This is a genomic window from Ewingella sp. AOP9-I1-14 (assembly GCF_052375995.1).
GTDB lineage: Bacteria > Pseudomonadota > Gammaproteobacteria > Enterobacterales > Enterobacteriaceae > Ewingella > Ewingella allii.
This window is the reverse complement of the sequence record NZ_JBQSVA010000001.1, coordinates 396378-453734: the sequence shown is the minus strand read 5'-3', so window position 1 is coordinate 453734 and position 57357 is coordinate 396378. Positions and strand designations below refer to the sequence as shown.

Here is a 57357-nt window from a genome sequence, read left to right as displayed (position 1 = left end):
CGCAGCGACCACTTCATCTTCCAGCGGGAAGTTTTCAACTGCCGGATGAAGAAGTAACTCATAGCCCTTACCGTTTTCCAAACGGCGCGGCGTGAACGGAATGATCGCCGGTTTACCCATGCGAGCCAGCAGGTAAGTCCCGGTGGTGGTCGCGGCTTTGTCCACGGCGAAGAAGGGCACGAAGACGCTGCTGCGCGGGCCGTAGTCGTGGTCCGGCGCGTACCAGATGATGTCACCCTGTTTCAGGCTGCGGATCATGCCTTTCAGGTCTTTGCGGTCGATCATCGCTTTATTGGAGCGCATGCGGCCTTTAGTCTGGATCCAATCCATCAGTTTGTTATCGTGCGGGCGATAGACCCCAACCCCCGGATTATGGATGCCGAAGATGCGCGCGCCGAGTTCCAGCGTCAGGAAGTGGACGCCGATCAGCAATACGCCTTGCTGGTTGTCTCGCGCTTTCTGGATGTGCTCAAGCCCGCTGACTTTGAACCAGCGTTCAATACGCCGGTCTGGCCAGAACCACGCCATGCCCGTTTCAAACAGCCCCATCCCCACGGATTCAAAATTCTTCAGCACCATATGGTCGCGCTGTTCAGGGCTCATTTCTGGGAAGCAGAGTTCGAGATTGCGTTGAGCAATATTAAAGCGGCGTCTTAAAAAACGCATAGAAAAACGGCCTAGCCCGGTACCCAGACGATAAATAACCGGGTACGGCAGAAGCACCAGCAGATAAAGCAGGCCTAATCCTAGCCATGTTATCCAATAACGTGGATGCAGTAGTGAACGTGTAAAGGTCGGTACCTGAGTCATAAAATCTCTGCGTCAATGTGTCGAAGTAAGAAGATATAAGCTCTGTCTATATGCAGTAGCCAGCCACAGAAAACACACCACAACCCGGCTTTCATAGCCGCTGCGAGTCATTCCCTTAAGCGAAGTGACGTATTGTGGCATTTTTTAGGTTTCAGGTGAAAATTAACGGCATGAATAGTTCATTTGTTAGCTATCTGCCTATCAATAGCGCAAAGGGTGCCGCTTTTGTGAGCAAAGCCAGAATCATCGTGCGGTTAAGATCGTTTGAATATCGGCAGACATCGCTATTTTGTCAATTTTCCACGTCATAAAATTTGATTTAAAAAAGGCTGAATTAACACAAATTGAAGGTGTGCTGGTTTTTACAATAAAAAAGGGCAACTTGCGTTGCCCCTCTTATTAATAATAATGCGCTTAAACTCTGATTATTCTGACCAGAATAACCCTTTAACATTGTGCGGCTCGCTGCGCCAATATTGCTTCGGTGCTGAAACTTTTGCGCCAAGTTTAGCCGCGGCGTGCCACGGCCAGCGCGGGTTATAGAGAATTCCGCGTGCCAGAGCCACCATATCCGCCTGACCTGTGCCAACAATAGCTTCGGCCTGATCTGGCTCCGTTATCAGCCCTACGGCGATCACCGGCATGCTGACTTCCTGCTTGATGCGTTCGGCAAAGGGCACTTGGTAATTCGGGCCAATGGTGATTTTCTGCTGCGGGCTCAGGCCGCCGCTGGAGACGTGAATATAGCTGCAACCCAGCTTTTCTAGCTCTTTCGCCAGCACCACCGACTGCTCTAAGTCCCAGCCACCTTCAACCCAGTCCGTGGCGGAAATACGCACGCCGATAGGCTTGTCGGCAGAAAAGGCCTGACGAATTTCCTGATAGATTTCAAGCAGCAGGCGCATACGGTTTTCCAGCGAGCCGCCGTAGTTATCGGTGCGCTGGTTGGAGAGTGGCGACAGGAACTGGTGCAGCAGATAGCCATGCGCGCCGTGCAGCTCCAGCAGGTCAAAGCCCAGGCGGTCAGCTCTTTTAGCGGATTCCACATAAGCCGCTTTCAGCTGGGCAATGCGTTCTAACGAAATGGCTTCTGGCGTGGCATCGGTATCTGCGAAGGGTATGGCAGAAGGAGCGATGGTCTGCCAGCCGCCTTCTTCCCTCGTCAGCTGCTTGCCACCTTTCCACGGCACGTGGCAGGAGGCCTTGCGTCCGGCGTGGCCCAGCTGTAAGCCGAGAGGAATGTCGCTGTTATCGCGAAGGGAAGCGACCAGATCTTTCATGGCGGCTTCGGTTTCGTCATCCCACAAACCTAAATCTTGGGGCGAGATGCCGCCAATGGCTTCTACCGCGGTGGCTTCGAGGATAAGCAACCCCGCGCCGGAGAAAGAGAGCTGCCCAAGATGAGCATGATGCCAGGTTGTTGCCTTGCCGTTATCAGAAGAGTATTGGCACATCGGGGCAATGATAATGCGGTTAGCTAATGTCAGATTACCTAGCGAGATGGGTTGGAAAAGCTTACTCATAGTTTCCTCATTATCTTGGTTTAATGGCTGAGAATTCACCCTAACTCATTTGAGGTTATCCCATTTCCCGCGCTTTGCCTTAGCACTTGCCGCCTTTCCTCAATCTTTTAACCGAAATTTTGCAACGGAAGATGTCGAAAATGTTGGTTTAATGTATGATGTTGCCGCTCGAAAAGTGGTGCTGTGGTCCATTACCAGCCCCGCTGATTAACTAAGCATTAACCTCGAAAGACAGGAAAGTACACCATGCCAGTGTTACATAACCGAATTTCTAACGAGGAACTGAAGGCGCGCATGTTGGCTGAAACTGAGCCGCGTACCACGGTTTCTTTTTATAAATACTTCCATCTCGAAGACCCAAAAGCCTTCCGCGACATGCTCTACGTCTGCCTGACCAAACTGAATGTATTTGGTCGAATCTATGTGGCACACGAAGGGATCAACGCGCAAATCAGCGTGCCAAACAATCAGTTCGAAGCGTTCAAAACCGCGCTTTTCGCTAGCCATCCCGCATTGGACCAGATTCGTTTGAATATCGCTTTGGAAGACGATGGCAAATCCTTCTGGGTTCTGCGTCTTAAAGTGCGCGATCGCATCGTGGCTGACGGCATTGATGACGATACCTTTGACCCGTCGAACGTCGGGCAATATCTCAAAGCCGAAGAAGTCAACGCGATGATTGACGACCCCGACGCGCTGTTTGTCGACATGCGTAACCACTACGAGTATGAAGTGGGCCATTTTGACAAGGCGATTGAAGTACCTTCAGACACTTTCCGCGACCAACTGCCGATGGCGGTGGACATGCTGAAAGAAGATAAAGAGAAGAAAATCGTCATGTACTGCACCGGCGGCATTCGCTGCGAAAAAGCCAGTGCTTATATGATGCATAACGGTTTTAAAAATGTTTATCACGTTGAAGGTGGCATCATTGAGTACGCCCGTCGTGCCAAAGAGCAGGGCCTGCCGGTCAAATTCAAAGGTAAGAACTTTGTGTTTGACGAACGCATGGGCGAGCGCATTTCAGACGACGTCATTGCCCACTGCCACCAGTGCGGCGCCGAGTGCGACAGCCACACCAACTGCCTTAACGACGGCTGCCATCTACTGTTCATCCAGTGCTCGAGCTGCGCGGCCAAGTTTGAGGGATGCTGTAGCGAAATGTGCCAGACCGAGCTGAAATTGCCGCTAGAAGAGCAGCGTGCACTGCGAGCCGGGCGGGAAAATGGCATCAAAGTCTTCAATAAGTCCAAAGGACTGTTGCAGACCACCATGCACATTCCGGCACCTGAAAAACAGTAATTTGCCAGTATGAAGTGAAAAGGGCCTGTATCAGATACAGGCCCTTTTTTTTAGCGAGATTGTCAGGCGAAATTACTTCTCCTGAACCCCTTCCACCGAGATGATCAGCTCCACTTCTTGCGAGGCCGGTCCCAAATCGGTCGTGATGCCGTAATCTTTCAGCTTGATGTTCCCTGCCGCTTCAAAGCCTGCACGGTAGCCGCCCCACGGATCTTTACCTTGGCCGAGCAACTTAGCTTGCAGAATTACAGGCTTGGTGACGCCGTTTAGCGTTAAATCGCCAGTGACAGCAAGACCATCACCCTCTTTTGTCACCGACGTTGAGGTGAAGGTCGCCTGCGGGTGCTTGGTGACATTAAGGAATTCGGCACTGCGCAAATGCTTGTCGCGCTCGGCATGGTTGGTGAAGACGCTGGTGGTATTAATGGTGACATTCACCTTGTCAGCCGATGGGTCTTTCTCATCGAAGGTAAAACCGCCGTCGAAATCATTAAAGCTGCCGTACAGCCAGCTGTAACCCAAGTGCTTGATACGAAACTCGATAAAGGCGTGCTGCCCCTCTTTATCAATCTTATAGTTAGCCGCCGTTGCGCTACCAGCAGCGAGTAACAAAGACGCCAGCGTTAAGCCCAGAGTGGTTTTTTTGAACATGATGATCCTCCATTATCCAACAAGTTAATCGGAACGCGGCCGTTGCCCCAGCATGCGGGTTAGGGTGATGTCCCGGTCAATAAAATGATGTTTAAGCGCCGCAAGGCCGTGAAGTACAGAAACAATGACGATGCCCCAAGCCACCCAGAGATGAATCACGCCCGCGATGTCTGCCTGCTGGTTCAAACCAAACAGGGTGGCGGGGATCTCAAACCAGCCAAAGACGCTAATGGGCTGACCTTCGGCAGTGGAAATGAGATAGCCACTGATCAAAATGGTGAACAAGCCAATAAACAGCACCACGTGGGCCAGCCAGGCACCAAGGCGTGTTGCCTTGCTGTAGCTTTTTAACGGGGAAGGGGGCGGAGAGAGAAAACGCCAAACCAGACGCAAGACCATCACCGCGAAAACGCAGACGCCGATGCTTTTATGCAGCTCGGGCGCACGGTGATACCAACCATCGTAATACCCCAGCCCGACCATCCATAGCCCCAAGGCAAACATGGCGTAAAAAGCCACAGCAACCAGCCAATGCATCAGCACGGAAAGATGGCCAAATTGAACGGGTGTGTTTTTCCACTGCACGGCAATTCCTTAATTAAGCAGCATCCTTTAAATGAAAATAAACATGTGGAAACATTTAAGCAATAATAAATCCCAATCTATTTAACTTATTTAAACTTGTTCTTTATATTTGAATAAGATTCATGGTTTTTATTCAATGGTGCAGTGTTAAATATAGGTATTCAGATAAGATTGGCTTTTTGTCAGGTTTTGCAAGGCTTGGTAAAGATATTTATATATCAATATATTTGATATAAAAAGCACACTTGCCGCTGATTTTTCCCTTTTTTTAGTTTTGCATAGCTAATTTGGCGATATGCTACTCTTTGAAAGGTAAATTCCGGAGTGGCATAAGAAGATAAGTCATACTAATTAAATCAGCAGCTAATCACGTGACGAGACTCAATATAAGCAATAAAGGGAGAGATGAATGGCCAAGTCCGTGGTGACGGTAAAGGGTTTGAAGATCGCCATTATGATGGGCATGCTGGTGATCATCTTCGCAGGGATCAAATCGGCGGCGGATATTATCGTGCCTTTTATTCTGGCACTGTTTTTGGCTTTCGTATTCAACCCGCTGATTGTTCGCCTGGAGCGAATTCGCTTTCCACGCCCTCTGGCCGTTCTGTTAGTCGCGGCCATTGTCGTCATGCTGATGGTTTTCCTTACCAGTATGCTGATTGTGACGCTCAATGACTTTGGCCGCACGCTGCCACAATACCGCGGCCTGATTTCGCAGAAGTTCGAAGATTTGCAGAGCCTTTTACAGATTAATGGGCTGGGGTTTTCCTTTGAAACGCTGGCCGGGTATTTTGATCCTGGCTATGCCATCAACCTGATTAGTCGCCTTATCACTCATCTTTCCAATGCCATGGCGGGCGTTTTCCTGTTGGTCATGACCGTCGTATTTATGCTGCTTGAAGTGCCGCAGTTGCCCTACAAGTTAAATCAGTTATCCGAAAACAGAGCACAGGGAGCGGGAAGTATTCAACGCGCTTTAGACAGCGTGACGCGCTATCTGGTGATCAAAACGTTAATTAGCATAGCCACCGGGTTAACGATTTGGGCATTGCTGGCTTTGCTCGGCGTACGTTTTGCTTTTCTCTGGGGCTTATTAGCCTTTGCATTAAATTATATCCCTAACATTGGTTCGATAATTGCCGCCATTCCGCCGATCATTCAGGCTTTTCTATTTAATGGTGTCAGTGAGGGGATAACCTTAATTGCCGGTTATTTAGCGATAAATCTTATTATTGGCAATATTGTTGAGCCGAGAATATTAGGAAAAGGATTGGGGTTATCCACTTTAGTTGTATTCATTTCATTAATATTCTGGGGATGGCTGATGGGACCGGTAGGAATGCTGCTCTCAGTGCCGCTAACCATTGTGCTCAAGATAGCATTTGAACCTACGGTAGCGGGGCATAAGATTGCTGTACTGCTCGGGGATGGCAAGCCGGCCAAGTAAATAGAAGAGATCTAAACAAAGAGAAAGAGAGGCCTTTCTCTCTGTTTTTTATGGTGTTTTATTGTTTGTAGAGCGTCAGGATTTCGTCTTTTATCTGCCGACTGATAGGCGCGCGAGCTGATTCGTTGATCGGCCAAAAAAGGTATTTGATAAAGTTATACACAAAACAGAACTCGAGCCTGTTTCTCACTTTAATTTTCTGCGCCAGATGGCGTTTATGCACATATACCGTTCTATTACTGATCTCAAGCTTGCGCGCAATCTTGTGATTGGGCATTTCCGACATCCAGTAATTCATCACCAGTATTTCTTGCTCGCTAAAGATACAGCGAGTGTTATAAGGCGGATAATAGGTGCTACCTTCAGCGATGGTTTTCAACAAGGTCGTCACAAGCTGTTTATTAAGAATATAAACATCGTTAGTGATGTGTACCGGATGGTTAGTGACAGGATATTGCGAATCCAGATAACAAAACATTGCCGTATCTTGCAGAAGATCGAGGAAGGTTTTTATTTCTGTCGAGAATTTCGAGTTTTGGCAAAGCTGGGTGATATTAATCAGCACCAGCTCAGGGCTAAATTGCGTCATGTGAGGAATAGCATCGGCTATGCTCACAAAGTCGAGAATTTCTATCTGATTGTTATTGAATAAGAAAGAGTGTATTCCGAGACGGGTAAAGCCGCAGGGTTCAATAATTAATATTTTCATAAAACGTCCTTGTCCATGCGCAATCGTTGCGCGACAACCACCACTCCTGTGATAGCTATTGGAAGGATAGATTCATAATGGCAAATGTGTCAATTCGAAAACGCTTGGGAATAAGATTAACGGCCATTCTTGCTAGCTGAATGGCCTTTTGACGATATTTTCTGGTTATTAAAACCGAAAAATAGTTGAGTGATTTTAGTTAAAACGCGAAAGCGAGAAAGGCGTAAAGTCAAACTCGGTTTTTTGGTTTGCACCAAATTGGGCAACGATTTCACCTAATACGCTGGCGAATTTAAAACCATGGCCACTCAAACCGGTGATGATAAGCGTATTGTCATGCTCAGGCAGGGTATCAATAATGAAATCTTCATCGGCAGTCACGTCATAGGTGCAAGCAGCGCCGTGAAGGCAAACGCCGACGCCTGGCAGGTAGTGGCGCAGGAAATTGAACACTTCTGTGCCGTCTGCGGCGATGCTGCCGAAGGGTTTACGCCCTTCAGGGCCAGCGATCGGCTGACCGCCATTGTGTTTGCCCAGCTTCAGGGCATCTTTTACCGCCGGGAAACCATAGTATTGGTCACCGTTGAGGGTCTGGAAAGTAAACGCCGGGAAGTGATTCTCTTCGCTGTAGCGGCCATCGGCGTGGTGCCACGCAAACACCTTGCGCACCGGGCTAACAGGCAGCTCTGGCAGCAGGGTTTTAATCCAGGTGCCTGCCGTTAAAGCAATGCGCGGCGCGCGATAGCTGCCTTCATGCGTGGTGACCGTAACGCCGCCATCCTCTTTGTAGCTTATCGATTCCACCGGGCATTTAAACAGTTGTGCACAGCCTGCCTCGCGCGCCAGGCGAATATAGGCGGCAACGGCCAGCTCGCTTTGCAGATAGCCCGAATCCTTTTCAAACACACCGCAGTATTCGTCGGAGATAGCAATCAGAGGCCATTTAGCCCTGATCTCCTCGGCGCTCATCGACTGGGTATTCAGTTGATAATCAACGGCGGTGCTTTTTACATTGTTGATGAATTCTGAGTCCAGCGGCCCTATGTTAATTACGCCGCTGCGATGAAAAATCTTCTCGCCACTTAGCGTTGCCAGCTCATCCCACAGCTGCTGGGCGCGCAGCACCATCGGCACGTAGCGCGCACCTTCGCCATAGGCGTGACGGATAATTCGCGTCTCGCCGTGGTGGCTGCCTTCCTGATGGGGCGGCATGGCGCTGTCTATCATCAATACTTTTAGACCGGCGCGCGTTGCATAGTACCCTGCCGCTGAACCGACAGAACCGCTGCCGACAATAATGAGGTCGTATTGCATTTCAGCTTCCTCTGATGATTTTTAAGAAAATATTGTTGGGCATAATAGAGAGATAGCTCACCGAAAGGCAAGTTAACTCCGGCCAGGCAGTGTGGTTAAGTGTGCGGATGTTACGGTGAGAGCCATAAAAAAAGCACCCTGACATCAATGTGAGGGTGCTTTTAGAGTGGTAGGTGAAAACTAGTGTTTGCGATGGTCAATGTACTCGTACTCGTTCGATTCAATCTTTTCTATACCAGCTTCGAGAATGTTAATCAGTTGTCGCGCTACGTCTGTCGTTAACCACAATGTTCTGTCTACTTTGGCATCTTCTGCCGGTTGGTCTTTTGAAGACAGGTAATGAAGACGTATCATCATTGCATCGTAAGAGTCGACGGTACTGATATCCCAGCCCACAAGTGGGTGTGTTTGAATAACTTCATCATTTCTGTCCATATAGACCCCTTAATTTGTAGTGACTAGCATGAGTAACTAACGAGGATCAATGCGGCTCATTATCTGGTGAGCAATTCCAGTATAAACACTTAAGGAGGCTTTTGGGGGCTATTAATGTTTTTAACAGTAAAAAAAGTGTGATGAAAGATGAATAAAGCGGACGAAAACAATTAAAACAGGGAATAATCTTAGAAATAAGGCAAATGAAAAAAACCGGACAGCGACGCCCGGTGAAAACTGCTCTAGAGAGCCTGGTTATATATCAACCTAATTATTATTAATCCTTTAATGCCGCAATTAAGATTTAGCGACCAATCAGGATCGCGACACTGATGTTATTCATCCGTGGAAAACCACTCGTCGGCGCTTTCCCAGGTTTCTTGCAGAATTTCTTCAATACGATCGCGGTCTGTCTTCGGCGCACCCATAACGGAGAGGTTATTAGAGCCGGCGTAGCGAACCTGAACTTTGTTGTCAGTGTCAGAAAATTGTTGGTTTATTCGTTTACTAAATTCACCTGACAGCGCTTCTAGAGCACCGGCTGGAAGAGGTTTGGTTTTATCGATTGTGACTTCAACACGCATATGACCCCCTGAATTGATATGACTGTATATTTATACAGTCATATTATGCAGTAAGCAAGGGGTACATGGATTTATGTCACCGCCAGACGAGAAACTGCCATCTGGCGGCACTTTCACTTAATAAGAAGTGACTTTCCACTGCAAGGTCTGCCCGGCGAGGAAAGGAACCACCGTCTCATCACCCAAGGCAATTTCTTCCGGCTGGGTCACGGCGACTTTTGTGATTTCGATGAAATCTTCATTCACTGGCAGGCCATAGAAACGCGGGCCGTTCAAAGAGCAGAAAGCTTCCAAATGCTGCAGGGCATTCATCTCTTCAAACACGGTGGCATAGGCAGGGATTGCCAGAGGGGCGTTAAAGCAGCCCGCGCAACCACAGCTCGACTCTTTGCGGCCTTTGGTATGAGGTGCTGAGTCGGTGCCGAGGAAGAAGCGATTAGAGCCGCTGGCGATAACGTCGCGCAGGACCTGCTGATGCACGTTACGCTTCAAAATCGGCAAGCAGAACAGGTGAGGGCGGATGCCGCCAACCAGCATGTGATTGCGGTTAAACATTAGATGCTGTGGGGTGATAGTCGCGCCAATATACTCATTGCCACTGAGCACGTACTGAGCCGCTTCTTTAGTGGTGATGTGTTCAAAAACAATCTTCAGTTCAGGGAAGTGGGTGCGGATAGGGTCCATCACTTCATCGATAAAGCGCGCTTCGCGGTCGAAAATGTCTACGTCGCTATGCGTTACTTCACCGTGGATCAGCAGCGGCATGCCAATCGATTGCATACGCTCGAAAATAGGGTAAATCGCTTTAACGTTGGACACGCCGTGTTGTGAGTTGGTGGTCGCATTTGCCGGGTAAAGTTTGGCGGCGGTAAACACGCCTTCCAGAAAACCACGAGCAACTTCTTCCGGGTCGAGAGAGTCCGTCAAATAGCAGGTCATCAGGGGGGTGAAGTTGTGACCAGCAGGGATAGCCGCGTTGATGCGATCGCGATAAGCCACTGCGGCTGCAACGCTGGTGACCGGCGGTGTCAGATTAGGCATGACGATGGCGCGGGCAAAAACTTCACTGGTATAAGGCAAAACGGTAGCGAGCATTTCATCATCGCGCAGATGAATATGCCAATCGTCTGGGCGGCGAATTTTCAAAACTTGCGGTGTTGCGGTCATCAGGCAGGGCTCCGGCGTTGAAAAGCAATACGTGAATTTCAGATGCATTAACGGCGGGGAACAAGGATAAGCTGAAAACTGTTCAGTTGCATCTGTTTAATAAAGTTAACATTGAAATTGAGGCAAACAGAGGGCCATAGTAGGGGCAGGGTTTCACTAATCCTCATCTTCATCCATATTTAAAGGCTACTGCCAAAGGAGAAGTTATGGAAGTCAGAGTCGTTGCTACCGTCGTCGCTAAGCCTGAATTTCTGAAAGAAGTCACGGACGCTATGCACCAGTTGATCGAGCATAGCCGCCAAGAGTTAGGCTGCCTTCAGTATGATTTACACCAGGATATCGACCATCCCGAGACTTTTATTTTCTATGAACGCTGGGCCACGCAAGAAGCTCTGTCACAGCACAATGAAACTGAACACTTGGTAGGTTTCGCGCGTTTTATTGAGAAAAAGGTTTCTCGTTTGGACATCAAGCGTCTGAAAAAAATCGGCTAATTCACTTCTTAGCTCGTGAATCTTGACCAATAAAAAACCCGCCGAAGCGGGTTTTTTCATGACCAGAATGCCCTATTACTCAGTTGGCATTGCTGGCTTGGTTGCCGGAGCTGTTGCAGTAGTCGCTGCAGCATGGCCACCCGCTGAACCTTTACCATCAAAGTTGAACTCTGGACGCACCCAGTCACTCTGACGAGCAGGCTCTGGAACATAAGCCGGAGCAGGCGCTTTGGTCATTGGCGCGGTAGCGTGATGTTTGAAGCGCGGAGCAACCACATCGGCAGTGACTGCCTCAGCCGGAGCTGGAGCTTTAACTTCTGCTGGCTGGACGGCTTCAACTTTTGGCTCACTCGCTACAGCCACTGGTTCAACAACAACAGGCTGCTGAGCTTCAGGTTTAACTTCAACCACTGGCGTCGGCTCGACTGGCTCAGCAGTTTCTGCTTCAACCAATACTGGCTCGTCAGCAACAGGCTGCTCTACAACCTCTGGTTCTGCATTCACTGATTCTGTGACTTCAGGCTTAGCAACTTCTTCAACCGGAGCCACTGCTGGCGCGGGTTCTTCAACTGCCGGAGCTTGAGTTTCTGCTGGTGCTTCTGCTACTGGCGTTTCAACAGCAGGTTGTTTCTGCGCTTCAACCACTTCAGTGACGACAGGTGCAGGGGTATTTTCCTGAGCAATTTCAACCTGATTAGTCAGTGTCTCGGCCTTCTCAACCACGGCTGCATGTTCATCTTGCTGTTCAGCGGCCTGAGCCACTGGGTAGCTGATCCACACTTTGCCAGATGCCATTTCTGGCGAAGCGAACGCACCCACTAATGGCATCGGTGACTGTGATGGGTAACGCTCATCACGGTAACGGCGACGACGCTGACCGCTGACGCGCAGGTGGCGAGGTGAACGACGCGAGCGACGTGGCATACCACCTTCGCGGCCGCCTTCGTTCTGACTGTCATCTGTCTCGACTGCGGCAGTTTGCTCAACTTCTGGCTCAGCGCGTGTTTCTTGCGCGGCTGGCGTTACCGTTGGCATGACGCCGGTGATCAACTGCTGGGCAGCTGCTTCAGCTTCATGATCGATTTCAGACTCGAAGCGTACTTTCTGGGAAAGCTGACGACGCTGACGACGTTGAGTTGGCTGACGATCTTCCTGAGCCGTTTCTTCAACAACGTTAGCGACAACTTCCTGAGCAACAACTTCTTGGACTTTATCTTCTGGGGTATTTTTGCGTTTGTCATCGGAACGACGACGTGAACGATCGCCACGCTCACGGCGCGGAGCTTGCTGCTGCTCGTCGCGAGAAGAGGTGTTTTCTTCTTCGTTACGTGTTTCAGCGGCGACGACAGGTTCTTGATTGCGACGGTTACGACGCTGATCTTCACGCGGCTCGCGATTGTTCTCGCGGTTATCACGGCCTTCGCCACGGTTATCACGATTGTTTTCGCGACCTTCGCTGCGATTATCACGGTTGCCACGCTCACCGCGCTCACCGTTGCGATCGCGACGACCATTGCCTTGACGACGCTGGTTACGACGATCACCGTTACGGCGATTTTCGTTCTCAGTGGTTTCAGGTTCAACTTTCGCTACTTCAACTGGCTTAGCTTCAGCCTGCGGCTCAGAGCCGAACAGACCTTTCAACCCGCTAAAGAAGCGGCTGACCAGACCCGGCTTAGCGGCAGCAGGTGCTGCTACAGCGGCTGGGAGAGTCGGTGCTACTGGCTGCTCAACGGCTTCAGGACGGTCGAAAGAGCTTGGCGGCGCTTCGCTTTGCAGAGCAAATGCGGCAAGTGCAGGCTGCTCTGGGCGTTTACGCTCAGCAGGCATATCTTCAGAAGGTTGCAGCATCTCTGCTTCATGAATCTGCGGCAGCAAGTAGCTCAGTACCGAAGACTCTTCACCTTTACGTACGCGAAGTACGGAATAGTGAGGTGTTTGCATCTGATCGTTAGGCACGATCACCGCGCGCACGCCGCCTTGACGTTTTTCAATCGCATTGACTGATTCACGTTTTTCGTTCAACAGATACGAAGCAATCGGCACTGGAACAATGGCGTGAACTTCTTTGGTATTTTCTTTCAACGCTTCTTCTTCGATTAAACGAAGAATCGACAGGGACAGGGATTCGTTATCACGAATGGTCCCGGTACCGGCACAGCGCGGGCAGATGTGGTGCGTAGACTCACCCAGAGAAGGGCTGAGACGCTGACGCGACATCTCCAGCAAACCAAAGCGAGAGATACGGCCAATCTGAATGCGAGCACGGTCTTGACGAACGGCATCACGCAGACGGTTTTCAACTTCACGCTGATGGCGCACTGGCGTCATGTCGATGAAGTCGATAACAATCAGGCCACCCAAGTCGCGCAGGCGCAATTGGCGAGCAATTTCGTCTGCTGCTTCAAGGTTGGTGTTGAATGCGGTTTCTTCGATATCGCCGCCGCGCGTTGCACGTGCGGAGTTGATGTCGATAGCGGTTAGGGCTTCGGTGCTGTCGATAACAATGGAACCACCGGAAGGGAGACGCACTTCACGCTGGAACGCAGATTCAATCTGAGATTCAATCTGGTAATGGCTAAACAGCGGGATTTCACCGATGTAAGGCTTAATTTTGCTGCTGAAATCTGGACGACCCAAGGCTGCGATATGCTCTTTAGCCAAATCGAGAATTTTAGGGTTGTCGATCAGGATTTCGCCAATGTCTGGGCGCAGGTAATCGCGGAATGCGCGCACGATGACGTTGCTTTCCTGATGGATCAGGAAGGGAGCAGGGCGGCCTTCGGCGGCTTTTTTGATGGCGTCCCAGTGCTTCAGACGGAAGGTCAAATCCCACTGGAGTGCTTCAGCGGATTTACCTACACCGGCGGTACGCACGATGAGGCCCATGCCGTCTGGCAGTTGCAGCGAAGATAACGCTTCTTTCAGTTCAGTTCGGTCATCACCTTCAATCCGGCGGGAAATACCCCCAGCGCGTGGATTGTTAGGCATTAACACTAAATAGCTACCGGCCAGACTGATGAAGGTCGTCAGTGCTGCACCTTTATTACCACGCTCTTCTTTATCTACCTGAACAATAACTTCCTGACCTTCGCGCAGAACATCTTTGATGTTTGGGCGGCCATGTGAGGAGTAATTGCTAGGGAAGTATTCGCGAGAAATTTCTTTGAGGGGGAGGAAACCATGTCGCTCAGCGCCATAATCAACGAATGCCGCTTCCAGACTTGGTTCAATGCGGGTGATTTTACCCTTGTAAATATTGGCTTTTTTCTGTTCATGACCCGGACTTTCGATATCCAAATCATAGAGCCGCTGTCCATCCACAAGGGCAACGCGCAACTCTTCTTGCTGAGTTGCGTTTATCAACATTCTTTTCATCTTAACTTACTCGTTATTTTTGCATTATTGACAGAGCTGCGGGCAAAATAACCTCATGGCCGGATAAACCGTTGGCCCCGAGTCTTCTCGCAAAGTCGTCAACCTCACGGTTGTCGCTTGCATAGGGGCGCATTATTTCGGTAAGCCTGCTTTTGCCGTATTAACCATACCAGCGTTATGAAAGCAGTACTTTTAGTAGGGGAATAGCTTCTGAATTTAGGTTAACAGATCTCATTCCATTTGCCGGCCAAGCTGCAATCCGCAGCCCGCTAATTGCTTGATTTCACATTACGTCTTACGCCATTGCTGCGCTTTTGTTCGATCAGACAAATCTATAATTCCTGCGTTTTCCCTAACTTAAGGAAAAGAACGCGGAAAGTGACCTCATTATTCCATTGCATGCACAGTGATAGCAAGGTGACTTTAGTAGTTGCAGTAAAGATTCTTATCCTTATGCGATGTAACCCGCATTGATTATCCCTTCATTCTTACTGCTCGTCGGGTTTTCCAGCCCAGTTGCTGATAAACTAAACGCTAAGCTCATAAAAACCAGTGGCGCGAACCGTGCCGGATATTTAGAATCGCGATCCATGAAAACTGAGAATCCATCTGTACAATTAATCCCCATTTCCGAAGACGAAGCCGGACAGCGCATAGATAACTTCCTGCGCAACATCCTTAAAGGCGTACCTAAGAGCATGATTTATCGCATCGTGCGCAAGGGTGAAGTGCGGGTAAACAAAAAGCGTATTAAACCTGAATACAAGCTGTTGGCTGGCGACGAAGTGCGCGTACCTCCGGTTCGCATTGCCGAGCGAGATGAAGCGCCGGTCTCTGCCAAACTCGATAAAGTTGCCGCGTTAGCTGACTGCATCCTTTATGAAGACGATCATCTGCTGATCCTCAACAAACCTTCCGGCACCGCGGTGCATGGCGGGAGTGGGTTGAGCTTTGGCGTTATCGAAGGCTTAAGAGCTTTGCGCCCCGACGCGCGTTTCCTTGAGTTAGTGCATCGTTTGGACAGAGACACCTCAGGCGTTCTGCTGGTGGCCAAAAAGCGTTCGGCATTGCGTTCGCTGCATGAGCAACTGCGTTTAAAAAGCATGCAGAAAGATTACCTCGCGCTGGTTCAGGGCGAATGGCAATCCCACTGCAAAGTGGTACAGGCCCCCTTGCTGAAAAACATTTTGCAGAGCGGTGAGCGTATCGTCAGGGTGAGTGCGGAAGGCAAGCCTTCTGAAACCCGCTTTAAAATTGAAGAGCGCTACGAGTTCGCCACGCTGATTAAAGCCAGCCCGGTAACTGGAAGAACGCACCAGATCCGTGTGCACGCCCAGTATGCGGGGCACCCGATTGCTTTTGACGACAGATATGGCGATCGCGATTTTGACGGACAATTAGCCGGAACGGGTTTGAATCGCCTATTCCTGCATGCCGCTGCTTTGCGTTTTGAGCACCCTGGAACTGGCGAGACGTTGCGCATTGAGGCTCCAATGGATGCCAAACTGCGCAACTGCTTAAAGAAGCTGCGTCTCAAACCCGCCAAAGGCTAATGCTTTTATACTGACTGTTGGCGCAGCAGGGGGTTCACGCCCTTGGCGCGCAACAGTTCCAGCAGTGCAATCAACGGCAGACCAATCAGCGTATTGGGATCTCTGCCGTTGAGTTGGCTAAATAAACTGATCCCCAACCCCTCGCACTTAAAACTCCCCGCGCAATCGTAAGGCTGTTCCATCTCTAAATAGTTGCTTATCTCTTCATCGCTTAACGCCCGGAAGGAAACCTCAAAGGGTTCGCATAAGGTAACGGCTTGCTGAGTGCGGCTATCGAGCAGTGACAGGCCAGTGTAGAAGGTCACCACCTTGCTACTTGCCGCGCGCAATTGTCGTTTCGCATTCTCAAAGTTGTGAGGCTTGCCGGTGATTTTTCCCTCGATTGCACAGACCTGGTCTGAACCGATGATCAAATAATTGGGATGCGAGTGCATCAAAGCCCGCGCCTTGGCTTCGGCCAATCGTTTGACTAAAGTTTCAGGCGATTCATTAGCATAGGGCGACTCGTCGATATTCGGCGCGGCACAGCTAAACTCAAGGTTCAGCTTTTCCAGCAGTGCGCGGCGGTAGGTTGATGTCGACGCGAGCAGAATAGGGGGTAAAGTTGGCATTATTATTTTTTCACAAAGCGTAGCGTTATTTATTTGCACATCTTAAACTGTTGGCCGCTGTGGAAGCGAATATTGGTGAAAGGTGCGGTTTTGAGGCCTTTTTCTTTGACTCTATGTCGTTACAAAGTTAATATGCGCGCCCTATGCAAAAAGTAAAATTACCCTTGGCCGTTGATGCGGTTCGTACAGCCCAAAAGCGTTTAGATTACTCCGGTGTCTACACGCCTGATCAGGTAACACGAGTTGCGGCATCAGTGGTTAGTGTTGATTCTGATGTGGAAACATCTTTGTCGTTTAATATCGACAATCAACGGCTGGCCGTTATCGAAGGCAAATCAGCAGTTCTCGTAACTCTGGAATGTCAGCGATGTGGTAAGACGTTTGAGCATCAGGTTCACACAACATATTGTTTTAGCCCTGTTCGCAATGATGAACAGGCTGAGGCATTACCGGAAGCGTACGAGCCGATCGAAGTCGACGACTTTGGCGAAGTTGATCTGCTGGCAATGATTGAAGATGAAATCATTCTTTCTTTGCCTGTCGTTCCGGTACATGAATCTGAACACTGTGAAGTGTCCGACGCGGACATGGTATTCGGTAAACTGCCTGAAGAGGCGGAGAAACCAAATCCATTTGCCGTATTAGCGAGTTTAAAGAAAAGTACTTAAGGAGTAAGGTCCATGGCCGTACAACAGAATAAACCAACCCGTTCTAAACGTGGCATGCGTCGCTCTCACGATGCTCTGACCACTTCCACTCTGTCTGTGGACAAAACTTCTGGTGAAACTCACCTGCGTCACCATATCACTGCCGACGGTTTCTACCGCGGTCGCAAGGTAATCGGCTGAGATTTGCTTGCTACTTATTTGCGTGATAACTCACTCATGATAAGTACTAGCAAGGCGATACCTTGACTCGTCTAACCCTTGCGTTAGATGTAATGGGCGGGGACTTCGGTCCTTCCGTCACAGTGCCTGCTTCATTGCAGGCACTGATCTCTAATTCTGAACTCCATCTTCTTCTGGTCGGCGATCCCGACGCTATCACGCCTTTCCTTGCTAAAGCCGATCCTTCTCTGAGAGAACGAATTCGGATTATTCCTGCTGAATCAGTTATAGCCAGCGACGCTCGCGCATCGCAAGCTATCCGGGCCAGCAAAGGAAGTTCAATGCGGGTGGCCTTAGAGCTGATTAAGAGTGGAGACGCGCAGGCCTGTGTCAGTGCTGGTAATACTGGTGCACTGATGGGACTCGCAAAAATGGTTATAAAGCCCCTGGAAGGTATTGAACGCCCGGCGCTGATGACGGTGTTACCGAATCAGCTGCGTAGTAAAACGGTGGTGTTGGATCTTGGGGCGAATGTTGAATGTGACAGCACGATGCTAGTCCAGTTTGCCGTGATGGGTTCGGTGATGGCTGAAGAAGTCATCGGCATTGAGAACCCGCGCGTAGCCTTGCTGAATATCGGCGAGGAAGAGTCGAAAGGGCTGGATAACATTCGTGACGCGGCAGCCATTTTAAAAAATACGCCAGCTATCAACTATATCGGCTATCTTGAAGGCAATGAGCTGTTAACCGGTAAAACTGATGTGATGGTGTGTGATGGCTTTGTCGGGAATGTCACACTCAAGACCATGGAAGGTGTAATAAGGATGTTTTTGTCACTGTTAAAATCCTCTGGGGAGGGTGGCAAAAAGGCTTGGTGGCTGAAATGGTTAGGCCGTATTTTGCAGAAGAAATTAGCAAAGCGCTTCGGCCATCTTAATCCAGACCAGTATAATGGCGCATGTTTAGTAGGATTACGGGGCATCGTTATTAAAAGCCACGGCGGGGCAAATCAGCGAGCGTTCGCTGTTGCTATCGAACAGGCTGTGCAGGCGGTGCAGCGGCAAGTTCCACATCGGATAGCCGCGCGCCTTGAGGCTGTATTACCCAAGAGTGACTGATCGTACATGTATACAAAAATTCTCGGTACGGGGAGCTATTTACCCGTGCAAGTTCGGACTAATGCCGACTTAGAAAAAATGGTGGATACCTCCGACGAGTGGATTGTCACCCGTACAGGTATTCGTGAACGTCGTATCGCTGCACCGGATGAGTCTGTGGCCACAATGGGCCTGCATGCAGCAGAGAAGGCACTTGAAATGGCAGGCGTTAGCGCAAGCGAAGTCGGTCTGATCATTGTTGCGACAACCTCATCTACCCACGCATTCCCAAGCTCGGCATGTCAGATTCAAAACATGTTGGGTATCAAAGATACCGCGGCATTTGACTTAGCAGCAGCTTGCGCAGGCTTCACCTATGCGCTGAGCGTTGCAGATCAGTACGTCAAGAACGGTGCTGTTCGCTATGCATTAGTGATTGGCTCTGACACCTTGTCGCGCAAGCTCGATCCGGAAGATCGCGGCACCGTGATTCTGTTCGGTGACGGCGCGGGTGCTGTACTGCTTGGCGCGTCAGAAGAGCAGGGGATTATCTCCACTCACATGCACGCCGATGGCCACTATGGCAACTTGTTGACGCTGGCTTATCCAGATCAATCCGCGCCAGAAAAACCAGCTTATGTCACGATGGCTGGCAATGAAGTCTTTAAAGTCGCCGTGACCGAATTGGCTCATATCGTTGAAGAAACTCTCGAGGCCAATAATCTTGACCGTTCAGAGCTTGATTGGCTGGTTCCGCATCAGGCGAACCTGCGCATCATCAGCGCAACGGCTAAGAAACTGGGTATGGGCATGGACAAAGTCGTCGTGACCCTCGATCGCCATGGTAATACCTCTGCAGCGTCTGTTCCTGCAGCATTCGATGAAGCCGTTCGCGATGGCCGTATCAAGCGCGGGCAACTGGTTCTTCTCGAAGCATTTGGCGGTGGCTTTACCTGGGGCTCGGCGCTGGTACGTTTCTGATTTAACAGGATAATCAAAATGACAAAAATAGCAGTTGTTTTTCCTGGGCAGGGCTCTCAAGCCTTGGGGATGTTGGCTGATTTAGCGGCTGCGCATCCGATTGTTGAGGAAACCTTTGCAGAGGCTTCATCTGCGCTAGGGTACAATTTGTGGGAACTGGTACAACAGGGGCCTGCAGAAGAACTGAATAAAACCTGGCAGACCCAGCCTGCGTTGCTGGCGGCGTCTGTCGCTATCTGGCGCGTATGGCAGCAAAGCAATGGCGCGAAGCCTGCTTATCTCGCCGGTCACAGTCTGGGCGAGTATTCCGCTCTGGTTTGTGCTGGCGTGCTGGACTTCAAACAGGCTATTTCGCTGGTTGAACTGCGCGGGAAACTGATGCAAGAAGCCGTGCCAGAAGGCACTGGCGCGATGTCCGCCATTATTGGCCTGGACAACGACGCTATTGCCAAAGCTTGTGAAGAGTCGACACAGGGGCAGGTAGTCTCGCCAGTTAACTTCAACTCTCCGGGCCAAGTGGTTATCGCCGGGCATAAAGAAGCCGTTGAGCGCGCGGGTGCTGCTTGTAAAGCCGCCGGTGCAAAACGCGCACTGCCTCTGCCTGTTAGCGTGCCGTCTCACTGTGCGCTGATGAAGCCTGCTGCCGATAAAATGGCCGTTGCGCTTGAGAACGTCACTTTTAGCGAGCCGCAATATCCGGTTGTGAACAATGTGGATGTCAAAGTTGAAACGTCGCCTGAAGCTATCCGCAGCGCGCTGGTTCGTCAGCTTTACAACCCGGTTCGCTGGACTGAATCTGTCGAATTCATGGCAGCGCAGGGCGTTGAACATTTAGTTGAAGTTGGACCAGGTAAAGTTCTTACCGGCCTGACTAAACGTATTGTTGATACTTTAACAGCAGCGGCCGTAAATGATACTGCCAGCCTGACTGCTGCGCTTGAACAAGAATAAGAGGAACATCATGAGCTTCGAAGGTAAAATTGCCCTCGTCACAGGCGCAAGCCGTGGCATTGGTCGTGCTATCGCAGAAAAGTTGGTTGCCGGTGGCGCGAAAGTCATTGGTACTGCAACAAGCGAAAGCGGCGCGGCTGCAATTAGCGAATATTTAGGTGAAAACGGCAAGGGCATCGCCCTGAATGTGGTTGATTCTGCATCGATCGAACAAACATTGGCTACGATTCGAGCTGAATTTGGCGAAATTGACATTTTAGTTAATAATGCCGGTATCACACGTGATAACCTTCTCATGCGAATGAAAGATGACGAGTGGCAGGATATTCTTGATACGAATCTGACTTCAGTATTTCGGCTGTCAAAAGCAGTAATGCGGGCTATGATGAAAAAGCGTTTTGGCCGGATCATTACAATTGGTTCTGTTGTTGGGACTATGGGTAACGCAGGGCAGGCGAACTACGCGGCAGCTAAAGCCGGGTTAATCGGTTTTAGCAAGTCTTTGGCGCGTGAAGTGGCTTCACGCGGCATTACTGTCAACGTCGTTGCTCCCGGCTTTATTGAGACGGACATGACAAGGGCGTTGACAGATGATCAACGCGCAGGCATTTTGTCATCAGTTCCAGCCAACCGGTTGGGTGATGCCAAAGAAATTGCTAGCGCAGTTGCTTTTTTAGCCTCTGATGAGGCCAGCTACATCACTGGTGAAACATTACATGTCAATGGCGGCATGTACATGATTTAAAAATTACGAAACTATTTGCGTTATTTGCGGTAAAAACCGCAAAATAGAGCAAATTCGTGGTTTGACCAGCCGGGATTTAGTTGCATCTTTTTCAACATTTTATACACTACGAAAACCATCGCGAAAGCGAGTTTTGATAGGAAATTTAAGAGTATGAGCACTATCGAAGAACGCGTTAAGAAAATCATCGTTGAACAGCTGGGTGTTAAACAGGAAGAAGTAGTTAATGCTGCGTCTTTCGTAGACGACCTTGGCGCTGATTCTCTCGACACCGTTGAGCTGGTTATGGCTCTGGAAGAAGAGTTTGATACCGAGATCCCTGACGAAGAAGCTGAAAAGATCACCACTGTTCAGGCAGCTATTGATTTTATCAACGCTAGCCAGCAGTAAGCTAATCTGCTTTTAGTTTAGATAGTTAGGCGGTCATTCGACCGCCTAAGTTTTTTCTGACCCACCGTATCAATTTTCCCTCCCTGGAGGACACAACGTGTCTAAGCGTCGAGTTGTAGTGACTGGACTTGGCATGCTGTCTCCTGTCGGCAATACTGTAGAGTCCACTTGGAACGCTCTCCTTGCCGGTCAGAGTGGCATTAGCCTAATCGACCATTTTGATACTAGTGCCTTTGCAACGCGTTTTGCTGGCTTAGTAAAAGATTTTAACTGTGAAGAGTACATTTCGCGCAAAGATGCCCGCAAAATGGACGCCTTCATCCAGTACGGCATTGCTGCCGGCATCCAAGCGATGCAAGACTCTGGGCTTGAAGTCACTGCCGAAAACGCCCCGCGAATTGGTGCGGCGATAGGTTCAGGTATTGGCGGTCTCGGTCTAATCGAAGAAAACCATACTTCATTGGTTAACGGCGGACCCCGCAAGATCAGCCCATTTTTCGTTCCTTCCACCATCGTAAACATGATTGCCGGTCATCTGAGCATTATGTTTGGCCTGCGTGGACCGAGCATTTCAATTGCCACAGCTTGTACTTCTGGTGTTCACAATATTGGTCATGCCGCGCGAATCATTGCTTATGATGATGCCGACGTCATGCTAGCCGGCGGTGCCGAAAAGGCCAGTACCCCATTGGGCGTTGGTGGTTTTGGTGCAGCACGCGCTTTATCCACGCGTAATGACAATCCGCAGGCGGCAAGCCGTCCGTGGGATAAAGAACGAGATGGTTTCGTACTTGGCGATGGCGCTGGCATTATGGTGCTGGAAGAGTACGAACACGCGAAAAAGCGCGGTGCGAAAATTTATGCTGAAATCGTTGGTTTTGGTATGAGCAGCGACGCATTCCATATGACCTCTCCTCCTGAGGATGGCGCTGGCGCCGCTCTCGCGATGGAAAATGCGTTGCGCGATGCTGGCATTGCCGCCTCTAAAATTGGCTATATCAACGCGCACGGTACCTCTACCGCCGCCGGGGACAAAGCCGAAGCACAGGCCGTTAAATCGGTGTTTGGTGCTGATGCACAGCGCGTGCTAGTGAGTTCAACTAAGTCTATGACCGGCCACCTGCTGGGCGCGGCTGGGGCGGTAGAGTCCATCTTTACCCTGCTGGCGCTGCGCGATCAGGCTGTGCCTCCAACCATTAACCTGGATAATCCAGATGAAGGTTGTGATTTAGACTTTGTGGCGCACGAAGCTCGTCAGGTAAGCAATATGGAATACACGCTGTGTAACTCGTTTGGCTTTGGCGGCACCAATGGTTCATTGGTCTTCCGTAAAGTCTGACGGGATATTCCCAGCCTGTTGAAGATGTCTGAAAGGCCCGATATTCGGGCCTTTTTGTTATCTGATACTCGCGGTATAAAGTCGGAATGCTCTACTTGATAGGCTAAGCGAACTGCCTCAGGCTTCGCAGGGGACTGGCTCACAAGCGTCACAGCGGGAGTAAGTAATGTGGATTAACGGTGTCTCGACCAATTTACTGCCAGCAGGCGACCGTTCTGCGCAATTTGGCGACGGCAGCTTTACAACGGCCCATATCTCAGAGGGGAAGGTAAAGCTGCTGTCAGCGCACCTCGACCGGCTAAAAGCCGCGACCGAGCGTTTGATTATTACGGGCGTGGATTGGGCATTGCTCGAGGCCGAAATGGTCCACGCCGCCAGCCTGCGCGACGAAGCTGTGCTCAAGGTGATGGTCACGCGCGGAGTAGGCGGCCGCGGCTATAGCCCGCAAGGCTGCGATTCGCCGACGCGAATTATCTCCACCTTTGATTATCCGGCGCACTATCACGCGTGGCGCGAACAGGGCATTAAACTGGCACTTAGCCCAGTGAAACTCAGCCAAAACCCGCTGTTAGCCGGTGTTAAGCATCTTAACCGCCTCGAGCAGGTGATGGTACGTCTTCACCTTGACCAAACAGATGCCCAAGAGGCGCTAGTGGTTGATACCGCCGGGATGCTGGTAGAATGCTGTGCCGCCAATCTTTTCTGGCGCAAAGGGGAGAAGGTTTTTACCCCCGTTCTGTCACTGTCAGGGGTGTCTGGCGTGATGCGTAACCATATTATTGCGTTGCTTGAGCAAAGTGGCCGGTTTAGCGTTTCCGTGGTTTCAGAGCCGCCACAGACCCTGAGCGATGCAGACGAAGTGATTATTTGTAATGCCCTGATGCCCTTTATGCCGGTGCGTCAGGTAGAAGATTGGCATTTTACGTCGTCAACCTTGAACGACTTTTTACATCAGGTTTGTTAAACCAGCGCATCAGAAGTGAACATTTATGAAGAATAAAAAACTCAAAATCCCTGCTCTTATTATCGTCATTCTGCTTGCTGCGCTGGCTTTTGGTTACCATAAAGTGAAAACTTTTGGCGATCGCCCGATCAATGTCAGTAGTGAGACTATCTTTACTCTGCCTGCCGGTACGGGCCGCGTGGTGCTGGAAACCCTCCTGGTGAAGCACCAGATAATGCAAAAAAATCCCTACTTCTCTTGGCTGCTGCGCATTGAGCCGGAGCTGAGTAATTTCAAAGCTGGGACCTATCGCTTTGAAAAAGGCATGACGGTGCGCCAAATGCTCGAATTGCTGAGAAGTGGCAAAGAGGCGCAGTTTAGCGTGCGTCTGGTGGAAGGTTTTAAACTCAGCGACTGGATGAAGGTGCTGGATGGCTCGGCCTACCTCAAACACGAGTTGAGTGGCAAAACCGGCGAAGAGATTGCCGCCGCGCTGGGCATGACCGACACCAAAAATGCCGAAGGCTGGCTCTATCCGGATACCTATCTCTATACCGCGGGCATGACCGACCTGTCACTGCTCAAGCGCGCTCACCAGCATATGGAGAAGACCGTAGACAGCATTTGGAAAGGCCGGGCGGACTCGCTGCCTTATAAAACGCCAACCGACATGCTGACCATGGCGTCTATTATTGAAAAAGAGACGGCGGTCAAAGAGGAGCGCGCGGAAGTGGCTTCGGTGTTTATCAACCGTTTGCGCATTGGCATGCGCTTGCAGACTGACCCCACGGTGATTTACGGCATGGGTGAGAGCTACAAAGGTAACATCAGCCGTAAAGATCTGGAGACGCCGACGCCTTACAACACCTATGTGATTTCTGGTTTGCCGCCATCGCCAATCGCGATGCCGAGCGAAGCCTCTATTGAAGCCGCGGCTCATCCGGCAACGACCAATTACCTCTATTTTGTGGCTGACGGCAAAGGCGGCCACACCTTTACGACTAACCTCGAAAATCACAATAAAGCGGTGCTTGTGTATCGCGAGGCATTGAAAAATAAGAATGAAAAGTAAGTTTATTGTTATTGAAGGTCTGGAAGGGGCCGGTAAAACCACGGCGCGCGACGTCGTGGTAAACCAACTTCGCCAACTCGGCGTCGAGGAGATTGTCTTTACCCGCGAGCCGGGCGGGACGCCTTTGGCTGAAAAGCTGCGTGACCTGTTTAAACGCGGCGTTGACGACGACAAGCCGACGGTGAAAGCTGAGGCGTTGATGCTCTATGCCGCCCGCGTGCAGTTGGTGGAAACCGTTATTATGCCCGCCTTAGCGCGTGGAGCCTGGGTGGTGGGCGATCGTCATGACCTCTCTTCGCAAGCTTATCAGGGCGGCGGTCGTGGCATCGACCCTGAGCTGATGCGCTCGCTGCGTGATATCTCGCTGGGGGACTTCCGTCCTGATCTGACGCTGTATCTCGACTTGCCGCCTGAAATTGGTTTGCAACGCGCCAGCGCGCGCGGCGAGCTGGATCGCATTGAGAAAGAGGCTCTGCCGTTCTTTGAGCGGACGCGCGCGCGCTACCTTAGTCTGGTAGCGCAAGACTCGCGGATCAAAACCATTGACGCTTCGCAGCCTCTGGAGCAGGTCACGGCCTCTATTCAGCAGACTTTGCAACAGTGGTTTGCCGAGCAGCAGGGCGAAGCGCAATGACATGGTATCCGTGGCTGAGCGCCCCTTATCGTCAACTGGTGAGCCAATACCAATCTGGCCGGGGCCACCATGCCTTGCTGATGCACGCGGCGCGCGGTATGGGCGAGGACGCTCTGGTTTACGGACTGAGCCGCTGGTTGCTGTGCCAGCATCAAGACGGCGAGAAAAGCTGCGGTACCTGCCACAGCTGCCAACTGATGATTGCCGGAAACCATCCTGACTGGCACGTGTTAACGCCAGAAAAAGGCAAGAATTCGCTCGGTATTGATCCCGTCCGTCAACTGATTGAAACGCTCTACAACTATTCTCAGCAGGGTGGGGCGAAAGTGGTCTGGCTGCCCGACGCCGAGTTGCTGACCGAGGCGGCGGCCAACGCGCTGTTGAAAACGCTGGAAGAGCCGCCGGTGAAAACCTATTTCGTGATGGGTTGTACCGAACCGGCCAGCCTGCTGGCGACTTTGCGCAGCCGCTGCCAGTATTGGCATTTGGCGACGCCAGACGAAAATCTGGCGGCGCAGTGGCTCAATCGCCAACTGAGCGCCGATCCGGTAGCTATTAAAACTGCTCTCAGGCTTGGCAACGGTACGCCGCTATCGGCGCAGGCGCTGTTGCAGCCCGAGCGCTGGAAGCAGCGAGTGGTGCTGTGCCAGCAGTTGGCCGAAAGCTGCCAGCAGCGGGATATGCTCTCATTGCTGCCGCAGCTCAATCATGATGACGTCGGCGAGCGCGTGCAGTGGCTATGCTCACTGCTGCTCGACGCCATTAAATGGCAGCAAAACGCCGGGCAGTTCATCATCAATCACGACCAACAGAATTTGATTAGCCAGATTGCCCATTTGCAAACCAATGATTCATTGCAGAAAAGCGTGCAGGGTTGGATGCACTGCCGCCAGCAGTTGCTAACTATTACTGGCGTCAACCGGGAGCTTATCCTCACCGAGCAATTGCTCGAGTGGGAACAGCTGCTGGGCTAATTAAGTCCGAAAGATTATTCAGCAGCGTGTCATTTCGGTGGCGCGCTGACCTGCCAAAACCATCGTAAAGAGTTAAATATTATGTTTTTAGTCGACTCCCATTGTCATCTCGACAGTCTGGATTACAACGAGCTGCACAGCGGCGTGGATGCAGTAGTAGAAAAAGCCCGTGAGCGTGACGTGAAGTTTATGCTGGCGGTGGCGACCACTTTGCCGGGCTACCGTGCCATGACCCAGCTGATTGGCGATCGCCCGGAAGTGGCGTTTTCCTGCGGCGTACACCCATTGAACATTGATGGTGGTTATGATTTCGACGAGCTGAGCCAGCTGGCGGCGGACCCGAAAGTGGTTGCCATGGGTGAGACGGGCCTCGACTACTTCTACCAGAAAGAAGAGCAGCAGATTGCCTTGCAGCAAGAGTCTTTCCGCCATCACATCCGCGTGGGCCGCGAGCTGAACAAGCCGGTGATTGTGCATACGCGCGACGCACGACAGGACACGCTGGATATCCTGCGCGATGAGAAAGCCGGTGAGTGCGGCGGCGTGCTGCACTGCTTCACGGAAGACCTGCCGACGGCGGAGTTCTTACTGGATCTGGGCTTTTACATCTCCTTCTCAGGAATAGTTACTTTCCGTAATGCCGAGCAGCTGCGCGAAGTGGCTCGCTATGTGCCGCTGGATCGCCTGCTGATTGAAACCGACTCGCCTTATCTGGCGCCGGTTCCGCACCGTGGTAAAGAGAACCAGCCAGCCTATGTTCGCGACGTGGCTGAGTATATGGCCGTATTGAAAGGGGTGAGTCTGGACGCTCTGGCCGAAGCCACAACCGCCAACTTTTCACGCCTTTTTCACCTCAACACTTCCTCCCTGAGCTAGCCTTAAAAAGCAGTCACATTCACTGGAATTATTTTACGGCTCGTAATTAATGGCCTGAACGGGTAATGTGCACATCCGTTTTAGGCTGCTTAACGCGACTAATTTGAGATTTTCTTTAACGAATGTCTCATTTTTAAACGCGCTTGCCGTCTTTTTTCAATAAAACGTGACTGCCATCAAACATTAAAAAAGGGAATTATTTTACCCTTCGTAAAAATTCAAAGGGGTGCTTAGACACCCTGAACGTCAAGGGTTTTCATAACCTTGCAACGCGGCAGTTTGCGGACTCACATAAGCGGACGCCGTGAGAAGTATCTAAAGCATCATTACTCAGGAGCACACTCAATTATGTTTAAGAACGCGTTTGCAAACCTTCAAAAGGTGGGTAAATCGCTGATGTTGCCAGTATCCGTACTGCCAATCGCAGGTATTCTGCTTGGCGTCGGGTCGGCAAACTTCAGCTGGCTGCCAATGATCGTTTCCCACGTTATGGCCGAAGCTGGTGGTTCAGTCTTCGCCAACATGCCGCTGATTTTCGCCATCGGTGTAGCACTGGGCTTTACTAACAATGACGGTGTTTCTGCACTGGCGGCGGTAGTAGCCTATGGCATCATGGTGAAAACCATGGCAGTGGTTGCGCCACTGGTACTGCACTTACCGGCGGAAGAAATTGCCGCTAAACACTTAGCAGACACCGGCGTTCTCGGCGGTATTATTGCAGGTGCGATTGCAGCCTACATGTTCAACCGTTTCTACCGCATCAAATTGCCTGAGTACCTGGGCTTCTTCGCGGGCAAACGCTTTGTCCCAATCATCTCCGGCCTGGCTGCTATCTTCCTGGGCGTGGTGCTGTCCTTCATCTGGCCACCAGTGGGTACGGCTATCCAGACCTTCTCCCAATGGGCGGCTTACCAGAACCCAGTGGTTGCTTTCGGCATCTACGGCGTGGTTGAGCGTGCTCTGGTTCCGTTCGGTCTGCACCATATCTGGAACGTTCCATTCCAGATGCAAATCGGTGAATACGTGAACTCAGCCGGTCAGGTGTTCCACGGTGACATCCCTCGCTACATGGCGGGTGACCCAACTGCGGGCAAACTGTCTGGTGGCTTCCTGTTCAAAATGTATGGTCTGCCAGCGGCTGCGATCGCTATCTGGCACTCAGCGAAACCTGAAAACCGCGCTAAAGTTGGCGGCATCATGATCTCCGCTGCGCTGACTTCATTCTTGACCGGTATCACCGAGCCAATCGAATTCTCCTTCATGTTCGTGGCACCAATCCTGTACGCAATCCACGCGATTCTGGCAGGTCTGGCCTTCCCAATCTGTATCCTGTTGGGTATGCGTGACGGTACCAGCTTCTCACACGGTCTGATTGACTTCATCGTGCTGAGCGGCAACAGCAGCCGTATCTGGCTGTTCCCAGTGGTGGGTATCATCTATGCCATCGTTTACTACAGCATCTTCCGTTTCCTGATTGTGAAACTGAACCTGAAAACACCAGGTCGCGAAGAGAGCAGCAGCGAACAATCTGCTCAGGGTGGCTCAGAAATGTCCGCTTCTCTGGTTCAGGCGTTCGGTGGTAAAGAGAACATCACTAACCTTGATGCTTGCATCACCCGTCTGCGCGTTAGCGTGGCTGATGTCTCCAAAGTGGATCAGGCTGGCCTGAAGAAACTGGGTGCAGCAGGCGTGGTCGTCGCGGGTTCGGGCGTTCAGGCAATCTTCGGTACTAAGTCTGATAACCTGAAAACGGATATGGACGAATACATGCGCAACAACTAATCCACGGATTAGCGGTGAGCAGGAGTAGAAAAGGAGGCCTCGGCCTCCTTTTTTCATGTCTGTTATCGGGCAAAACGGCATTTCGGGCTAGGGATGGCGCTTTCTAAGCCAATTGAGGTTTAAAAAGCGTAATCAGGTTGAAAGGAATAGAAATTGTCACTCATACTGGTGGCATTGCTTTTGACTAAGATAAGGAGTGGCAAGATGGCCGAAGAGACAATTTTCAGCAAAATTATCCGCCGTGAGATCCCTGCGGACGTGGTTTATCAAGATGAGTTAGTCACCGCGTTTCGCGACATCGCTCCTCAGGCACCCAACCATATCCTGATCATTCCTAACGTGTTAATCCCGACCATGAATGACGTGACGACCGAGCATGAAGCCGCGCTGGGCCGCATGATGACCGTCGCGGCTAAAATTGCCGAGCAGGAGGGCATCGCTGAAAACGGTTATCGCCTGATTGTGAACTGCAATCGCGATGGTGGTCAGGAGGTTTATCACATTCATATGCACCTGGTTGGCGGCCGTAAGCTTGGCCCGATGTTGGTGCGTCCATAACGCTTTGTTTTCATAAAGCCCTTTGTCAAAAGGAAGTACCATGCGTTTTTTGATGGCGTTGTTACCCGTTGTATTACTGATGGGTTGTAGCAGTGACCCGCATATTGCACTAAACAATCAGCAGACCGTCATCATGGAATCGCCGGTGCTGACGGCGGGGATCATCCCAAGCTCGCCGTCTATTTCCGAAGTCGGTGGGCGTAAACAAGCCAGCAGCGTGCTGAGCAACAGCCAGCCTCACGCCGTGACCTTGCACTATCGTTTCTATTGGTATGACAAGCAGGGGCTGGATTTACTCCCTATTGCCGAAGCCAGAACCATTACCGTTCCGGCCAATAGCGATCTCACCATCTCCTCCCTGAATGGCAATCTTGATGCCTACAGGGTGCGTGTTCACCTCTACCTTTAATTTCCTCTACGGAGTAGGTTGATGAAAAAGTATTTCCTCATGGTGGCCTTTGCCGCCCTGATCCTCGGTGGTTGTACCTTGCCAAACAAACAGCAGCAGCAGCCTGAGCAGCCAACCGCGCCAGTCACCCCGGTTGAGCCAGAGAAACCGCAAACTGAAGTGCCGCCGCCGCCAGAAACCGTGCCGCAGCCGCCGAAAGAGCAGACCATTAATTGGAATGCCAGCGTTCAACCGATGGTAGCGAAAATGCTGCAGGCCGATGGCGTTCAGGCGGGTAGCGTGCTGCTGCTCGACAGCGTGAAAAACAGCACTAACGGATCTCTGCAGGTAGCCAACGCCACGGCGGCGCTACACAATGCGCTGGCCACCAATAACAAATTCCAGGTGGTTCCTGATACCCAGTTAGCCAGCGCCAAGCAGGCGTTAGGCCTGTCGGTTGACGACAGTCTGGGGTCGCGCAGCAAGGCCATTGGCCTGGCGCGCTATGTCAACGCCCAGTACGTGCTCTACAGCACGGTGACTGGCGACGTGAAGTCACCGACGCTGAAAATGCAGATGATGACCGTGCCGAGTGGCGAAATTGTGTGGTCGGGCAACGGTGCCGTCCAGCATTAAGGCCTCACTCGAGCAGCGCTTAGCACAACAACTTCCGGCGGTCTTTTCCGCCGGTTGTCATTTAAGTCCGGTGACGGGGCTGACGGGCGAAAGCTGGAAAATCGAGACGGTGGGCCAAACGCTGTTGGCGCGCATGCAGTCGGCTGACAAGGCCGCGCTGGGAGTGAATCGCCGCCGCGAGCAGGCTCTGCTGCGCCATGTTGCGGCACTGAATATTGCGCCGCAAACTCGGCTAATTTCCCCGCCGTGGCTGGTGGTGACATGGCTCAGCGGCCAACCCTGCGAGCCAGACTTCTTCTCTCACCGGCATAATCTGGACAGGCTAAGTCAGCGCGTGGTCGAGCTACAGCGGCTGCCGCCCAGTGGGCATCGGCTGCAACTGCACCAGCAATTTTCCCGCTATTGGCAACAAATTGACCGTTCGCGCCTGACTCCCGAATGGCTGCGCCTGCACCAGCGCTTTATGCGCCAGCCCGAGCCACAGCCATTGAAGCTGGCGGTGATGCATATGGACATTCACCCCGGCAATTTGGTGGACGGTGAGCAGGGGCTACGGCTGATTGACTGGGAGTACGCCGCCGACGGCGACGTCGCCTTAGAGCTGGCGGCGCTGTTTCGCGGCAACGGCTGGAGCGGCGAGCAGCAGCAATATTTTCTACAAGCTTATGCTGCCGCTGGCGGCTATGGCGGCAATAAAGCTACCCGGCGTCTACAGCAGCAAATTCGCCGCTGGACGCCGTGGGTAGAGTACTTAATGTTGATGTGGTTTGAAGTTCGCTGGCAGCAGACCGGCGATCGGCTATTTACAGACTGGGCGCAGCCGCTGCGTGAGAGCCTATTCACCAGCGCCATGCCCGGTAGCAAGCATAATAAATAAAGGAGAAACGACGTGGGCCCAGTAATGTTAGACGTTGCCGGCTATGAGCTGGATGCTGAAGAGCGCGAGATTTTGCAACATCCGCTGGTTGGCGGCCTGATTCTGTTTAGCCGTAACTACCATGACGTGGACCAGCTGCACGAGCTGATCCGCCAAATACGTGAAGCATCCAGAGAGCGTCTGGTGCTGGCGGTCGACCAAGAGGGTGGCCGAGTGCAGCGTTTCCGCGAAGGCTTTACGCGCATTCCCGCCGCGCAGTCTTTTGCTGAAATCAACGAGCTGCAAGAAGGCAAACGTCTGGCGCAGGAAGCGGGCTGGCTGATGGCGTCGGAGATGATTGCCATGGACATTGATATCAGCTTCGCGCCGGTGCTGGATATCGGTCACATCAGCGCGGCAATCGGCGAGCGCTCATTCCACGCCGAACCGCAAAAAGCGCTGGAGATGGCTGAACAGTTCATTCTCGGCATGCACAGCGCGGGGATGAAAGTCACCGGCAAACACTTCCCCGGCCATGGCGCGGTGAGTGCTGACTCGCACAAAGAGACGCCGCGCGACGACCGCCCGCTGTCAGTCATCCGCGAACACGACATGGCGATTTTCCGCCAGCTCAACGAGAAAAAGCTGCTCGATGCGGTGATGCCCGCTCACGTTATCTATACTCAAGCTGACCCGCGTCCGGCGAGTGGTTCGCCTTACTGGTTGCAGCAGATTTTGCGTCAGGAGCTGGGCTTCAACGGCGTTATCTTCTCCGACGACCTGTCGATGGAAGGGGCGGCGATCATGGGCAGCTATGCCGAGCGCGGACAGGCGTCGCTGGATGCCGGGTGCGACATGATTTTGGTTTGCAACAACCGTCAGGGAGCCGTGAGCGTGTTAGATAACCTGTCTCCGGTCAAAGCAGACAAGGTGGCTGGCCTGTACCATCGGGGCAAGTACAGTGGGAAAGATGCACGCCGCGACCTGCTAAATTCCAGCCGCTGGCAGCAGTCCAATCGCGAGCTCACCGCGCTGGATGCCCGCTGGCAGGAGCATAAGCAGTCGGCTCGCTAATCTAATCAACGCACAGTCAGGACGAGGAAAACGATGATCATTTATTTGCATGGCTTTGACTCAACCAGCCCCGGCAACCATGAAAAGGTGCTGCAACTCCAGTTTATCGACCCGGACGTTCGGTTCATCAGCTACAGCACGCTGCATCCGCGTCACGACATGCAGCATTTGTTAAAAGAAGTGGATAAAGCCATTCAGCAATCGGAAGACCAGCGGGCGCTGATTTGCGGCGTAGGTCTGGGCGGTTTCTGGGCCGAGCGTATCGGCTTCCTGTGCGGGATTCGTCAGGTGATGTTCAACCCGAACCTTGCGCCGCAGGATAATATGACCGGCAAAATCGACCGCCCGGAAGAGTATCTGGACATCGCCACCAAGTGCGTCAGCGATTTTCGCGAGAAAAACCGCGATCGCTGTCTGGTGATTTTATCCCGCGAGGATGGCGTGCTCGATAGCAATGAAAGCGCCAGCGCGCTGCACCATTACTATGAGATTGTCTGGGACGACAAGCAGGGCCACAAATTCAAAGACATCTCGCCACACCTGCAACGCATCAAAGCCTTCAAAAACCTCGCCTGAGTTTTCGACGAGTAACAAAAAAACGGCCAGCGAATAACATTTGCGGCCGTTTTTTTACTTTTTGCCTGACCAAACTCCCCTAAACTTGCCACTGAGGCAGGACTTTTTTCTCGCCTTTCTGCGCGCTAACTCCCTGATTAAAAACGGTCAAAAGCCGTGCCATTTTCGTAACTAAAATTAGCCAAATGAATTTAAATTGATGTAGGTCAATTTTGGTATGACCAAATCACCACGCGTGTTATTCTCGGGAAAGATACCGAATTAACTTAAGCCAACCCTATGTAATCTAAGGATATTAATTTTACTCTTAGATAACAATTGGTTCACATTTGAGGGGGTCATTTGACTGCTACTATGAAGAAAATTGTCATTATTGGCGGCGGAGCGGGTGGATTGGAGCTGGCGACAAGCCTAGGCCATAAACTGGGCCGTAAGAAGAAAGCCGAAATCATCTTAGTGGATCGCAACCACAGCCATTTATGGAAACCTTTGCTGCATGAAGTAGCAACCGGCAGTCTGGATGACGGCGTGGATGCCCTGAGCTATCTGGCCCATGCGCGGAATCACGGTTTTAACTTCCAGATTGGTTCTCTGATCAATATCGATCGCGAGGCTCAGACCCTACAGCTGGCTGAGATCCGCGACGAGAAGAACGGCGAAGTGCTGGTGCCAGCGCGTGATATCGCCTATGACACTTTGGTCATGGCGCTGGGCAGTACCTCAAACGACTTCGGCACGCCGGGCGTCAAAGAGAACTGCATCTTCTTGGACAACCCGCATCAGGCACACCGTTTCCACAACGAAATGCTCAATTTGTTCCTCAAATTCTCTGCAAACCCTGACAAGCAGAAGAAGGTGAATATCGCCATTGTCGGCGGCGGGGCGACCGGCGTTGAGCTGTCCGCCGAGCTGCATAACGCGGTGAAACAGCTGCACAGCTATGGCTTTGAAGGTCTGGATAATCAGGCGCTTAACGTCACGCTGGTGGAAGCGGGCGAGCGTATTCTTCCTGCACTGCCACCGCGCATTTCTGCGGCGGCGCATCAGGAACTCACCAAGATTGGCGTGCGCGTGCTGACCAAAACCATGGTCACCAGTGCCGATGCCAATGGCTTGAACACTAAAGACGGCGAGTTTATCGACGCTGACCTGATGGTATGGGCGGCGGGGATCAAAGCACCGGACTTTATGAAAGATATCGCCGGGCTGGAAACCAACCGTATCAACCAGCTGGTGGTTGAGCCAACGCTGCAAACCACTCGCGACCCGAACATCTTCGCCATCGGCGACTGCGCGTCATGCCCGCAAAAGAGCGGCGGCTTCGTGCCTCCTCGCGCGCAGTCTGCTCACCAGATGGCGTCGCGCTGCTTCGACAACATCATGGCGCAGCGCAACGGCCATAGCCTGAAAGACTATGTCTATAAAGACCACGGCTCGTTGGTCTCCCTGTCGCGCTTTAGCACCGTCGGCAGCCTGATGGGCAACCTAATGAAAGGCTCGATGATGGTCGAAGGGCGTCTGGCGCGTATCGTGTATGTTTCTCTGTATCGTATGCACCAGATAGCGTTGCACGGCTACACCAAAACCGGCCTAATGATGCTGGTGGGCGGCATAAACAAAGTGATTCGCCCGCGCCTGAAATTGCATTAATGCTGTAGGGCACGGCCTTAAGCACTGATGAATCAAAAAGCCTGTATTAACAGGCTTTTTTCTTTTTGCCAGCCAGTCGGTTCAATTCAGCATAAGATGTTATATAAATCCCTTCGCTAGCTAAGAATTCTCCTAAACAAGCATTTCTGCCTTATAAACCCGCCCTTTTCATCCCTGAGTCTTATTGTCGGAATAGGAAACATTGTGCAGACTTTGCATTGTTTACAGACGGCGATTCACGCACGCCGATCCCTCAACCTAGCGGCTTAGCCCTTTGAGGTTCTGTCTCTTGACGCTGGCGTACAGCGTCAGCCACTCCGGCAGCGGGAGACAAAATGCGTGGTAACATTTCAGGAGGATGTCCTGTGAACAAGTCAATGTTAGCTGGCGTAGGTATTGGTGTAGCGGCTGCGCTCGGTATTGCAGCTGTCGCAAGTATGAATGTTTTTTCATCTGGCCCAGAGTATGCACAAGTGCTCAGCGCGACGCCGATTAAAGAAACGCTGAAAACTCCACGCCAGGAGTGCCGTAACGTGACTGTTACCCACAGACGCCCTGTGCAGGATGAGCATCAGATTGCCGGTTCCGTACTGGGTGCGGTCGCCGGTGGCGTACTGGGTCACCAGTTTGGTGGCGGTCGCGGTCGTGATGTTGCGACCATCGCGGGCGCACTGGGCGGCGGATACGCCGGTAACCGAGTCCAAAGCAGCATGCAGGAAGGTGACACTTACACCACTCAGCAGCAGCGTTGTAACACCGTTTACGACAAGTCAGAAAAAATGCTGGGTTATGACGTGACCTATAAAATCGGCAACCAGCAAGGCAAAGTGCGTATGGACCATGATCCAGGCACGCAAATCCCGTTGGACAAAAGCGGCCAGTTGCAGCTTACCCGCAGCTAATAGCACGCCGTTCGACGCAGAAAAAAGCCTGGGGCAAATGCTTCAGGCTTTTTTGTTTTCAGGCCGTGCCGTTTTTGTGTTTCACAATATCGGCCATCACTGCCAGCGCTATCTCCGCCGGGGTCTTACTGCCGATATTTAACCCGACGGGGGCGTGCAGCCGCTCGAAATCTTCAGGAGCGAATTGTGCAATATTGCGTAGCCTTTCCCGACGGCGGGCGCTGTTAAGCTGTGAACCCATGGCGCCAATATAAAAGGCTGGCGTGTTCACGGCTTCCATCAGGGTTAAATCGTCCATTCGCGGGTCATGGGTCAGCGCCACAATGGCGGTATTGGCGTGGCAGCCATGGTCCTCAAGGTATTTCGCCGGGAAGCTGTGTTCGAACTTCACATCGGCTTTCAGCATTGAGGCGAAGTTCTCCAGCACCTCTTCACGGCATTCGCACACCACCACTTCGAACCCCAAGGCGCAGGCGAAATCGGCGCAGTAAAGGGCCACGCTGGATAATCCGGCGATCAGCAGGCGCGGCGCGGCGGCAATATGTAGCTGAATATTATTGCCCTGTCGGCTGACCTTGGTGTGGCTGTGGTAGCCGGTCAGCGCCAGATGGTCGCAAGCCTGCGGCAGCGTCAGGGTTTTATTCAGCGCGTAGTGCCCGCGCAGGGCCTGCGCCATGCGCGACAGGTACTCTCGGCTTGAATCCGAGGCGGGAAGATACTCTACCAGCACGTCGAGCGAGCCGCCGCAGGGCAGGGCGACATTGGGCGTCATGCCCCCTTCGCCATAGCGAATTACCTGACTGGCCGCCAGATACTCGCCCTCGGCAATGCGCTGTAAAAAATCATCTTCCACGCAGCCACCGGAGAGCGAGCCGCAGTAGGAGCCATCGCGAGTCGCTGCCATCAGCGCGCCGGGTGCACGCGGGGAAGATCCATAAGTGGTAAGCACGGTACACAGCCACACAGGCTGCTGCTGGAGCCATTCTCCTGCCCGTTCAATAACCTGAATATCAAGGTGTTGCATGAGAATTCCTGTCTAAAGCGCGTTACCAAGCTGGGCGGGAAGATCGATATCGATGAAGGTCGTAGGGCCGTCGGCGGCGATGGCCAACGCGGGGTATCTCTTCAGCAGTTCGCGAGCGCCCGCGTCGCCGCGCAGGGCCATCAGCTCGTCACGCAGCATGCTGCTAAAGCCGACCGGATGGCCCGGCTGCTCTTGCCAGTAAGGGCGCGCGGTGCAAGTCTTTTGCAACGCCTGAGAGACGCGTAGGAAGAGGGCGGCGGGGACGAAAGGCATGTCGGCGAGATGCACCAGCCAACCGGACCAGTGCTGGGTAGCCTTTACCCCGGCGGCAATGGAGTCGCCACTTCCGGCGCTGTCGAGCAGGGTGGTGGTCACGCCAGCCTTGGCGCATTCGGCCTGCACCTGTTGGTTGTCAGGGCGAGTGACGACATGCACCGGCAATCCGCTGGTCAGCGCCTGCTGTAAGGTCGTGGCGAAGAGGCTTGATGTGTTGCCCGGCAGGCTGGCGTTGAGCTTATTACCTTGGCCTCCGGCGGCGCGGAAGCGGCTGGCGCTACCGGCAGCCAGTAAAATTATCCCTATCACTGCTAATCCCTTGGTTTGCTGGCTGGAGTCTAAAATACACGGTTAGTGTAAATGAATTCTTAAAAAAGGGTTTTGACCGATGATGTTGTTCACCGAGAAAGGCATAAAAAAGCCTGTGGCAGCATTGGCTGACACAGGCTTTGGGTGAAGCTTTTAGCGGTTAAACCAGATGCTCGCTAAAGGCTTCCAGTAGATCATCAACAAATTTCAAACGCTTTGGCCGGTCCGTCAGGTCAATCATGAACTTCAGCTTGGTCGGCCCGTCGAGGCGATATACCTGCGGCTGTTTCTGCAACAGGCCAATCAGATAGCCCGGATCGACGCGGTTCTTCTCGCTGAACTCCACAAAGCCGCCGCGCTCATTGCCCTCAATACGCTTGATGCCCAGCTCTTTGGCCTTCAGGCGCAGCACGGCGATGTGTAGCAGGTTGCGCGCGCCGTCCGGCAGGGTGCCAAAACGGTCAATCAGCTCAACGCGCAGCTCGTCCACTTCCCCTTCGCTACGGGCGCTGGCGATGCGTTTGTACAGCGACAGGCGAGTGTTGACGTCAGGGATGAAATCCTCCGGCAGCAGGGCCGGCATGCGCATTTCGACATCGGTTTGGCTGGTGGTTAAATCTTCCAGCGACGGCTCGCGGCCCTCTTTCAGCGCCTCGACGGCGTTCTCCAACAACTCCATGTACAGCGTGAAGCCGATGCTGGTCATCTGGCCGCTTTGGCCTTCACCCAGCAGCTCACCGGCCCCGCGAATTTCCAAATCATGGGTCGCCAGCGCGAAGCCTGCACCAAGATCTTCCAGTGACGCAATGGCTTCCAGACGCTTGTGCGCGTCGGTAGACATGGCTTTTGGCGGCGGCGTCAGCAGGTAGGCATAGGCCTGATGGTGCGAACGGCCGACGCGACCGCGCAGCTGGTGCAGCTGCGCCAGGCCGAGATGGTCGGCGCGCTCAATGATAATGGTGTTGGCGCTCGGAATATCGATACCGGTTTCGATGATGGTGGTACAGACCAGCACGTTAAAACGCTGGTGGTGGAAGTCGTTCATCACCCGTTCAAGGTCGCGTTCGCGCATCTGGCCGTGGCCAATAGCAATGCGCGCTTCCGGCACTAGCTCGGCCAGCCGGTCGGCGGCTTTTTCAATGTTTTCAACATCGTTGTACAGGTAGTAAACCTGCCCGCCACGCAGCACTTCGCGCAGAATCGCCTCGCGAACCACCAGACTATCGTACTCGCGCACGAAGGTTTTCACCGCTAGACGGCGCGCCGGTGGCGTGGCGATAATCGACAGGTCGCGCATGCCGCTCATCGCCATATTCAGCGTACGTGGGATAGGGGTGGCGGTCAGCGTCAGGATGTCCACATCGGCGCGCATCGCCTTAATTCGCTCTTTGTGGCGCACGCCGAAACGGTGCTCTTCGTCGACAATCAGCAGGCCGAGGTCTTTCCAGTGCAAATCGCTCTGCAACAGCTTGTGGGTGCCGATGATGATATCCACCTTGCCGTCCACCGCCTGCTCCAGCACCGCGTTTTGCTCTTTGGCGCTGCGAAATCGCGACATCATCTCAATGCGAATCGGCCAATTGGCAAAGCGGTCGCGGAAGTTGTCGAAGTGCTGCTGCGCCAGCAGGGTAGTTGGCACCAGCACCGCCACCTGCTTGTTATTCGATACCGCCAGAAACGCGGCGCGCATCGCCACTTCAGTCTTGCCGAAGCCGACGTCGCCACACACCAGACGGTCCATCGCCAGCGGCTGGGTCATGTCGGTGAGCACGGCGTTGATAGCCTGCGCCTGATCTGGCGTGGTTTCGAACGGGAAGCTCTGGCAGAACAGCTGGTATTGCTCCTTGTCATGCTTGAAGGCAAAACCGCTTTTGGCTTCGCGCTGGGCGTAGATATCCAACAGCTCTGCGGCGACGTCGCGCACTTTCTCGGCGGCTTTTTGTCGTGCTTTCGACCAGGCTTCGCCACCCAGTTTGTGCAGCGGGGCGCTTTCATCCGCGCCACCGGCGTAGCGGCTGATCATGTGCAGGGAGGAAACCGGCACGTACAGCTTGTCTTCGCCCGAATAGGTCAGGATCAGGTATTCGGCGGTGAAACCGCCAGTTTCCAGCGTAGTTAGGCCCTGATAGCGACCGACGCCGTGCTCCATATGCACCACCGGCTGGCCGGGGCGCAGCTCGGCGAGGTTGCGGATCAGCGTGTCGGTGTTGATGGCGCGGCGGCTGTCCTGACGGCGGCGGGCGACGCGTTCGCCCAGCAGATCGCTTTCGCAAATCAGCGCCAGCTGTTTGTCGCTGTCGAGGAAACCGCGTTCGCAGGCGCCAATCATAATGTAGCGGCCCGCCGTGGCGGCCTGCTCAATGCGGGTGATCAGCGTCGGGTTAAGCTTGATACGGGCCAGCAGGTCTTGCAGTGTTTCGCGGCGTCCCTCGCTTTCAACCGAGAACACCAGACTGCCGCTGAACGACTCATTAAAGCGGCGCAAATTGTCCAGCGGCGCTTTGTTTTGCGGCTGAACCGACAAGTCCGGCAGGGCCTGATAGCTCAGGTTGGTATTGGCGGCTTTCTTCGGCAACTCTTCCGTTTTTAACTGAATGCGCGGCCACGCTTTCAGCTCGCTAAACAGGGAATCCACCCGCAGCCACAGGGCTTCAGGCTCGAGCAGCGGGCGCATTGGGTCAACGCGGCGGCTCTCGTAGCGCTGGTTGGCGTCGAGCCAGAAACGCTCGGCTGCGCCTTCTAAATCGCCGGTATTCAGCAGCAGGGTGTTTTTTGGCAGATAGCTAAACAGCGTGCTTAAAGGCTGGCTGAAGAACAGCGGCTGCCAGTACTCGATCCCCGCCGGGAAGGTGCCTTTGCTGACTTGCTGATAAACGTGCTCAGCGTCGCGGCGCACTTCGAACTTTTCGCGCCACTGGCTGCGGAACAGCTCGATGGCGTTTTTGTCGGTCGGGAATTCGTGCGCCGGCAGCAGGTTAATCTGCTCCACTTCGCTTAGCGTGCGCTGGGTATCGACGTCGAACACGCGCAGACTGTCGATTTCATCATCAAAGAAGTCGATGCGATAAGGCTCGTCGCTGCCCATCGGGTAGAGGTCGAGCAGGGCGCCGCGGGTGGCGAATTCGCCGTGCTCCATCACCTGATCGACGCTGCGATACCCCGCCTGTTCGAGCTGGGCGCGCAGTTTGTCGCGGGAGAGCTGCTGGCCTTTCTTCATCACCAGTGCGTGGCCGTGCAAGAATTCGTGCGGGCAAACCCGCTGCATCAGCGTGTTGACCGGCAGAATAATGATGCCGCGTTCGAGGGTCGGCAGCTGGTACAGGCTGGAAAGGCGCGAGGAGATTATCTCCTGATGCGGCGAGAAGCTGTCGTATGGCAGCGTTTCCCAGTCGGAAATATTGATCACTTTCAGGTCGGTGAACTGCTGAATTTCATCGCGCAGGCGCAGGGCATTTTGCATGTCGGGCGCAATAAGCATCACCGGACCTGCATGGCGCTCGCTGATGTCGGCACATTCCAGCGCGCAGGCTGAGCCAGTCAGTTGGCCCAGAACTCGGGTGTCACCAGCGCGTTCAGGCAAAGAATAACGATGATCTTGAGGCATAGGCAGTGTTGTTATCTCGTTGTCGGCGGCCATAGGGACCTGATTTACAGAGCGTATCTTGCGACGTGCTCCTAATCGGGGTCAACCCGAATTATTTTGGGCAGAAAGCTTAAAGGTTTAACCGATTACTTTAGGTATTATGGTTCCATAAAGCCAAGCGAGCCTTTATTATCCTTGACAACTTTTGTCTTCGCCACGCACTTAATACGGATGTCATGTATCAACCTGTCGCGTTATTCATAGGTCTGCGCTATATGCGCGGACGTGCTTCAGACCGCTTTGGGCGGTTTGTCTCCTGGCTTTCTACTATTGGTATCACCCTCGGGGTGATGGCACTGGTCACTGTCTTGTCGGTCATGAACGGTTTTGAGAAGGATCTGGAAAACAACATTCTGGGTCTGATGCCTCAGGCGTTAGTCACCACAGCACAGGGTTCGCTGGATCCGCAGAAAATCAACCATGACGCCGTCGCCGGACTGAAAGGCGTCAACCGCGCCGTGCCTTTCACCACTGGCGATGTGGTGCTGCAAAGCCCGGGTAGCGTCGCCGTTGGCGTGATGCTCGGAGTCAATCCTGAGGAAAAAGATCCGCTGTCGAACTACATGGTGGCGGTCAATCAACAGGTGCTGCAACCCGGTCAGTACAACATCATTCTTGGCGATCAGCTGGCACAACAGTTGAAAGTGAAACGCGGCGACCAGCTGCGCCTGATGGTCACCAGCGTCAGCCAGTTCACGCCGATGGGTCGCATTCCAAGCCAGCGCCTGTTTACCGTGGCGGGCACTTTTGCTGCGAACAGTGAAGTAGATGGCTACCAGATGCTGGTTAACCAGCAGGATGCCTCGCGCCTGATGCTCTATCCGAAAGGCAACGTGACCGGCTGGCGTCTTTACCTCAACCAGCCGTTGGATGTGGATAACCTGAGCACCCAAACCTTGCCGCAGGGCACCGAGTGGAAAGATTGGCGCGAGCGTCGCGGCGAGCTGTTCCAGGCCGTGCGCATGGAGAAGAACATGATGGGCCTGCTGCTCAGCCTGATTGTGGCAGTCGCCGCGTTTAACATCATTACTTCTCTCGGCCTGCTGGTGATGGAGAAGCAGGGCGAAGTGGCGATTCTGAAAACTCAGGGTCTGACCCGTCGCCAGATTATGGCGCTATTTATGGTGCAGGGCGCGAGTGCCGGGATCATCGGCGCGCTGCTCGGTGCCGTGCTTGGCGTGGTGCTGGCGACCCAGCTCAACACCATTATGCCAGCTCTTGGCCTGATGCTGGACGGCGGCTCACTGCCGGTCGATATCGAACCTATGCAAGTCGTGGTCATCGCGCTGGTCGCCATGGTCATCGCTCTACTGTCTACGCTTTACCCTTCGTGGCGCGCAGCTGCCGCCCAACCCGCAGAGGCTTTACGTTATGAGTAACATTTTATCGTCGCAGGGCGGAATCTTATTGCAGTGCGAAAACCTCTGTAAGACCTATCAGGAAGGCAAAATGCACACCGACGTGCTGCGCGATGTCTCTTTCGCCATTCAACAGGGCGAAATGATGGCCATCGTCGGCAGTTCGGGATCGGGTAAAAGTACCTTGCTGCACCTGCTGGGCGGGCTAGACTCTCCAACCTCGGGTGACGTGGTATTCAAAAACACCTCGCTCAACACCATGTCTTCTGCCGCCAAGGCCGAGCTGCGTAACCGCGAGCTGGGCTTTATCTATCAGTTCCACCACCTGCTGCCGGACTTCACCGCGCTGGAAAACGTGGCCATGCCGCTGCTGATTGGCAAAGGCAAGAAGGCCGAAGTGGAAGAGAAAGCCATGGCGATGCTGGCGGCAGTGGGCTTACAGCACCGCAGCAAACACCGCCCGTCCGAGCTGTCCGGCGGTGAGCGTCAGCGCGTCGCCATTGCCCGCGCGCTGGTTAACAGCCCGTCGCTGGTGCTGGCCGATGAGCCAACCGGTAACCTCGACCAGAAAAACGCTGATAGTATCTTCGACCTGCTCGGCGAGCTGAATGTCCGTCAGGGCACGGCGTTTCTGGTGGTCACCCATGACCTGCAACTGGCGAAACGGATGAATCGCCAGCTGGAGATGCGTGACGGCAAGCTGCAACAGGACTCGACCCTGCTGGGAGCGAAGTAATGTCAGCTATTCCCTTTTCTCTATTAATTGGCCTGCGTTTTAGTCGCGGGCGTCGCCGTAGCGGCATGGTGTCGCTGATTTCGGTTATTTCCACGCTGGGTATCGCCCTTGGCGTGGCAGTGCTGATCGTCGGTCTAAGTGCGATGAACGGCTTTGAACGTGAGCTAAAAGAGCGCGTTCTTGCCGTGGTGCCGCATGGTGAAATTCGCCCGGTTAATCAGCCTTTCAATGGCTGGCAGGGCGTGCTGGAGCGCGTAGAAAAAGTGCCCGGCATTGCCGCCGCCGCCCCTTATATTGAATTTAACGGTCTGATTGAGCACGGCGCTAAGCTGCGCGCCATCAAGCTGAAAGGGGTGGATCCGCAGCAGGAATCACGCGTCAGCGCTGCGCCAAACTTCGTGCAGGGCGATGCCTGGAAAAACTTCAAAGCCGGTGAACAGCAGTTGATCTTGGGTAAAGGCGTGGCGGATGCCATTGGCGTCAAACAGGATGACTGGGTGACCGTGATGGTGCCGAACAGCGATCCTGAGATGAAGCTGTTGCAGCCCAAGCGCATTCGCCTGCACGTCACCGGTATCTTGCAACTCAGCGGCCAGCTGGACCACAGCTTTGCCATGGTGCCGCTGGCGGATGCCCAGCAGTATCAGGAAATGGGCAGCAGCGTCACCGGGATTGATATCAAAGTTAATGACGTATTTGCCGCGCAAAAGCTGGTGCGAGATGCGGGCGAAGTGACCCACGCTTATGTCTACATCAGCAGCTGGATCGGCACTTACGGCTACATGTATCGCGATATTCAGATGGTTCGCGCCATTATGTATATGGCGATGGTGTTAGTCATCGGAGTGGCATGTTTCAATATCGTGTCTACGCTGGTGATGGCGGTAAAAGATAAAAGTAGCGATATTGCGATTTTGCGCACGCTGGGTGCCAAAGACGGGCTTATTCGCGCGGTGTTCATCTGGTACGGTTTACTTTCCGGGCTGGTGGGCAGCATCGTTGGCGTGGTGGTGGGGGTTATCGCCTCCTTCCAACTGACCAACATCATTAATGCATTGCAGAGCTTCACCGGGCATAAGTTCCTGTCAGGCGATATCTATTTCATCGACTTTTTACCGTCGGAGCTACACTGGATTGACGTAGCGGGCGTACTGTTTACCGCACTGGTACTGAGCCTGCTGGCCAGTTGGTATCCAGCGAGACGAGCCAGCCGGATAGATCCTGCGCGCGTGTTGAGTGGCGGACAGTAATACCAAGACGTCTACTGTTAAAAGTAGGCGTTAGAAGATTTACCTAAGTTTCCAAGAGCAGGAGCACATATGCGCACACGCCATCGTCTGTGTCGATTTCGCAAAAACAAGCGCATACGGCACCAACGTTTTCGCTCAAATATTTTCCATCGAGACAATATGGCCGCCGCATCGCTGAAGCGGCCTTTTGTTGTGGTGCTGACCGGGGCGGGGATCTCCGCTGAGTCTGGCATCCGCACCTTTCGCGCCGCCGACGGCCTGTGGGAAGAGCACAAGGTCGAGGACGTGGCGACGCCGGAAGGCTATCGCAACGATCCTGAACTGGTGCAGGCGTTCTACAACGCTCGCCGCCAGCAGTTGCAAAACGCCGAGATTGAGCCAAACGCGGCGCACCACGCCTTAGCCACGCTCGAAGACGCGCTGGGCGATAACTTTATGCTGGTGACGCAGAACATCGATAACCTGCACGAGCGCGCCGGAAACAAGCGCGTAATGCATATGCACGGTGAATTGCTCAAAGTGCGCTGTACCCACTCCGGTCAAGTGTTCGACTGGCCGGGCGACCTGTCGGTGAATGACAAATGCCACTGTTGCCAGTTCCCCGCGCCGCTGCGCCCGCACGTGGTGTGGTTCGGCGAAATGCCTATTGGTATGGATGAGATTTATCAGGCGCTGGCGAAAGCGGATTTCTTTATCGCTATTGGCACTTCGGGCCATGTCTATCCGGCGGCGGGATTTGTCCACGAAGCCAAGATGGGCGGGGCTTACACCATTGAGCTGAATCTCGAGCCAAGTCAGGTGGAGAGCCAGTTTGATGAACGCAAGTATGGCCTTGCCAGTCAGGTGGTGCCTGAGTTTATTCATGCCTTCCTGACCAAACAAGAAAACGCCTGGCGCTAGCCGGGCTTTTTTTCGTCTGTCATTCCATTTTGCTAAAATTGCGTCTGAGCAGAAGACTTCATTGGCTAAACTCGGTGAAAACTGACCTGACGCAATATCCGAGGTATTCATGCTGCGCATAATAAAACTCGGTCGCTAGAGGATACCTAATTATGGATAAGTTGCTTGATCGTTTCTTACACTACGTTTCGTTTGATACCCAATCGAAGGTCAACGTTCGACACACGCCTAGCACGGAAGGGCAGCTGAAGCTGGCGCGTGAACTTCAGAAAGAATTGATTGCACTCGGCCTTGATCAGGTCACGCTCAGTGACAAAGGCTGCGTGATGGCAACCTTGCCTGGCAATGTCGACTGGCCTGTGCCGACTATCGGCTTTATCTCTCATTTAGACACGGCGCCGGATTTCACGGCGAAGCACGTCAATCCTCAAATTGTTGAAAATTATCGCGGTGGTGATATTGCGCTGGGTAACGGCGACGAAGTGCTTTCGCCGGTGATGTTCCCGATGCTACACCAGCTGCTGGGCCAGACGCTGATCACCACCGACGGCAAAACCCTGCTCGGCTCGGATGATAAAGCAGGCATCGCCACTATCGTTACCGCCATGGCGCGTCTGAAAAATAGCGCGATCCCGCACGGGCCGCTGCGCATTGCTTTTACCCCAGACGAAGAGATCGGCAAGGGCGCGCAGTCTTTCGACGTCCCGGCTTTTGCCGCCCAATGGGCATACACCGTGGACGGCGGTGGCGTCGGGGAGCTGGAGTTTGAGAATTTCAACGCCGCCTCGGCGACCATCAAAATTGTCGGTAATAATGTCCATCCCGGCAGCGCCAAAGGGGTGATGGTCAACGCCTTGTCGCTGGCGGTACGAATTCATGCCGAACTGCCAGCTGATGAAACACCTGAAAAAACCGAAGGTTACGAAGGTTTCTACCATCTGACGTCGATGAAAGGCTCGGTCGAACGCGCCGAAATGCACTACATTATTCGCGATTTCGATCAGGCGAACTTTGAAGCGCGTAAGCAGAAAATCATCGATATCGCTCATCTGGTGGGCGAAGGGCTGCACCGCGACTGCTATATCGAGGTGACTCTTGATGACCATTATTACAATATGCGCGACAAAGTGGCGCAGCATCCACACATCATTGAAATTGCCAAACAGGCGATGATTGATTGTGAAATCGAACCGCTGATGAAGCCAATTCGCGGCGGCACCGACGGCGCGCAGCTCTCCTTCCGCGGCCTGCCTTGCCCGAACATTTTCACCGGCGGCTACAACTTCCACGGCAAGCATGAGTTTGTCACGCTGGAGGGGATGGAGAAGGCGGTCAGCGTGGTGATGCGTATTGCCGAACTGACGGCCAAGAACGCCAAAAGCTAACTCTGCTTTTCAGCAGGGCGAAACAAAAAGGGTGCGCTCCGCGAGGATACGCACCCTTTTTTATATGGCTAACTTCAACGATTAATCATTGAAGTACCAGTAGCCGCTGTTAACCAAAGCAGAGATCAATGCGAGGAATGACGGGTCATCCAGCGCGTCGCCTAGCATCTCGCGAGTTACCGTCAGGTGACGCGTTAAGGCGTCAGCGGCGGCAACTTGCTCCGTGGTGATAGCTTCGCCATTGACGTAGCACACGTCGCCGATGCGCAACACGCGCAGGCCGCCGAGGCGCTGCAAGGTTTCGCCCGATTCCAGCAGCTCATAAATTTCACCGGCCTGATAAGGCGGCTCCGGCGGCGCTAAGTCAAGCTCGTGGCGCGACTGGGAGATAAACTCGCCAAACCAGCTGTTGAAGTGCTCGGGGTCGCCCGCCAGCTCCAGCATCATATTGCGCAGACCGTCTAGCTCGTTTGGCAGGATTTGCGCCGGGTGCTCGCGCTCAACCAGCTCCGGATCGCCATAACGCTTACTACCAAGCTCGCGGGAGAGCACATAGTCGGCAAAGCCGCTGAGCATTTCGCGGGCGTTCGGCGCGCGGAAACCGACCGAGTAGTTCAGGGCATGTTCCAGCGAGTAGCCTTCGTGCGGGAAGCCCGGCGGAATATAGACGATATCGCCCGGCTCCAGCTCTTCATCAATAATGGCTTCGAACGGCTCAACCTGAAGCAAATCCGGGTGCGGGCAGTGCTGTTTCATGGGAATTTTCTCCCCAACGCGCCAGCGACGGCGGCCGGTACCCTGAATGATAAACACGTCATACTGGTCCAGATGCGGGCCAACGCCGCCGCCCGGCACTGAATAGGAGATCATCAGGTCATCCATACGCCAGTCAGGAATATGGCGGAAAGGACGCATCAGGTGGGAAGAGGGCTCATGCCAATGATCAACCGCCTGAACCAGAATCGACCAGTTATTTTCACCCAGGTGATCATAGCTTTCGAAAGGCCCGTGGCTGACCTGCCAGCGACCGTCTTCATGACTGACCAGACGGCTGTCGACTTCGTTCTCCATCGCCAGTCCGGCCAGTTCGTCTGGAGAGATAGGGTCGATGAAGTTTTTGAAGCCACGTTTAAGAACCACCGGACGTTTTTGCCAATAACGCTGCAAAAAGTCATTCCAGTCCAAGTCGAGTTGATAATCCATAAATGTTTTCCATGGCGTAAATGAGAGTCACTGAGAGGATTATAACGGAAGGCGAGGCGGCTGCATTGGGCAATCGCCTGCAAATTTCATTAATAACCGGCAACTCGGACGAATTGCCGGGAGAAAGCTTAATCGTTGTCCACGTCGTGCTGCTTACCGAAGCAAACCCGCATGCTGGCACCGCCGAGTGGGCTGTCGCCAATAATAATCTGGCCGTCATATTGCTCAATAATTTCACTGGCCAGGGATAAGCCTAAACCTTGGCCTGGGCGCAGCGTATCAGCGCGCTGGCCGCGCTGGAAAATCACTTCGCGTTTGCTTTCCGGAATGCCGGGACCGTCATCTTCAATCAGGATCACCAGCTGTTTTTCGGCATATACGGCGCTGATTTCTACAAATTCCAGACAGTATTTGCAGGCGTTATCGATGACATTACCCATCACTTCGATAAAGTCATTTTTCTCGCCAATAAAGGTGATTTCTGGCGAGATATCCAGCGTCAGCGCCACGCCTTTACGCTGATAAACCTTATTCAGTGCTGAACACAAGCTGTCGAGCAGGCCGGGTACCGAATGTACTTCGCGCACCAAAATATTGTGTTCTGAACGCAAAGTGGCGCGATGCAAATAGTAGCCAATTTGCTGCGAAATGCGGCTAATTTGCTCCAGCATCACGGGTTCTGCCTGTTCGATGGTCATCTGCTTGCCGTTACGCAGAGAGCGCAGCGTGGACTGCAACACTGCCAGCGGCGTCTTCAGGCTGTGGGTCAAATCCGCCAGCGTAGTGCGATAGCGGTCATAGCGTTCGCGCTCGCCGTGCAGCAGAGTATTAAGATTGCGCACCAAGCCTTTCAACTCGCTCGGCGGGTTTTCATCCAAGGCTTCGCGCTCGTGGGTTTCCAGCTCAGCCACTTGCCGGATCAGCGCCTTAATGGGCCGCAGGCTCCAGTAGGCCGCCAGCCACAGCAGCGGGATAACCAGCAGCAAGTTGGCGATCAGCACATAGCTGAACCACTCCCACACCAAATCGGAACGCTGTAGCTCTTGCGGGATGGTATCTACCACCACGATATTCAGCGCGGGCAGGCGCGAGGTGGCCGAGTAAGTATTTACCGCAATGGAGTGGGTGAGGGCGTTGGCGTCAGTGTCGTCATAATTTTTCAGCTTGTCTTTGGCTTGCTGATTATCGCCAATGACCTCGCTACTGACCTGGGTGTCCGTGTCGATTTCGTAGAAACCGGGCTTGTTCATCCACTCTTTGTCGATATGCGTCTCAAGCTCCGGCACGCGGCGCTGGGCCCACAGCAGGTTGCCTTTGTCGTCATAGATAAAGACTAAGGTTGGCGAGTTGAGATCCAAATCTGGCGGCACATTGATTGTCAGCTTGTTATCGCGCCACTGGGCAAGGCTGAAGAACAGATTACTTTCACCGCGCAGCAGGCGGTAGGCGGTTTTGTCGAAGCTGACCATATAGCCGACCACCGCCACCAGCCCGTAAGCCAGTGACAGCGCCAGCACCACGCCAGCGGTGGCGACCATAAAACGCGAGCGCAGTGAGAAGGGCTTTCCTTTGCGAAATCTCATAAAAGTGTGCTCGACGGCGTTACGGACGAATGTCGAAACGATAACCCTGACCGCGCACGGTGGTTATCACGTCGGTAGGATATTCAGCCTGCAATTTTTTGCGTAAACGGCCCATCAATACGTCAACGGTGTGGCTCTCGCGCAGCTCGGCATCAGGATACAATTGCAGCATCAGGGAGTCCTTGCTGACCACTTTACCGGCATTGCGGATCAGGGTTTCAATGATGGTGTACTCAAAGGCGGTCAGCTTGACCGGCTGTTCGCTGACGGTGAGTTCGCGGCGCGACAGGTCAATCTGGAAAGGTGCGAGGGTGATCACCTGTGACGCCAGGCCGCTGTTGCGGCGCATCAGTGCCTGCATGCGGGCGATAACCTCTTCCAAATGGAAAGGTTTGGTGACGTAATCGTCAGCACCCGCTTCCAGCACGGCCACTTTGTCCTGCCAGCTTTCGCGGGCGGTCAGCACCAGAATCGGCAATTTTGCCTGATGACTACGCCAGCGTTGGATCAGGCTCAGGCCATCTTCACCGGGCAGGCCGAGGTCAACGATGGCAATATCCGGCGCGTGTTCCTGTAAAAAGTAGTCGGCTTCCTTGGCGTCTTCAGCAGCATCAACCTGATGGCCCATTTCGCGCATTTGCACCGAGAGGTGATGGCGCAGCAGCGCATTATCTTCGACAACCAGAATTCGCATAACAACTCCTTTTTAATGCAGGGTACAACGAACCCCGGCCAATATTTGCATAGTGATCCCGAGGTTGTTAGCGCGAGTAAGAGGCATTGTTACGCCCATTTGGCTGAAATCTCGAGGATAAATCGTGACACAACTCTAACGTATCCAGAAACATTTGCTTCAACGCCAGATAAACACGACGGGGGGTAACTTAAATGAAAGCTAAACCAATTATAAACGCCCCTCAGGAGTGATGACAGGAAATGTGAGAAAGATCGCGGTAAGATTTTAAATGTATTATTAAGGTATTATAAAGGTATCTGATAGATGCCTTTATCTGCCTGTAGCCGACCTGAGATTCGTGCTAAAGGTGTCTCATTCAGCAAGGATATAATAATGAAACGTACCCATCTGAAGCTGTCCGTCATGATGTTTATTGAATGGTTTATCTGGGGGGCGTGGTTTGTGCCTCTCTGGCAATACCTCAATAAACTGGGCTTTAGCCCATCTGAAATCGCCTGGTCTTATAGCAGCACCGCCATCGCCGCTATTCTCTCGCCGGTATTGGTAGGGGTTATCGCTGACCGCTATTTTGCCGCGCAAAAGGTTCTCGCCTGGCTCTTATTGGCAGGGGGCGCGTTGATGTGTTTCATCGCGCTGCAAACCCAATTCTCCTCTTTCTTCCCGCTGCTGGTGGTCTATGCCATCACCTACATGCCTACCGTGGCGCTGACTAATAGCATCGCGTTCGCCAATATTGGCGACCCCGAAAAAGAGTTCCCGCGCATCCGCGTGCTGGGCACCTTGGGCTGGATTGCCTCGGGCCTGTTCATCGGTTTTGTCCTGCCGCCTATGCTCGGCATGGGCAATATCTCTGATACAAACCTGCCGCTGTGGCTGACCGCCGCGGCCTCTATCGCGCTGGGGCTTTATAGCTTCTGGCTGCCGGATACGCCTGCCAAGGGCAGTGGCCCGGTGGATATCAAGGCGCTGTTTGGCCTGAATGCGCTGGCGATGCTGAAAGACCGTTCTTTCGCGATTTTCGCGCTTTGCTCCTTCCTGTTCTGCATGCCGCTGGCGTTTTACTACCAGTTCGCCAACGGCTATCTGACGCAGGTCGGGCTGAATGAAGCCACCGGCTGGATGACGCTGGGTCAGGTTTCGGAGATTTTTGCACTGCTTGCCTTGCCGCTGCTGCTCAAACGCTTCGGCATCAAGAAGGTGCTGATGCTCGGCTTCATCACGGCGGCCATTCGCTACATCTTCTTTATCTACGGCGGCACCGAGGACGTGTGGGGCTACAGCATGCTGTTCCTCGGCATCCTGTTGCACGGCGTGAGCTACGACTTCTATTTCGTCACCGGCTATATCTATGTCGATAAAAAAGCCCCGGCGCACATGCGCACCGCGGCACAGGGGCTGATCACCCTGATTTGCCAGGGGCTGGGCAGCTTTATCGGCAACTGGCTGGGGGGCCGCGCGATGACCACTTTCGCCCTGACTACGCCGCGCAACGGCATGACCTTCGACTGGTTCGCCGTGTGGGGCGTTGGCGCGGCGATGGTGGTCGCGGTGATGCTGTTATTCCTGCTGTTCTTCCGCGAGCGCAGCAAAACGATTGAACCGGTAACACTGGCACGTTCTTGATTTTAATGATTTCTCTGGCGGGCGCGCTGCTCGCCAGTGGTCCTATTTATGGAGATAACAGATGCAACAGATAACCCGCGAAAACCGCATTCTTGGCGCGCTCTATGGGCAAATGCTGGGCGACGCCTTGGGTATGCCGTCAGAGCTTTGGCCGCGTGAACGGGTGAAAAAGCATTTTGGCTGGATTGACCGTTTTCTTGATGGCCCGGCTGAAAACAACGCTGCCTGCTACTTCACCGCCGCGCAGTTTACCGACGACACTTCCATGGCGCTGGCGCTGGCCGATGCCCTGATTGAAGCCGATGGCGAAGTGGTGCCGGAGCTGATTGCCCGCAACGTCATTCGCTGGGTGGACGGCTTTGACGCTTTTAACAAAAACATTCTGGGACCAAGCTCGAAGCTGGCGTTGGCCGAGCAGAAGAAGGGCGTGGCGATCAGTGAGCTGGAGAACAACGGCGTGACCAACGGCGCGGCGATGCGCGTTTCGCCACTGGGCTGCGTGCTGCCTTCTGCGCCGCTGGAGCACTTCTGCCAACAGGTGTGGCTGGCTTCCAGCCCGACGCATAAGTCTGATATCGCGGTGGCCGGTGCCGTAGTGATTGCCTGGGCGGTGTCCAAAGCAATTGAAGGAGCGAGCTGGGCGGAGATTAAACTGGCGTTGCCGGACATTGCCAAATACGCCCAGACCCGCCAGAGCACCACCTTCAGCGCCTCTTTGGCCGCTCGCATCGAGTTGGCGCTGGAGGTAGTGGCGAAATCCACCGGCAGCGAGCAGGCTTCCGAGCAGGTTTACCAGTTGGTGGGCGCGGGAGTGAGCACCATTGAGTCGGTTCCGGCGGCTATCGCCATGGTTGAACTGGCCGAAGGCTGCCCGAACCGCTGCGCCGTGCTGTGCGCCAACTTGGGTGGAGATACCGACACCATCGGCGCAATGGCGACGGCGATCTGCGGCGCCTTGCAGGGCATTGACGCCTTCGACGCGCAGTACCTTGCCGAACTAAAACGCGTCAATCCGCTGGATATGACCACCTACAGCAGCGCCTTCCTGCGCTTCCGCCAGCGCGCTGAGGAGGCGGCATGAGCAACCAGCACGGCGAACTGCTTCACACACTGATGCAGGGGAACTGGCACCAGCAGTGCCCGGTGACGGTGGTCGGCGCGGCGGTAATGGACATGGTGGCGCACGCCGATGCCCTGCCGGAGCGCGGTGGCGACACCGCTGCCAGCGTGTCGGGGTTTCACCTCGGCGGCTGCGCGCTCAATATCGCCCTCGGCCTGAAACAGCTGGGGATCAACAGCCACAACCTGCTGCCGCTGGGAGAGGGCATGTGGGCCACACGCCTGCGTGATGAAATGGCCCAGCGCGGCATTCAGTCTGACTTGCAGGTCGGCGTCGCGGATAACGGCTGGTGCCTGGCGCTGGTGGAACCCGACGGTGAACGCACTTTTATCTCCATCGACGGCGTCGAGAACCAGTGGCAGACCGCGTGGCTGGAGAACCGCACGCCGACCAGCGGGCTGGTGTATCTCTCCGGCTATCAGCTAGGCGCCAAACAGGGCGGGGTGCTGGTGGCGTGGATGCAGGCGCTGCCCGCCGAGGTGCGCGTGGTGCTGGACCTAGGCCCGCGTCTCGACACCATGTCGCCAGAGTTCATCGACGGGCTGCTGCGTCCGGGGGTGATCATGACCCTCAATCAGCGCGAAGCGGGCCTGCTCGGCTATCGCGACGACGAAGAGCATTTCTGCCGCCAGCTGCACGGCAAAACCGGCGAACTGGTAGTGCTGCGCTGCGGCGCGAAGGGGAGTTACTACTTTGGCGGGGAAAGCGACCACGGCTGGATTGCGCCGCGCAAAGTGACCATGGTGGACAGCATTGGCGCGGGCGACAGCCACTGCGCCGGGCTGCTGGCGGGGCTATCCCTGGGATTAAGCCACTGGCAGAGCATGATGCTGGCGAACTGCGTGGCGGCCTACGTGGTGTCTAAGCCGGGTGGCGACTGTGCGCCGACGCTGGCCCAGCTCGCCAATGAGATGAGCCGCGAGGATTAATCCTCGCTGATAAATTCGTACATGTCGCTGCGACAGAAGCTTTCACTGTACTCGATGGGGCGGTTTTGCCCATCGAACAGGGTTTGGCGAATGATTAAGATCGGCATCGGGGTTTTCAACTGGAGCGATTGCATCAGTTCGTCGTCAGACATGGCGGCACTGACGCGGCTTTGCAGCGCGCCTAACTCGATGTTATTGCGGTGGAAATAGTCGTAGAGCGAAACGCCGATATCCTGCACGTCGGCAATGGCGTCCACCACCACGTAGGAGAGGGCGACGGACATCGGGCGCGTATCAATATAGTGAATACGCTTGAGGCGATAGACCGGCGTGCGCTCGGTGATGGCTAATTTGCTGGCGACCAGCGCGTCGGCGGGCACCTTTTCGCGGCTGATCCACAGAGTGTCGGGCTTGCGGCCCTGCAGCATCACTTCGCGCGAGAAGCCTTTCACATCGGCCAGCGAGTAAGAGAGTTTGGCCTCGCCGGCCTTTTTAATAAAGGTGCCGTAACCGCGCGAACGCCCAATATTGCCTGCTTCTTCCAGCCTCGCCAGTGCCTTGCGGACCGTGATGCGCGAGATCCCCAGCTCTTCGGTGAACTGGCGCTCACTGGGTAGAAAATCCCCTTCAGCCAGAACTCCCTCTTTGATCGCCTGCGCGACAACATCGCTAAAACAGAGATAAAGCGGCTGCGTCCCGGCGGCGGCCAGATTTTGTTTGAGAAGCTCGAGTAGGCGTTGGTTGGTGTCCGTGCTCATAAACCGCAGTTTTCCTGTAGCCAGCGTGATTCTAGTAATGGTTTCTATTCTATAACAAAAAAGGCGACCCGCAGGTCGCCTGATATCACTGATTTGCGCTATGTTAAGGCAAAAAGCTATTTCAGCTCGTCAACCATCTTCGCCGCGCGGCCAATGTAGTTGCCCGGCGTCATGGCTTTCAGGCGCACTTTCTCTTCTTCAGGCAGTGGCAGGCCGTCGATGAAACTGTGCATTCCGGCTTCGTCAACGCGCTTACCGCGAGTCAGCTCTTTCAGCTTCTCATAAGGCTTTTCGATGCCGTAGCGGCGCATCACAGTCTGGATCGGCTCAGCCAGCACTTCCCAGTTGTGATCCAGCTCGAAGGCCAGATTGGCTTCGTTCACTTCCAGCTTGCTCACGCCTTTCATGGTGGCCTGATAGGCAATCAGCGCGTAGCCCAGGCCCACGCCGAGGTTACGCAGCACGGTGGAGTCAGTCAGGTCGCGCTGCCAGCGGGAAACCGGCAGTTTGCTCGCCAAGTGTTGCAGCACGGCGTTAGACAGGCCGAGGTTACCTTCGGAGTTTTCGAAATCGATCGGGTTCACTTTGTGCGGCATGGTGGATGAACCGATTTCGCCAGCGATAGTGCGCTGTTTGAAGTGGTTCAGAGCGATGTAGCCCCAGATGTCGCGGTCGAAGTCGATCAGGATAGTGTTGAAGCGCGCCACGCAGTCAAACAGCTCGGCGATGTAGTCGTGCGGCTCGATTTGGGTGGTGTACGGATTCCAGGTCACGCCCAGCGAGGTGACGAACTCTTCGCTGAATTTATGCCAGTCCACTTCCGGGTAAGCCACGATGTGGGCATTGTAGTTGCCGACCGCGCCGTTAATTTTGCCCAGCACTTCAACCTGTTGCAGCTGTTTGTACTGGCGGTCCATACGGTAGGCGACGTTAGCCAGCTCTTTACCGATGGTGGATGGCGTAGCAGGCTGGCCGTGAGTACGGGAGAGCAGCGGGATGTCGCGGAACTGGTGCGCCAGGCCTTTAATGGCATCAATGATTTTCAGCCAGTAAGGAGCAATCACCTCTTCGCGAGCGGTTTTCAGCATCAGCGCGTGGGACAGGTTGTTGATGTCCTCAGAAGTACAGGCGAAGTGGATGAACTCAGACACCGCGTGCAGGGCAGGGATCGCTTCGACTTTTTCCTTCAGGAAATACTCAACGGCTTTAACGTCATGGTTAGTGGTTTTTTCGATGTCTTTGATGCGTTGAGCATCCTTTTCATCAAAATTTGCCAACAACTGGTCAAGGAAAGCGTTTGCGTCAGCATCAAAAGCAGGAACTTCTTTGATTTCTGCGCACGCTGCCAGTTTTTGCAGCCAACGTACTTCAACCTGCACGCGGAATTTCAGCAGGCCAAATTCGCTGAAGATTGCGCGCAGCGCGCTGACTTTATCACCGTAGCGTCCATCAACGGGGGAAACGGCGGTCAGTGAGGATAATTCCATCGGTAGCAACTCCTGGTCTTAACAATGAGCTAAAATATTTTTCGCCTGTTCAAACAAGCGATTACGGGAAAACATCAGTTGCAGGCGTCCACCGCCTACTTGCTGCCACAGCACGGCTGAGCGGATACCCGCCAGCAGCACGGCCCGGACTTTGGCCTGAACCTGAGGGTTTTGCAAAATGGTAGGTGAACCCGTGACCTGAATGCGCGGGCCGACCGGGCTGACGATATCGACATAAATCGCCGCCAGTGAGCTGATGATCGTCTCAGATTCAAGTTCGAAATGGGCTAGTTGACGGTCGAGCTGATCGAGGCGTTCGCCAAGCTTGTTCATCGCCGCTTTATTGGCATTCAGTTTGCGCTCTAACACCATCAGGCTTAGCGCATAGCGGGTTAATTCCGCGCCCGGCCCCTGACGGTTAGCGTTGAGCACGCCAAGCAGCGTTTCTAAACCCATTTTCAAATTGGCTTCATTATTGCCGTAGACCGCGAGCGTTGAGGCCGGATTCATCTCCAGCAGGCTGCGCAACGACACTGACATTTCATGCTGCGCGCAATTCCCTTCATGGGCTAATTGCTGCACCAGACGTGCTGACTGGCACATTCCGGCCAATGCCAACGTAATGTCATAATAATTTTTAGCCACGTCTACTCCTGTAAGCGTTGTTCGGACACCAACCGGCTGGCCGAATCTGAGCCGCAGATCATGCCATAAAATCCTTTTTAAACCCAGTTCGGAATAAGTGCAGATTTACGGGCATATTCTGGTCAAAAATTCGGGACGCATTGGCGTCCCGAATTGATATTTACTGCGTTACAGCGGGTGGCGCTGCTCGATGATACCGCCACCGAGGCAGATCTCATCGATGTAGAACACCGCCGATTGCCCTGGCGTCACTGCCGCCACCGGCGCGTCGAAGCGCACGTCGATGCGATCTTCGCCCAGCGGCGTGACGGTGCAAGGGATGTCCTGCTGGCGATAGCGGGTTTTCACCACGCAGCGCAGCGGGTCGGTCAGGGTTTTGCGATCCACCCAGTGGAGCTGTTGAGCAATCAGGCCCACTGACATCAGGCGCGGGTGTTCACCGCCCTGCGCGACGTACAAAATGTTGTTCGCCACGTCTTTATCCACCACGTACCACGGATCTTCGCCGCCGTCTTTCTGGCCGCCAATGCCCAGACCTTTACGTTGGCCGAGGGTGTGATACATCAGGCCTTGATGCTGTCCCATATCCTGACCATCAACACTCTTGATTGGGCCAG

55 protein-coding genes (2 of these 55 running past the window's edge) are annotated in these 57357 nt (G+C 53.6%); 34 read left to right on the top strand and 21 right to left on the bottom strand.

The window, feature by feature from the left end; all coding sequences use genetic code 11:
- Positions 1-810: the 5' portion of a Kdo(2)-lipid IV(A) acyltransferase gene (locus ACT3RT_RS02205; protein WP_353502566.1), read on the bottom strand. It extends 123 nt beyond the left edge of the window; the window shows 810 of its 933 coding nt (coding positions 1-810); it begins with the start codon at positions 808-810; the stop codon falls past the left edge of the window.
- A 425-nt stretch (positions 811-1235) separates the two neighbouring features.
- Positions 1236-2333, bottom strand: a complete 1098-nt coding sequence (locus tag ACT3RT_RS02200; RefSeq protein ID WP_485901237.1) for an NADH:flavin oxidoreductase/NADH oxidase — start codon at positions 2331-2333, stop codon at positions 1236-1238.
- Between the two features lie 246 nt (positions 2334-2579).
- Here ACT3RT_RS02200 and trhO point away from each other — a divergent pair, with 246 nt between their 5' ends.
- Complete coding sequence (gene trhO / locus ACT3RT_RS02195; protein ID WP_496202430.1) at positions 2580-3635, top strand: oxygen-dependent tRNA uridine(34) hydroxylase TrhO; 1056 nt, start codon at positions 2580-2582, stop codon at positions 3633-3635.
- Positions 3636-3707: 72 nt separating this feature from the next.
- Here trhO and ACT3RT_RS02190 read toward each other — a convergent pair whose 3' ends face one another.
- On the bottom strand, positions 3708-4286 hold the full coding sequence (locus tag ACT3RT_RS02190; RefSeq protein ID WP_496202429.1) for a YceI family protein: 579 nt from the start codon (positions 4284-4286) through the stop codon (positions 3708-3710).
- A gap of 24 nt (positions 4287-4310) precedes the next feature.
- On the bottom strand, positions 4311-4871 hold the full coding sequence (locus tag ACT3RT_RS02185; RefSeq protein ID WP_353502562.1) for a cytochrome b: 561 nt from the start codon (positions 4869-4871) through the stop codon (positions 4311-4313).
- Positions 4872-5280: 409 nt separating this feature from the next.
- Between ACT3RT_RS02185 and ACT3RT_RS02180 the strand changes: the two genes are divergently transcribed.
- Positions 5281-6318 carry an AI-2E family transporter gene (locus tag ACT3RT_RS02180; protein WP_496202428.1) on the top strand — a complete coding sequence of 346 codons (1038 nt, stop codon included), beginning with the start codon at positions 5281-5283 and terminating at the stop codon, positions 6316-6318.
- A gap of 58 nt (positions 6319-6376) precedes the next feature.
- Here the strand turns inward: ACT3RT_RS02180 and ACT3RT_RS02175 are convergent, their stop codons facing one another.
- The 5 genes from ACT3RT_RS02175 to pyrC form a co-directional block, all read right to left on the bottom strand.
- Positions 6377-7027 carry a LuxR C-terminal-related transcriptional regulator gene (locus ACT3RT_RS02175; RefSeq protein ID WP_485901232.1) on the bottom strand — a complete coding sequence of 217 codons (651 nt, stop codon included), beginning with the start codon at positions 7025-7027 and terminating at the stop codon, positions 6377-6379.
- A gap of 195 nt (positions 7028-7222) precedes the next feature.
- Complete coding sequence (gene solA / locus ACT3RT_RS02170; RefSeq protein ID WP_496202427.1) at positions 7223-8341, bottom strand: N-methyl-L-tryptophan oxidase; 1119 nt, start codon at positions 8339-8341, stop codon at positions 7223-7225.
- Positions 8342-8521: 180 nt separating this feature from the next.
- Positions 8522-8776 carry a biofilm formation regulator BssS gene (bssS, locus tag ACT3RT_RS02165; protein WP_353502558.1) on the bottom strand — a complete coding sequence of 85 codons (255 nt, stop codon included), beginning with the start codon at positions 8774-8776 and terminating at the stop codon, positions 8522-8524.
- Positions 8777-9111: 335 nt separating this feature from the next.
- Entirely contained in the window at positions 9112-9360 is a 249-nt protein-coding gene (gene dinI / locus ACT3RT_RS02160) for a DNA damage-inducible protein I (protein WP_353502557.1), read from the bottom strand.
- Between the two features lie 117 nt (positions 9361-9477).
- A complete protein-coding gene (gene pyrC, locus ACT3RT_RS02155; protein ID WP_485901227.1) occupies positions 9478-10527 on the bottom strand; it encodes a dihydroorotase in 1050 nt (349 codons plus the stop codon).
- 206 nt (positions 10528-10733) lie between these two features.
- Here pyrC and ACT3RT_RS02150 point away from each other — a divergent pair, with 206 nt between their 5' ends.
- Complete coding sequence (locus ACT3RT_RS02150) at positions 10734-11021, top strand: putative quinol monooxygenase (RefSeq protein ID WP_353502555.1); 288 nt, start codon at positions 10734-10736, stop codon at positions 11019-11021.
- Between the two features lie 75 nt (positions 11022-11096).
- Here ACT3RT_RS02150 and rne read toward each other — a convergent pair whose 3' ends face one another.
- On the bottom strand, positions 11097-14399 hold the full coding sequence (gene rne / locus ACT3RT_RS02145) for a ribonuclease E (protein WP_496202426.1): 3303 nt from the start codon (positions 14397-14399) through the stop codon (positions 11097-11099).
- Between the two features lie 590 nt (positions 14400-14989).
- Here rne and rluC point away from each other — a divergent pair.
- Complete coding sequence (gene rluC, locus ACT3RT_RS02140; protein ID WP_496202425.1) at positions 14990-15952, top strand: 23S rRNA pseudouridine(955/2504/2580) synthase RluC; 963 nt, start codon at positions 14990-14992, stop codon at positions 15950-15952.
- A 5-nt stretch (positions 15953-15957) separates the two neighbouring features.
- Here rluC and ACT3RT_RS02135 read toward each other — a convergent pair whose 3' ends face one another.
- Positions 15958-16563 carry a Maf family protein gene (locus ACT3RT_RS02135; RefSeq protein WP_485901223.1) on the bottom strand — a complete coding sequence of 202 codons (606 nt, stop codon included), beginning with the start codon at positions 16561-16563 and terminating at the stop codon, positions 15958-15960.
- A 143-nt stretch (positions 16564-16706) separates the two neighbouring features.
- Here ACT3RT_RS02135 and yceD point away from each other — a divergent pair, with 143 nt between their 5' ends.
- The 22 genes from yceD to ACT3RT_RS02025 all read left to right on the top strand — a co-directional run bounded on the left by yceD (position 16707) and on the right by ACT3RT_RS02025 (position 35814).
- Positions 16707-17231, top strand: coding sequence for a 23S rRNA accumulation protein YceD (gene yceD / locus ACT3RT_RS02130; protein ID WP_034791386.1), 525 nt, complete (start codon positions 16707-16709; stop codon positions 17229-17231).
- A gap of 12 nt (positions 17232-17243) precedes the next feature.
- Positions 17244-17411 carry a 50S ribosomal protein L32 gene (rpmF, locus tag ACT3RT_RS02125; protein WP_013576249.1) on the top strand — a complete coding sequence of 56 codons (168 nt, stop codon included), beginning with the start codon at positions 17244-17246 and terminating at the stop codon, positions 17409-17411.
- 62 nt (positions 17412-17473) lie between these two features.
- Positions 17474-18508, top strand: a complete 1035-nt coding sequence (gene plsX / locus ACT3RT_RS02120; protein ID WP_034791383.1) for a phosphate acyltransferase PlsX — start codon at positions 17474-17476, stop codon at positions 18506-18508.
- Between the two features lie 6 nt (positions 18509-18514).
- On the top strand, positions 18515-19468 hold the full coding sequence (locus tag ACT3RT_RS02115; protein WP_353502550.1) for a beta-ketoacyl-ACP synthase III: 954 nt from the start codon (positions 18515-18517) through the stop codon (positions 19466-19468).
- A gap of 18 nt (positions 19469-19486) precedes the next feature.
- Positions 19487-20419 carry an ACP S-malonyltransferase gene (gene fabD, locus ACT3RT_RS02110; RefSeq protein ID WP_353502549.1) on the top strand — a complete coding sequence of 311 codons (933 nt, stop codon included), beginning with the start codon at positions 19487-19489 and terminating at the stop codon, positions 20417-20419.
- 10 nt (positions 20420-20429) lie between these two features.
- Positions 20430-21164 (top strand): 3-oxoacyl-ACP reductase FabG, encoded by a 735-nt coding sequence (gene fabG / locus ACT3RT_RS02105; RefSeq protein WP_034791377.1) that lies wholly within the window; start codon positions 20430-20432, stop codon positions 21162-21164.
- Between the two features lie 153 nt (positions 21165-21317).
- Positions 21318-21554, top strand: a complete 237-nt coding sequence (gene acpP / locus ACT3RT_RS02100; RefSeq protein WP_015690190.1) for an acyl carrier protein — start codon at positions 21318-21320, stop codon at positions 21552-21554.
- 97 nt (positions 21555-21651) lie between these two features.
- Positions 21652-22893, top strand: a complete 1242-nt coding sequence (gene fabF / locus ACT3RT_RS02095; protein ID WP_486033229.1) for a beta-ketoacyl-ACP synthase II — start codon at positions 21652-21654, stop codon at positions 22891-22893.
- A gap of 166 nt (positions 22894-23059) precedes the next feature.
- Positions 23060-23857, top strand: coding sequence for an aminodeoxychorismate lyase (gene pabC / locus ACT3RT_RS02090; protein WP_496202424.1), 798 nt, complete (start codon positions 23060-23062; stop codon positions 23855-23857).
- A gap of 25 nt (positions 23858-23882) precedes the next feature.
- Entirely contained in the window at positions 23883-24908 is a 1026-nt protein-coding gene (gene mltG / locus ACT3RT_RS02085; protein ID WP_496202423.1) for an endolytic transglycosylase MltG, read from the top strand.
- Positions 24898-25542, top strand: a complete 645-nt coding sequence (gene tmk / locus ACT3RT_RS02080; protein WP_485901216.1) for a dTMP kinase — start codon at positions 24898-24900, stop codon at positions 25540-25542. Before mltG ends, tmk begins: the two co-directional genes overlap by 11 nt.
- Positions 25539-26516: a DNA polymerase III subunit delta' gene (gene holB / locus ACT3RT_RS02075; protein WP_485901214.1), complete on the top strand. Its 978-nt coding sequence runs from the start codon at positions 25539-25541 to the stop codon at positions 26514-26516. The genes tmk and holB overlap by 4 nt, the downstream gene beginning before the upstream one ends.
- Before the next feature lie 81 nt (positions 26517-26597).
- On the top strand, positions 26598-27392 hold the full coding sequence (locus ACT3RT_RS02070) for a metal-dependent hydrolase (protein ID WP_496202422.1): 795 nt from the start codon (positions 26598-26600) through the stop codon (positions 27390-27392).
- Between the two features lie 348 nt (positions 27393-27740).
- A complete protein-coding gene (gene ptsG / locus ACT3RT_RS02065) occupies positions 27741-29174 on the top strand; it encodes a PTS glucose transporter subunit IIBC (RefSeq protein WP_353502542.1) in 1434 nt (477 codons plus the stop codon).
- A gap of 204 nt (positions 29175-29378) precedes the next feature.
- The gene (gene hinT, locus ACT3RT_RS02060) at positions 29379-29732 is read left to right on the top strand and encodes a purine nucleoside phosphoramidase (RefSeq protein ID WP_353502541.1); all 354 of its coding nucleotides are present in this window, start codon (positions 29379-29381) and stop codon (positions 29730-29732) included.
- A gap of 40 nt (positions 29733-29772) precedes the next feature.
- Complete coding sequence (locus ACT3RT_RS02055) at positions 29773-30141, top strand: YcfL family putative periplasmic lipoprotein (protein WP_353502540.1); 369 nt, start codon at positions 29773-29775, stop codon at positions 30139-30141.
- A gap of 21 nt (positions 30142-30162) precedes the next feature.
- Positions 30163-30756 carry a penicillin-binding protein activator LpoB gene (lpoB, locus tag ACT3RT_RS02050; protein WP_353502539.1) on the top strand — a complete coding sequence of 198 codons (594 nt, stop codon included), beginning with the start codon at positions 30163-30165 and terminating at the stop codon, positions 30754-30756.
- Positions 30713-31633, top strand: a complete 921-nt coding sequence (locus tag ACT3RT_RS02045; protein WP_496202421.1) for a phosphotransferase — start codon at positions 30713-30715, stop codon at positions 31631-31633. The genes lpoB and ACT3RT_RS02045 overlap by 44 nt, the downstream gene beginning before the upstream one ends.
- A gap of 12 nt (positions 31634-31645) precedes the next feature.
- On the top strand, positions 31646-32686 hold the full coding sequence (nagZ, locus tag ACT3RT_RS02040) for a beta-N-acetylhexosaminidase (protein WP_496202420.1): 1041 nt from the start codon (positions 31646-31648) through the stop codon (positions 32684-32686).
- A gap of 33 nt (positions 32687-32719) precedes the next feature.
- Positions 32720-33262 (top strand): alpha/beta hydrolase YcfP, encoded by a 543-nt coding sequence (ycfP, locus tag ACT3RT_RS02035; RefSeq protein WP_486033220.1) that lies wholly within the window; start codon positions 32720-32722, stop codon positions 33260-33262.
- Positions 33263-33604: 342 nt separating this feature from the next.
- Positions 33605-34912: an NAD(P)/FAD-dependent oxidoreductase gene (locus ACT3RT_RS02030; RefSeq protein ID WP_353502535.1), complete on the top strand. Its 1308-nt coding sequence runs from the start codon at positions 33605-33607 to the stop codon at positions 34910-34912.
- A 365-nt stretch (positions 34913-35277) separates the two neighbouring features.
- A complete protein-coding gene (locus ACT3RT_RS02025) occupies positions 35278-35814 on the top strand; it encodes a glycine zipper 2TM domain-containing protein (protein WP_034791349.1) in 537 nt (178 codons plus the stop codon).
- A 58-nt stretch (positions 35815-35872) separates the two neighbouring features.
- On the opposite strand, the gene ACT3RT_RS02020 is transcribed toward ACT3RT_RS02025, so the two are convergent.
- The 3 genes from ACT3RT_RS02020 to mfd all read right to left on the bottom strand — a co-directional run bounded on the left by ACT3RT_RS02020 (position 35873) and on the right by mfd (position 41027).
- Positions 35873-36838, bottom strand: coding sequence for an XdhC family protein (locus ACT3RT_RS02020; protein WP_485901203.1), 966 nt, complete (start codon positions 36836-36838; stop codon positions 35873-35875).
- A 12-nt stretch (positions 36839-36850) separates the two neighbouring features.
- A complete protein-coding gene (locus ACT3RT_RS02015; RefSeq protein WP_485901201.1) occupies positions 36851-37423 on the bottom strand; it encodes a nucleotidyltransferase family protein in 573 nt (190 codons plus the stop codon).
- A 160-nt stretch (positions 37424-37583) separates the two neighbouring features.
- Complete coding sequence (gene mfd / locus ACT3RT_RS02010; RefSeq protein ID WP_353503991.1) at positions 37584-41027, bottom strand: transcription-repair coupling factor; 3444 nt, start codon at positions 41025-41027, stop codon at positions 37584-37586.
- Between the two features lie 215 nt (positions 41028-41242).
- Here mfd and lolC point away from each other — a divergent pair, with 215 nt between their 5' ends.
- The 5 genes from lolC (at position 41243) to pepT (ending at position 46695) form a co-directional block, all read left to right on the top strand.
- Positions 41243-42445, top strand: coding sequence for a lipoprotein-releasing ABC transporter permease subunit LolC (lolC, locus tag ACT3RT_RS02005; protein ID WP_353502532.1), 1203 nt, complete (start codon positions 41243-41245; stop codon positions 42443-42445).
- On the top strand, positions 42438-43160 hold the full coding sequence (gene lolD / locus ACT3RT_RS02000; protein ID WP_034791345.1) for a lipoprotein-releasing ABC transporter ATP-binding protein LolD: 723 nt from the start codon (positions 42438-42440) through the stop codon (positions 43158-43160). Before lolC ends, lolD begins: the two co-directional genes overlap by 8 nt.
- Entirely contained in the window at positions 43160-44410 is a 1251-nt protein-coding gene (lolE, locus tag ACT3RT_RS01995) for a lipoprotein-releasing ABC transporter permease subunit LolE (RefSeq protein WP_353502531.1), read from the top strand. The genes lolD and lolE overlap by 1 nt, the downstream gene beginning before the upstream one ends.
- Before the next feature lie 69 nt (positions 44411-44479).
- Positions 44480-45310 (top strand): Sir2 family NAD+-dependent deacetylase, encoded by an 831-nt coding sequence (gene cobB, locus ACT3RT_RS01990; protein ID WP_353502530.1) that lies wholly within the window; start codon positions 44480-44482, stop codon positions 45308-45310.
- Positions 45311-45462: 152 nt separating this feature from the next.
- The gene (pepT, locus tag ACT3RT_RS01985) at positions 45463-46695 is read left to right on the top strand and encodes a peptidase T (RefSeq protein WP_496202419.1); all 1233 of its coding nucleotides are present in this window, start codon (positions 45463-45465) and stop codon (positions 46693-46695) included.
- An 81-nt stretch (positions 46696-46776) separates the two neighbouring features.
- On the opposite strand, the gene ACT3RT_RS01980 is transcribed toward pepT, so the two are convergent.
- The 3 genes from ACT3RT_RS01980 to phoP form a co-directional block, all read right to left on the bottom strand.
- Positions 46777-47898 carry a ribosomal protein uL16 3-hydroxylase gene (locus tag ACT3RT_RS01980; protein ID WP_353502528.1) on the bottom strand — a complete coding sequence of 374 codons (1122 nt, stop codon included), beginning with the start codon at positions 47896-47898 and terminating at the stop codon, positions 46777-46779.
- Positions 47899-48026: 128 nt separating this feature from the next.
- On the bottom strand, positions 48027-49481 hold the full coding sequence (phoQ, locus tag ACT3RT_RS01975; protein ID WP_396130349.1) for a two-component system sensor histidine kinase PhoQ: 1455 nt from the start codon (positions 49479-49481) through the stop codon (positions 48027-48029).
- 19 nt (positions 49482-49500) lie between these two features.
- Positions 49501-50175: a two-component system response regulator PhoP gene (gene phoP / locus ACT3RT_RS01970; protein ID WP_353502526.1), complete on the bottom strand. Its 675-nt coding sequence runs from the start codon at positions 50173-50175 to the stop codon at positions 49501-49503.
- Positions 50176-50550: 375 nt separating this feature from the next.
- Here phoP and ACT3RT_RS01965 point away from each other — a divergent pair, with 375 nt between their 5' ends.
- From ACT3RT_RS01965 to ACT3RT_RS01955, 3 genes are all read left to right on the top strand, one after another.
- Positions 50551-51801 carry a nucleoside permease gene (locus tag ACT3RT_RS01965; protein ID WP_353502525.1) on the top strand — a complete coding sequence of 417 codons (1251 nt, stop codon included), beginning with the start codon at positions 50551-50553 and terminating at the stop codon, positions 51799-51801.
- Between the two features lie 61 nt (positions 51802-51862).
- Positions 51863-52882, top strand: coding sequence for an ADP-ribosylglycohydrolase family protein (locus ACT3RT_RS01960; protein WP_496202418.1), 1020 nt, complete (start codon positions 51863-51865; stop codon positions 52880-52882).
- On the top strand, positions 52879-53850 hold the full coding sequence (locus ACT3RT_RS01955; RefSeq protein WP_496202417.1) for a PfkB family carbohydrate kinase: 972 nt from the start codon (positions 52879-52881) through the stop codon (positions 53848-53850). Before ACT3RT_RS01960 ends, ACT3RT_RS01955 begins: the two co-directional genes overlap by 4 nt.
- On the opposite strand, the gene ACT3RT_RS01950 is transcribed toward ACT3RT_RS01955, so the two are convergent.
- The 4 genes from ACT3RT_RS01950 to mnmA form a co-directional block, all read right to left on the bottom strand.
- Entirely contained in the window at positions 53847-54608 is a 762-nt protein-coding gene (locus ACT3RT_RS01950; protein WP_496199970.1) for a GntR family transcriptional regulator, read from the bottom strand. The genes ACT3RT_RS01955 and ACT3RT_RS01950 overlap by 4 nt on opposite strands.
- A 116-nt stretch (positions 54609-54724) precedes the next feature.
- On the bottom strand, positions 54725-56095 hold the full coding sequence (gene purB, locus ACT3RT_RS01945; RefSeq protein WP_496202416.1) for an adenylosuccinate lyase: 1371 nt from the start codon (positions 56093-56095) through the stop codon (positions 54725-54727).
- Positions 56096-56113: 18 nt separating this feature from the next.
- Positions 56114-56740, bottom strand: a complete 627-nt coding sequence (gene hflD / locus ACT3RT_RS01940; protein WP_396130355.1) for a high frequency lysogenization protein HflD — start codon at positions 56738-56740, stop codon at positions 56114-56116.
- A gap of 168 nt (positions 56741-56908) precedes the next feature.
- Positions 56909-57357 carry the 3' portion of a tRNA 2-thiouridine(34) synthase MnmA gene (mnmA, locus tag ACT3RT_RS01935; protein ID WP_353502519.1) on the bottom strand. The gene runs 658 nt beyond the window's last position, so 449 of the gene's 1107 nt are visible here — the last part of the coding sequence; the start codon falls outside the window, past its right edge; it ends in the stop codon at positions 56909-56911.

Excerpts from the sequence above, each read along its gene's own strand:
- ACT3RT_RS02200 (WP_485901237.1), bottom strand. The coding sequence starts at position 2,333 with ATGAGTAAGCTTTTCCAACCCATCTCGCTAGGTAATCTGACATTAGCT.
- trhO (WP_496202430.1), top strand. The coding sequence starts at position 2,580 with ATGCCAGTGTTACATAACCGAATTTCTAACGAGGAACTGAAGGCGCGC.
- ACT3RT_RS02190 (WP_496202429.1), bottom strand. The coding sequence starts at position 4,286 with ATGTTCAAAAAAACCACTCTGGGCTTAACGCTGGCGTCTTTGTTACTC.
- ACT3RT_RS02180 (WP_496202428.1), top strand. The coding sequence starts at position 5,281 with ATGGCCAAGTCCGTGGTGACGGTAAAGGGTTTGAAGATCGCCATTATG.
- ACT3RT_RS02175 (WP_485901232.1), bottom strand. The coding sequence starts at position 7,027 with ATGAAAATATTAATTATTGAACCCTGCGGCTTTACCCGTCTCGGAATA.
- solA (WP_496202427.1), bottom strand. The coding sequence starts at position 8,341 with ATGCAATACGACCTCATTATTGTCGGCAGCGGTTCTGTCGGTTCAGCG.
- bssS (WP_353502558.1), bottom strand. The coding sequence starts at position 8,776 with ATGGACAGAAATGATGAAGTTATTCAAACACACCCACTTGTGGGCTGG.
- dinI (WP_353502557.1), bottom strand. The coding sequence starts at position 9,360 with ATGCGTGTTGAAGTCACAATCGATAAAACCAAACCTCTTCCAGCCGGT.
- pyrC (WP_485901227.1), bottom strand. The coding sequence starts at position 10,527 with ATGACCGCAACACCGCAAGTTTTGAAAATTCGCCGCCCAGACGATTGG.
- ACT3RT_RS02150 (WP_353502555.1), top strand. The coding sequence starts at position 10,734 with ATGGAAGTCAGAGTCGTTGCTACCGTCGTCGCTAAGCCTGAATTTCTG.
- rne (WP_496202426.1), bottom strand. The coding sequence starts at position 14,399 with ATGAAAAGAATGTTGATAAACGCAACTCAGCAAGAAGAGTTGCGCGTT.
- rluC (WP_496202425.1), top strand. The coding sequence starts at position 14,990 with ATGAAAACTGAGAATCCATCTGTACAATTAATCCCCATTTCCGAAGAC.
- ACT3RT_RS02135 (WP_485901223.1), bottom strand. The coding sequence starts at position 16,563 with ATGCCAACTTTACCCCCTATTCTGCTCGCGTCGACATCAACCTACCGC.
- yceD (WP_034791386.1), top strand. The coding sequence starts at position 16,707 with ATGCAAAAAGTAAAATTACCCTTGGCCGTTGATGCGGTTCGTACAGCC.
- rpmF (WP_013576249.1), top strand. The coding sequence starts at position 17,244 with ATGGCCGTACAACAGAATAAACCAACCCGTTCTAAACGTGGCATGCGT.
- ACT3RT_RS02115 (WP_353502550.1), top strand. The coding sequence starts at position 18,515 with ATGTATACAAAAATTCTCGGTACGGGGAGCTATTTACCCGTGCAAGTT.
- fabD (WP_353502549.1), top strand. The coding sequence starts at position 19,487 with ATGACAAAAATAGCAGTTGTTTTTCCTGGGCAGGGCTCTCAAGCCTTG.
- fabG (WP_034791377.1), top strand. The coding sequence starts at position 20,430 with ATGAGCTTCGAAGGTAAAATTGCCCTCGTCACAGGCGCAAGCCGTGGC.
- acpP (WP_015690190.1), top strand. The coding sequence starts at position 21,318 with ATGAGCACTATCGAAGAACGCGTTAAGAAAATCATCGTTGAACAGCTG.
- pabC (WP_496202424.1), top strand. The coding sequence starts at position 23,060 with ATGTGGATTAACGGTGTCTCGACCAATTTACTGCCAGCAGGCGACCGT.
- mltG (WP_496202423.1), top strand. The coding sequence starts at position 23,883 with ATGAAGAATAAAAAACTCAAAATCCCTGCTCTTATTATCGTCATTCTG.
- tmk (WP_485901216.1), top strand. The coding sequence starts at position 24,898 with ATGAAAAGTAAGTTTATTGTTATTGAAGGTCTGGAAGGGGCCGGTAAA.
- holB (WP_485901214.1), top strand. The coding sequence starts at position 25,539 with ATGACATGGTATCCGTGGCTGAGCGCCCCTTATCGTCAACTGGTGAGC.
- ACT3RT_RS02070 (WP_496202422.1), top strand. The coding sequence starts at position 26,598 with ATGTTTTTAGTCGACTCCCATTGTCATCTCGACAGTCTGGATTACAAC.
- ptsG (WP_353502542.1), top strand. The coding sequence starts at position 27,741 with ATGTTTAAGAACGCGTTTGCAAACCTTCAAAAGGTGGGTAAATCGCTG.
- hinT (WP_353502541.1), top strand. The coding sequence starts at position 29,379 with ATGGCCGAAGAGACAATTTTCAGCAAAATTATCCGCCGTGAGATCCCT.
- ACT3RT_RS02055 (WP_353502540.1), top strand. The coding sequence starts at position 29,773 with ATGCGTTTTTTGATGGCGTTGTTACCCGTTGTATTACTGATGGGTTGT.
- lpoB (WP_353502539.1), top strand. The coding sequence starts at position 30,163 with ATGAAAAAGTATTTCCTCATGGTGGCCTTTGCCGCCCTGATCCTCGGT.
- ycfP (WP_486033220.1), top strand. The coding sequence starts at position 32,720 with ATGATCATTTATTTGCATGGCTTTGACTCAACCAGCCCCGGCAACCAT.
- ACT3RT_RS02020 (WP_485901203.1), bottom strand. The coding sequence starts at position 36,838 with ATGCAACACCTTGATATTCAGGTTATTGAACGGGCAGGAGAATGGCTC.
- mfd (WP_353503991.1), bottom strand. The coding sequence starts at position 41,027 with ATGCCTCAAGATCATCGTTATTCTTTGCCTGAACGCGCTGGTGACACC.
- lolC (WP_353502532.1), top strand. The coding sequence starts at position 41,243 with ATGTATCAACCTGTCGCGTTATTCATAGGTCTGCGCTATATGCGCGGA.
- lolD (WP_034791345.1), top strand. The coding sequence starts at position 42,438 with ATGAGTAACATTTTATCGTCGCAGGGCGGAATCTTATTGCAGTGCGAA.
- lolE (WP_353502531.1), top strand. The coding sequence starts at position 43,160 with ATGTCAGCTATTCCCTTTTCTCTATTAATTGGCCTGCGTTTTAGTCGC.
- cobB (WP_353502530.1), top strand. The coding sequence starts at position 44,480 with ATGCGCACACGCCATCGTCTGTGTCGATTTCGCAAAAACAAGCGCATA.
- pepT (WP_496202419.1), top strand. The coding sequence starts at position 45,463 with ATGGATAAGTTGCTTGATCGTTTCTTACACTACGTTTCGTTTGATACC.
- ACT3RT_RS01980 (WP_353502528.1), bottom strand. The coding sequence starts at position 47,898 with ATGGATTATCAACTCGACTTGGACTGGAATGACTTTTTGCAGCGTTAT.
- phoQ (WP_396130349.1), bottom strand. The coding sequence starts at position 49,481 with ATGAGATTTCGCAAAGGAAAGCCCTTCTCACTGCGCTCGCGTTTTATG.
- phoP (WP_353502526.1), bottom strand. The coding sequence starts at position 50,175 with ATGCGAATTCTGGTTGTCGAAGATAATGCGCTGCTGCGCCATCACCTC.
- ACT3RT_RS01965 (WP_353502525.1), top strand. The coding sequence starts at position 50,551 with ATGAAACGTACCCATCTGAAGCTGTCCGTCATGATGTTTATTGAATGG.
- ACT3RT_RS01960 (WP_496202418.1), top strand. The coding sequence starts at position 51,863 with ATGCAACAGATAACCCGCGAAAACCGCATTCTTGGCGCGCTCTATGGG.
- ACT3RT_RS01955 (WP_496202417.1), top strand. The coding sequence starts at position 52,879 with ATGAGCAACCAGCACGGCGAACTGCTTCACACACTGATGCAGGGGAAC.
- ACT3RT_RS01950 (WP_496199970.1), bottom strand. The coding sequence starts at position 54,608 with ATGAGCACGGACACCAACCAACGCCTACTCGAGCTTCTCAAACAAAAT.
- purB (WP_496202416.1), bottom strand. The coding sequence starts at position 56,095 with ATGGAATTATCCTCACTGACCGCCGTTTCCCCCGTTGATGGACGCTAC.